Consider the following 57,671-nt stretch of genomic DNA (forward strand, 5'->3'; position numbering starts at 1 on the left):
CCAGCTCGGCCTTCTCCCCCACGGAGGAGAGCTCCGCGAGCAGGGCCGACATCCGCGCGGCGGTGCCGACCGGGACGGTCGACTTGCCGACGACGTACGACGGTCGGGTGAGGTGGGGCGCGAGCGAGGCGACGGCGGCCTCGACGTAGGACACGTCGGCGCCCATGCTGTCGGGCAGTTGGGGCGTGCCGACGCAGACGAAGTGCAGGTCGGCGAACGCGGCCGCCTCCTCCATCGAGTCGGTGAACCGCAGCTTGCCGGACGCGACGTGCTTGGCGAGCAGGTCCTCGAGGCCGGGCTCGTAGATCGGCACCTTGCCGGCCGCGAGCAGCTCGCGCTTGCGCTCGTCGACCTCGACGCCCAGGACGTCGTAGCCGAGCTCGGCCATGCAGGCCGCGTGGGTCGCTCCGAGGTAGCCGCAGCCGATGACCGTGATCTTCACGCTCGCGAGTCTAGGAGCCTGCGGTGGCCACGCCGGGGTGAGGCCAGGTTAGCGAGGTGGCCAGGCGGCGAACGATCTCCGTCAGGCGCTCCGGCGAGGTCGCGATGTTGACGCGCACGTGTCCGCCGAGGCCCGGCTGGTAGTCGTGCCCGGGCGAGACCCAGACCCGCCCGCGCTCCTTCGCCACCGCCGCCGGGTCGTCGTGGCCGTAGGCGCGCAGGTCGACCCTGGCGAGGTACGTCGCCTCGAGCGGTCGCATCCGCGCGTCCGGCAGGTGCTCGGCCAGCAGGGTCACGAGCAGGTCGCGCTGCGAGGTCAGCCGCGCGCAGGGCGTCGAGCCAGGCGTCGCCCTGGGTGTAGGCCGCGATCGCGGCGACCACGCCGAGGGGCGACCACGAGTCGTTGCGCACCATCGGCACGTCGACCAGGCGGCGGTGGGTCTCGGCGTCGGCACTGATGATCTGGGCGCAGCGCAGGCCGGCGGTGTTGAAGGCCTTGGACGCGGCGACGACCGCGACCGCGTGGTCGGCAGTGCCGTCGATGTCCAGGTAGGAGACGTGGGTCCCGCCGCCCAGCACCAGTGGCGCGTGGATCTCGTCGGAGATCACCCGGGCGCCGTGGCGCACCACGACGTCGCGGACCCCCTCGAGCTCCTGGCGGGTGAACACCCGGCCCCAGGGGTTGTGCGGCTGCGTCAGCAGCAGGGTGCGGGCGCCCTGCGCGAACAGGGCGTCGAGCCGGTCGAGGTCGAGCTCGGCCCGCTCCGCGTCCGGGTCGAGCAGCAGGTCGACCCGCTCGCGCCCGGTCACCTGCGCGACGTCGAGCTGAGGGGCGTACGCCGGCCCGGGCATCACCATCGGACCCGGGTCGGACAGCACGTCGAGCGCCACCCGCACCCCGGCGGTCACGTCGACCACCGGGATCACCCGCTCGGGGTCGACCTCGTGGCCGAACTGGCGCCGCGCGAACCCGGCGTACGCCTGGCCGAGCTCGCCGCCCATCTCGAAGCGGGGGTAGCCGGTCATCCCGATCGCGATCGCCTCGGTCAGCGCCTCGGCCACGGGCGGCGCGAGCGCGTAGTCCATCTCGGCCACCCACGCCGGCAGCACGTCGGCGTCGGCCATGCCCCACTTGAGCACCAGGGCGCGGCGGGCTTCGTCGTCGGTCAGGTCGCGGATCACGCTCGTGACGCTAGTGCCGCGTGTTCGAAGTAGTTGGGTGTTTGGCGTACTCAGGGTGTGGGCCTCGCAAGGCGGCGGCGCGAAGGCATACCTGGTCGTCTGTTGAGCGTCGCGAACGAAGCGAGGTGCGTGCCATGGGCGCGCGAAGCGCGCAAGAACTTCGGACACGGGGCACTAGCCGCCGGGACCGGCTACAGCGCGGCTGCCACCCGCGTCCCCTGCTCGATCGCGCGCTTGGCGTCGAGCTCGGCGGCGACGTCGGCGCCACCGATCAGGTGCGAGCCGGGCAGCTCGTCGTACAGGTCGCGCACCGACTCCTGGCCGGCACACAGGACGACGTGGTCCACGTCGAGCACCCGCGTGACGCCGTCGACGGTGAGGTGGAGGCCAGCGTCGTCGACGCGGTCGTACGTCGCGCCGCTCACCTGGACCACCCCCGACTGCTTGAGCACGGCGCGGTGGGCCCAGCCGGAGGTCTTGCCGAGACCGATGCCGATCGGGGTCGTCTTGCGCTGGATCAGCGTCACCTCGCGCAGCGGGGTGCGGGGCTTGCGCTCGGTCAGCCCGCCCGGGTGCAGCGACGGGTCGCCGACGCCCCAGTGCGACATCCAGTCGTCGAGGTCCTCGGCCGGGTCGTGGGTGAGCCAGACGCTGACGTCCACGCCGATGCCGCCGGCGCCGACGACCGCGACCCGCTGCCCGGGGACGACGCGGCCGGACAGGACGTCGGCGTACGACACGACCTTGGGGTGGTCGACTCCGGGGAAGTCGGGGACCCGCGGCACGACACCGGTGGCCACCACCACCTCGTCGTACGACGCCAGGTCGGCCGCGGTGGCCTCGGTGCCGAGGCGCACCTCGACGCCGAGCACCTCGAGCCGGCGCGTGTAGTAGCGCAGCGTGTCGGCGAAGTCCTCCTTGCCCGGCACCGCCATCGCCAGCCGGAACTGGCCTCCGAGGGTCGCGGACTTCTCGAAGAGGGTGACCGCGAGCCCACGCTCGGCGGCCGACACGGCGGCGGCGAGCCCGGCCGGGCCGGCGCCGACGACGGCGACCGCGGCGGCCCGGCGGGTCGGCGCGAGGGTCAGGGTCAGCTCGCGGCAGGCGCGCGGGTTGACCAGGCAGCTGGCCTTGCGGTTCTGGAAGACGTGGTCGAGGCAGGCCTGGTTGCAGGCGATGCAGGTGTTGATCTCGTCGGCCCGGCCCTCCGCGGCCTTGGAGACGAAGAACGCGTCGGCCAGCAGCGGCCGCGCCATCGAGACCAGGTCGGCCTCTCCGGCGGCGAGGATCTCCTCGGCGAGCTCGGGGGTGTTGATCCGGTTGGACGCACAGACCGGCACCGACACCGCTGCCTTGAGCCGGGCGGTCGCCGAACGCCAGGCGCCGCGCGGGACCTGCGTGATGATCGTGGGCACCCGGGCCTCGTGCCAGCCGATGCCGGTGTTGAGCACCGTCACGCCGGCCTCCTCCAGCGACGCGGCCAGCTCGAGCACCTCGTCCCACGTCTGCCCTCCCTCGACCAGGTCGAGCAGCGAGATCCGGTAGACGATCGGGAAGTCGGCGCCGACCAGCTCGCGCGAGCGGCGCACGATCTCCAGCGGGAAGCGCATCCGGGCCGTGGCCGAGCCGCCCCACGCGTCGGTGCGGTCGTTGGTGCGGGCCGCGAGGAACTGGTTGATCAGGTAGCCCTCAGAGCCCATGATCTCCACGGCGTCGTACCCCGCCTTGACCGCGAGGGCCACGGACTTCGCGAAGTCGGTCGCGGTCCGGTCGACGCCGCGCGTCGACAGGGCGCTGGGCCTGAACGGGGTGATCGGGCTCTTCTTCGACGACGCCGAGACGCTGAACGGGTGGTAGCCGTAGCGACCCGCGTGCAGCACCTGCATCGCGATCGCGCCGCCCTCGGCGTGCACGGCGTCGGTGACCTCGCGGTGCCGCATCGCCTGAAGCCGCGTGGTCATCTCGGAGGCGAGCGGCTTGAGCCAGCCGCGCTTGTTGGGCGCGTAGCCGCCGGTGATGATCAGGCCGACACCGCCACGGGCGCGCTCGGCGAAGTAGGCCGCGAGGTCGGGGATGTCTCGGCGCCGGTCCTCGAGCCCGGTGTGCATCGAGCCCATCACCACGCGGTTGCGCAGCTCGAGCGGTCCCAGCGTGATCGGGGACAGCAGGTGGGGATAGGCGTTCGTGGTCATGCGTGAGCCTCCAGGTATTCGGTGAGCCAGGCGACCCAGGTCTCCTCGGTGAGGATCCCGCCGCGCAGCACGAGGTACTGGTCGAGGTCGAGCCCGGCGAGCGCGCCGCTCCCGTCGGGGTAGTCGCGCTTCATCAGCTGTCGGTAGTGGTCCAGCCGCACGTGGTGGTCGGCCAGGTTGGCGCGTACGACGTCCAGCACGGCCTCGCGGTCGCCGAACGACGCTCCGCGCATCTTGACCGCGAGGTCGCTGCGCAGCGCGTGGGTCGGCGTCGGCTCGGCCAGCCAGGCAGCCAGCGCCGCACGCCCCGCCGGCGTGACGTCGTACACCTTCTTGTCGGGCTTGCCCGACTGCGACACCTCGGTGGCCTCGACCCAGCCGTCGGACTCCATCCGGCCGAGCACCTTGTAGATCTGCTGGTGCGTGGCGCTCCAGAAGAAGCCGATCGACCGGCCGAAACGCCTGGCCAGGTCCAGCCCCGAGGCGGGCTGCTCGCGCAGGGCGACCAGCAGCGCGTGTTCGAGGGCCATGCGCCGATCGTGGCATGCCTATGCAACGAGTTGCAATCCTCGGAGATGATCGGACGTGGCAAGGGTCACGCCGTGGTCCACCAGATGCACGAACACCACCACACCGCCTGAGCGGAGCCCTACGCTCGACCCATGCGCCTGCGTCGTACCGCCTTCGCCGTCCTGCCCCTGCTCGTCGTCGCCGCGGCGGGCTGTGCGCCCGAGGAGGAGCCGGACAGCGCGGCCGACCCCACGCCGTCCGCGGACACCAGCGAGTCGGGCAGCGACAGCCCGGCTCCCGACGCCTGCGCGACCGAGTCCCTGCCGCTGCTCGAGCCGGGCACGCTGACGATCGGCACCGACTCCCCGGCCTACGAGCCGTGGTTCGTCAAGGACGACCCCACCAACGGCAAGGGCTTCGAGTCCGCCGTCGCCTACGCCGTCGCCGAGCAGCTCGGCTTCAGCGCCGACCAGGTGACGTGGGTGACGGTGCCGTTCAACACGTCGTTCGCGCCCGGCGACAAGTTCTTCGACTTCGACATCAACCAGATCTCGATCACCGAGGAGCGGGCCGCCGTCGTCGACTTCTCCGACGGCTACTACCAGGCCGCCCAGGCCGTCGTCGCGCTGAAGAACAGCCCGGTGGCCGACGTCACCACCATCGCGGAGCTCGCCGACTACAACCTCGGCGCGCAGACCGCGACCACCTCGCTCACGGCGATCCGCGACGTCATCAACCCGGCCAACGACCCGGCCGTCTTCGAGGACACCAACGCCGCCAAGCAGGCGCTGCTCAACGGCCAGATCGACGCGATCCTCGCGGACGTGCCCACGGCCTCCTACATCAGCGACTTCGAGATCCCCGGAAGCGCCGTGGTCGGACAGTTCCAGCCCGAGACCGGTGAGCAGGAGCAGTTCGGGATCCTCTTCGAGAAGGGCAGCGCCCTGGTGCCGTGCGTCAACGAGGCGATCGCGGCGCTCGAGGCCGACGGCACGCTGGAGCAGATCGAGCAGCAGTGGCTCGCCGACTACCTGAGCATCCCCGAGCTCCAGTGACCGCACCCGCATGACCGAGCCCTGGGTCCCGAGCCTGCGCGAGCTCGAGCGGCGCCGGGTACGACGTCAGCAGCGCGCCCGCTCGATCCTGGTCTCGTCGCTGGCCATCGCGCTGGTCTTCGCCGGCCTCGCGACGGTCGTGGTCAGCTCACCGGGCTGGGACCGGTTCCAGGCGACGTTCTTCGACTGGCACCACGCCAAGGAGTCGTTCCCGGAGATCCGCGACGGGTTCTGGCTCAACGTCAAGCTCTTCCTGATCTGCGAGGTCGCCATCCTGGTGCTGGGCCTCGCGGTCGCCCTGGCCCGCACGGCCCGCAGCCCGCTGCTCGCGCCGTTCCGGGTCCTCGCGGTGGGCTACGTCGACCTGTTCCGTGGCGTCCCGACCGTGCTCCTGATCCTGATGCTGGGCTTCGGCGTCCCGGCACTGAACCTCCAGGGCCTCACCGACGACCGGTACGTCTGGGCGGGGGTCGCTCTCGTGCTCTCCTACGGCGCCTACGTCGCCGAGGTCTTCCGCGCCGGCATCGACTCGATCCACCCGTCGCAGGTGGCGAGCGCCGAGGCGCTGGCGCTCAGCCGGGCACAGACGCTGCGCTTCGTCGTCGTACCCCAGGCCGTGCGCCGGGTCGCGCCGCCGCTGCTCAACGACTTCATCTCCCTGCAGAAGGACACCGCCCTGGTCTCGGTGGTGGCGGTCTTCGACGCGGTGTTCGCGGCGCGCGACTACACCGGCTACACGTTCAACTACACGCCGTACGTCGTGGTCTCGGTGTTCTTCATCGCGATCACGATCCCGCTGGCCCGGTTCACCGACTGGCTGGGCCGGCGCGCCCTCGAACGCGAGCGGGCGGGTGCGCGATGACGCCGCTGCTGGAGGTCGTCGACGTCCGCAAGTCGTACGGCGACCGCGTGGTGCTCGACGACGTGACGCTGAGCGTGCAGCCGCACGACGTCGTGTGCCTGATCGGCTCGTCGGGCTCCGGGAAGTCCACGCTGCTGCGGTGCCTCAACCTGCTGGAGGACATCGACGACGGGGTGATCCGGTTCGAGGGCCACGAGATCTCCGACCCGCGGGTCGACCCGCGCGAGGTGCGGCAGCGGATGGGGATGGTCTTCCAGGCCTACAACCTCTTCCCGCACCTGAGCGTGCTCGACAACTGCACGCTGGCGCCGCGTCGCGTGCACGGGCTGAGCCGCCGAGCCGCGGAGGACCGCGCCCGCGAGCTGCTGACGACGTTCGGCCTCTCCGAGCACGTCGACAAGCACCCCGACCGGCTCTCCGGCGGCCAGCAGCAGCGCGCGGCGCTGGTGCGCGCGCTGTGCACCCAGCCGCAGCTGCTGCTGCTCGACGAGATCACCGCGGCGCTCGACCCCGAGCTCACGGGCGAGGTGCTCGGGATCGTGCGCGACCTGGCCGACCGTGGCACCACGATGGTCCTGGCTACGCACGAGATGAGCTTCGCGCGCGAGGTCGCGACCACGGTCTGCTTCCTCAGCGAGGGCCGGATCCTCGAGCAGGGCCCGCCGGCGGAGATCTTCACCGCGCCCCGCGAGGAGCGCACCCGGCAGTTCCTGCGGCGGGTACTGCCCCAGTAGGACGGTGAGACACCCCCTGCGACCGTGACAGTCCTTCTGTCATGATCGCCCCCATGACGTACGAACTGGGCACGGGCACGGGGCCGCTGCGCGGCGTGAAGGTCGTCGAGATCGCGGGCATCGGGCCCGGGCCGCACGCGTGCATGATCCTGGCCGACCTCGGGGCCGACGTGATCCGTGTCGAGCGACCCGGAGGCCAGATGCTGGCCGGCGGCGCGACGATGCTGCTCAACCGCGGGCGCCCGAGCGTCGCGCTCAACCTCAAGGACCCCGAGGCGGTCGCAACCGTGCTCGAGCTGGTGCGCACCGCCGACGTGGTCGTCGAAGGGATGCGCCCCGGCGTCACGGAGCGCCTCGGCCTCGGACCCGACGACTGCTTCGCGGTCAACGAGCGCGTGGTCTACGGCCGGATGACCGGCTGGGGCCAGACCGGCCCGCTGGCCACCGCGGCCGGGCACGACATGAACTACATCGCGATCACCGGCGCCCTGCACGGCATGGGCCAGGACCCCGCCCGCCCGCACTTCCCGAGCAACCTCGTGGGCGACTTCGGCGGCGGCTCGACGTACCTCGTCATCGGGATCCTCGCCGCCCTGCTCGAGGCGAGGATCTCCGGCAAGGGCCAGGTGATCGACGCCGCGATCGTCGACGGCACCGCCCACCTCAACGCGATGACCGCGGCGTTCCTCGCCAGCGGTGGCTTCAAGGAGGAGCGCGGCGTCAACATGCTCGACGGCGGCGTGCCGTTCTACGACATCTACGAGACCTCCGACGGCAAGCACCTGTCGGTCGGCGCGCTGGAGCCGCAGTTCTTCGACGCGCTGGTCACGATCCTGGGCGTCAAGGACACCTGTCCCGGCCAGGGCGAACCGGACCGGTACGACGAGATGCGCGCCGTGCTCACCGAGCGCTTCGCGTCGAAGACGCAGGCCGAGTGGGTGGAGATCTTCGAGGGCACGGACGCCTGTGTCGCCGGGATCATCCCGATCAGTGAGGCCTTCGAGCACCCGCACCTCGTCGCCCGCGAGACCTTCGTGGAGAAGGACGGGATGGTCCAGCCCCAGCCCGCCCCCCGCTTCTCCCGCACCACGCCCACCCTCGGCCTGCCCCCGTCCCGCGAGGCCGGCCAGCACACCCGCGAGGCCCTCACCGCCTGGGGCGTCCCCGACGTCGACGGCCTCATCGAACGCGGCGTCGCCGTCCAGGTCTGAGCCCCCCGGATAGCCTGCGGCCCATGAGCATCGAGCACGTGGACGTCCTGGTGGTCGGGGCCGGGTTGTCGGGGATCGGCGCGGCCGCCAGGCTTCGTACGGCGCACCCGGGCAGGACGGTGGCGGTGCTGGAGAGCCGGGACGCGAGCGGCGGCACCTGGGACCTGTTCAAGTACCCCGGTATCCGCTCCGACTCCGACATGTTCACGTTCGGGTTTCCCTGGCGGCCGTGGGCGAGCGACACCGCGCTGGCCGACGGGCCGCTGATCCTCGACTACCTGCGCACGGTCTCGAAGGAGTACGGCGTCGACGCGCTGATCCGCTACCGCCACCGGGTCACCGCGGCCAGCTGGGACTCCGCGACGGCGCGCTGGACCGTCGAGGTCGACCACGACGGCGAGCCGGTGACGCTGACCACGAGCTTCCTGTGGGGCTGCTCGGGCTACTACGACTTCGAGCAGGGCTACGCCCCCGATTTCCCCGGTCAGGACGGCTTCGCCGGACAGGTGGTCCACCCGCAGCACTGGCCCGAGGACCTCGACCATGCCGGCAAGCGGATCGTCGTGATCGGCAGCGGGGCCACGGCGATCACGCTGGTCCCGGCCCTGGCCGAGACCGCCGCGCACGTGACGATGCTGCAACGCTCGCCGACGTACGTCATGTCCCGCGCCGGCCGCGACCCGCTGGCCAAGCTGCTGCGACGCCTCCCGACGCGGCTGTCGTTCCCGGCCGTGCGGTGGACCAACATCCTGGTCGCGATCGGCTTCTACCAGCTCAGCCAGCGCCGGCCCGAGCTGGTGAAGAGGCTCATCCGCGGCCAGACCGAGAAGCAGTTGCCCGCAGGGATGGACGTCGACACCCACTTCAAGCCGGTCTACGACCCCTGGGACCAGCGGCTGTGCTTCGTCCCGGACGGCGACCTGTTCAAGTCACTGCGCCGCGGGACGGCGTCCGTGGTCACCGACACCATCGAGACCTTCACCGAGACCGGCATCCGGCTCACCTCCGGGCAGGAGCTCGAGGCCGACCTGGTCATCACCGCGACCGGCCTGCGGCTGCTGCCGTTCGGCGGCATCACGCTGACGGTCGACGGCGTGACCGTCGATCCGGCGAGCACGATGGCCTACAAGGCCCTGATGCTCAGCGGCGTTCCCAACTTTGCCTACACGATCGGCTACACCAATGCGTCGTGGACGCTCAAGGCCGACCTCGTCGCCGACTACGTGTGCCGCCTGCTCGCGCACCTGGAGGAGCACGGGCTGCGCATGGTCGTGCCCGAGCGCGACCCGGCGGTGCAGGAACGGCCGTTCATGGACTTCAGTGCCGGCTACGTCGTCCGGGCGCTCGACCGGCTGCCGAAGCAGGGTGACCGGGCGCCGTGGCTGCTCAAGCAGAACTACGTGACCGACGTGCGAACCATCCGCCGGGGTGAGGTGGACGACGGCGTTCTGTCGTTCACTTGAGGGACGCCCATGGGCACCCGCCCCGCGGCGTACCCACACAACCCTGGAGGTAGCGATGGGACTGGACGACAAGATCAGCAACAAGGCCGAGGACCTCGGCGGCAAGCTCAAGGAAGGCACCGGCAACGCGACCGGTGACGACGAGCTGAAGGCAGAAGGCAAGGGAGACCAGGCCTCCGCCTCGCTCAAGGACGGCGTCGAGCACGTCAAGGACGCCGCCGGCGACGTCAAGGACGCGTTCAAGAAGTAGTCCTCCTCACACCGCTGACCACCGCGCTGGCGCGCGCGGCCAGCCCGTTCACCCCTCGCCCGTAGAGTTTCGGGCGAGGGGTGATCTGTGTGCGGACGTGGCTCGAGCGATCGTTGTGGGACGTCGTCCCTCGCGACCACCGGGAGACGCCGAGGTCGATGCGCCGGCGCCAGCTGGTCACGGTCGGCTTCGTGCTGCTGGGCGCGGCGGTGCTCGGCGTCTCGATCCGGATCGAGCCCGGCAGCGTGTGGTTCTACCCCGCGACGCTGGGGCTCGCCGCCGTCTGGGCGGTCGGCGCCTTCGCGTCCGGCCCTCTCCACCTCGGCCGGATCCGGTACGGCGAGGGCTACGTCCGTCCGGTCGTGACCCCGATCGCGATCGGTCTGGCCTTCGCCGCCGTGTTCGTCGCCGGCGCCCTGATCGTGCGGCAGATCGAGCCGCTGGAGCGCCAGGTCAGCTCGGTCCTCGACTTCGCCGACCAGGGCTCGCTGCCGCTGGTGTTCGTGATCACCACCGTCAACGGTATCGCCGAGGAGCTCTTCTTCCGCGGCGCCGCCTACGCCGCCATCAAGCGACACCCGGTCGCGTGGACGACGCTGGCCTACGCCGTCGCCACGCTCGCGACCGGCAACGTGATGCTGTCGTTCGCGGCGGTGCTGCTGGGCGTGCTGGTGGGCCTGCAGCGCCGCGCCAGCGGCGGCATCCTCGCCCCGATCCTCACGCACTGCACGTGGTCGACGGTGATGCTCTTCGCGCTACCGCTTCTTTTTGGGACCTGACTCCGCGACCGCCTTGCGCACGGCCTCGGCGTAGGTCTCGGGCTCGCCCGGCACCAGCTCGAGGATCGAGTCGTCGGTGACGACCACCTCGGTGCCCATGGAGTCGATCAGGTTGCGGCCGGTGGTCACGTCGACGTTGGTGACGAACGAGATCCAGTAGGACGAGAGCTTCGGCGTCAGCACCGGCACCTTGACCACGGCGACCCGTCGCCCGTTCATGATCTCGGAGGCCTGCTGGAGCATCTCGATGTAGGTGAGCCGGTCGGCGCCGCCGATCTCGAAGACCCGGCCCAGCGCCTCCTCGCGGCCGATCACGCCGCCGAGGTAGCGCACGACGTCGGTGATCGAGATCGGCTGGGTGCGGGTGGCAGCCCACTTGGGCACGACCATCGCGGGGAGGTTCTTCACCAGCTGGCGCGTCATCTCCCACGAGATCCCGCCGGCGCCGACGACGATCGCGGCGCGCAGCACCGTCACCGGCACGCCCGCCTCGCCCAGCAGCGTCTCGACCTCGCGCCGCGAGCGCAGGTGCGCCGACAGGTCGTCGTCATCGGCACCCAGGCCGCCGAGGTAGACGATCTGCTGCACGCCGGCGTCGGCGGCCGCCTTGCCGAACGCGGTGGCCGCGGCGGCGTCCTTGGCCTCGAAGTCGTCGTCGTCCAGCGAGTGCACGAGGTAGACCGCGACCTCGACGCCGGACAGCGCCGCCTTCAGCGACTCGGGGTCGTGCACGTCTCCGCCGACCGCCTCGCCCGGACCGTCGTACTTCTCGGGACGGCGGGTCATGGCGCGCACCGTGTGTCCCTGCTCGACGAGCTCCGGCACGAGGCGGCGGCCCACGAAGCCCGTGGCTCCGGTGACGAGGACGGTGGTCATGCTCACACCCTAGGCAGGCCCTCCAGAAGGCTCAGCAATTCACGTCCTTCCGGTCCGGTGCCCTACTCTTTACCCAGCAGCTCGTCCAGTCTTGCCTCGAGCTCCTGCGCGGAACGGATTCACGTCTCGCCTGCGCCCCTCCCTCGTGAGGCACCGCTTCTTCTCCCGCCGCCGGCGGGACAGCTTGGTGAGACACACCAACGTAAGTGACTCCTTCCTGTGAACTCTGTTCCTACCGCCACGTCCTTTTCTGACCTGGGCGTCCCCGCCGAGCTGGTCGCCATCCTGACCAGCAACGGCATCACCGTCCCGACCCCGATCCAGGCCGCCACGCTGCCCGACTCGCTCGCCGGCCGGGACGTCCTCGGCCGCGGCCGCACCGGCTCCGGCAAGACCTACGCCTTCCTGCTCCCGATGATCGCCCGGCTCACCGACAGCGGCCGCCGCGCGGCGCCCAAGTCGCCCCGCGCACTGATCCTCGCGCCGACCCGCGAGCTCGTCGGCCAGATCCACCAGGCCCTCCAGCCGCTCGCACAGGCCGCCGGCTTCACCACGATGACCGTCTTCGGCGGCGTCGGCCAGAACCCGCAGGTCCAGTCGTTCCGCAAGGGCGTCGACATCGTCGTCGCCTGCCCGGGCCGCCTCGAGGACCTCATGCAGCAGGGCCACTGCGAGCTCGGCTCCATCGAGGTCACCGTGCTCGACGAGGCCGACCACATGGCCGACCTCGGGTTCCTGCCCTCCGTGCGCCGGATCATGGACAAGACCCCGCAGTCGGGCCAGCGCCTGCTCTTCTCGGCCACGCTCGACAAGGCGATCGACGTCCTCGTCAAGCGCTTCCTGCACAGCCCGCGGGTCCACGAGGCCGACTCGGCGCAGTCGCCGATCTCGACCATGGACCACCACGTGCTGCACGTCGCCCGCGAGAACCGGATCTCCGTCCTGGTCGACCTGACCAGCGCGCCGGGCCGCACCGTCGTCTTCACCCGCACCAAGCACGGCGCCAAGGCGCTCGCCCGCCAGCTCAACAAGTCGGGCGTCCCGTCGGTCGACCTGCACGGCAACCTCAGCCAGAACGCGCGCACGCGCAACATGGAGATGTTCCACTCCGGCAAGGCCACGACCCTGGTCGCGACCGACATCGCCGCGCGCGGCATCCACGTCGACGACGTGGCCCTCGTCGTGCACGCCGACCCGCCCATGGAGCACAAGGCCTACCTGCACCGCTCGGGCCGCACGGCGCGCGCCGGTGCCGCTGGCACGGTCATCACGTTGATGACCGACGACCAGGTACGCGACGTACGCCAGCTGACCCGCGCGGCCGGCATCAAGCCGACCACCACGCGCATCGACAACGCGTCGCACCCGATGCTCGCCACCCTCGCCCCCGGTGCCCGCACCGTGGTCGTCGGCGGCATCGAGCTCGACCGTCCCGAGGGCACCTCGCGTCCCTCCGGTGGCGGTGGCGGCGGTGGCCGACGCTCCGGTGGCGGTGGCCGCTCCGGTGGTCAGTCCTCCGGCGGCGGTCGCAACCGCGGCCGCGGCGGCTCGGGCTCCGGCTCGGCCAAGGCCGCGCCCAAGGCGGCCGCCAAGTCCGGCGGTCGCTCCGGCGGCGGGCGCTCGCGCGGTGCTACCTCGACCTCGTCGGGCGGCAGCCACAGCGCGGCGTCGTTCAGCGGTCGTCGCTGACCGCTCCCAGACTCAACGCCCGTCACCTGCTCTCGCCAGCAGGAGGCGGGCGTTGTCTGTATGGCGCGGCCGGCGCGCTAGTCGCGCCCAGCGGCCTTGCGCTGGATGTTCTCGCGCTTGGTCTCGTCCATGCCGGCCTCGTAGGCCGACACCAGGCTCGCGATCGACAGCGGCTTGAGCCGCTCGACCACGGCCTGCACGGTCTCGGGGGAGGCCCCGGACTCCAGGTAGACCGGCCACACCATCCGGCGGAACACGTCGTACAGCTCGTGGGCGATCTCGCGGCCGTGACGGCGGTAGATCTCGCCGGCAGCGCGGGCGGCCTCGAGCGGGTAGCCCAGGTCGAGCACGTCGAGGCCCACCGTGAGCTGTGACAGCGCCACCTCGTAGGTGCGCCTGCCGACGGGGACCGCGATGCCCATCGCGTCCAGGACCTCCAGGTCCTCCTCGGTGAACCTGCGGTCGCAGCGCTGCTCGAGCTCGGCCAGGGACAGCTGCACCGGTCGGTCGGCCTGCCAGGGGGCGAGCATCGAGCGGCGCAGCGCGATGTCCTCGGGGCTGGCGGCGTCGGGGATGCCCGCGACGTAGCGCTCGATCGCGGAGAGCGTGAAGCCGTGGCTCTGGAGCTCGCGGACCAGCTCGAGCCTGGCCACGTGGTCGGGCGTGTAGTAGCCGGAGCGACCTCGTCGGATGGGGGGCGGGACCAGGCCCTTGGTCGTGTAGAAGCGCACGTTGCGCACGCTCATGCCCACCCGGTTGGTCAGCTCCTCGAGGGTGAGGAGGCCGTCGGTGCCCGTGTTGCTCACAGCGCTGGTCACGTGCCCTCCCTCCCGAGGTGAGTCAGGCCACATCCTGACCGGTCTTTCGATACTGACAGTAATGATGTCACAATCACCAGGTCTCTTTCGCAACACCCAGAACCACTTACACCGAGGACGGTCATGGCAGAAGCATTCGTGTACGACCACATCCGTACGCCGCGCGGCAGGGGCAAGGCCAACGGCTCCCTGCACGAGGTCAAGCCCGTCGACCTCGCCGTCGGGCTGATCCAGGCGGTCCAGGACCGCAACCCCTCGCTCGACCCCAACCGCATCGACGACGTCGTACTGGGTGTCGTGTCCCCGATCGGCGACCAGGGCGGCGACATCGCCAAGACCGCGGCGCTCGCCGCCGGCCTGCCCGACACCGTGGCCGGCGTCCAGCTCAACCGCTTCTGCGCCTCCGGTCTCGAGGCCGTCAACCAGGCCGCCTCCCGGGTGCGCGGCGGCTTCGAGGACCTGATCCTCGCCGGTGGCGTCGAGTCGATGAGCCGCGTGCCCATGGGCTCCGACGGTGGCGCGTGGGCCTCCGACCCCGCCACCGCCTTCAAGGCCGGCTTCGTGCCGCAGGGCATCGGCGCCGACCTGATCGCCACGATCGAGGGCTGGTCGCGTGAGGACGTCGACGCGTTCGCCGCCGAGTCTCACCACCGTGCCGCGAAGGCCTGGGCCAACGGCTACTTCTCCGACGCCGTCATCCCGGTCCGCGACATCAACGGCCTGGCCGTGCTCGAGCACGACGAGACGATCCGCCCCGACACCAGCGTCGAGGGCCTGGCCGGCCTCAAGCCGAGCTTCGCCGGGATCGGCGCCGACGCCGGCTTCGACGACGTGGCGCTCGAGAAGTACCACTGGATCGAGAAGATCAACCACGTCCACCACGCCGGCAACTCGTCGGGCATCGTCGACGGCGCCGCGCTGATGGCGATCGGCTCCGAGCAGGTCGGCACCGACCTGGGCCTGACCCCTCGGGCGCGGATCATCGCCACCGCCGTCTCCGGCGCCGACCCGGTCATCATGCTCACCGGCCCCGCCCCGGCGGCCCGCAAGGCGCTGGCCAAGGCCGGCCTCAGCGTCGAGGACATCGACCTGTTCGAGATCAACGAGGCGTTCGCCGCGGTGGCGATGCGCTTCATGCGCGACATGGGCATCAACGACGAGATCACCAACGTCAACGGCGGCGCGATCGCGATGGGCCACCCGCTCGGCGCGACCGGCGCGATGATCCTCGGCACGCTCATCGACGAGCTCCAGCGCCGGGACCTGCGCCGCGGCCTCGCCACGCTCTGCGTCGGCGGCGGCATGGGCATCGCCACCATCGTCGAGCTCGTCTGAGCCTCCACCACCTCACTCTCGAACTTCCAGCGAAGGACACCGACTTGAGCACCACGACCGAGACTGCTGTGCACTACGAGCGCGATGCCGACGGCATCGTGACGCTGACCCTCGACGACCCGTCGTCGAGCGCCAACACCATGAACGAGCTCTACATCTCCTCGATGAAGACCGCCGTCGACCGCCTGTACGACGAGGTGGACGACGTCACGGGCGTGGTCGTCGCCAGCGCGAAGAAGACCTTCTTCGCCGGCGGCAACCTGAAGTCCATGGTCCAGGCGACCAAGGACGACGCCGCGTCGGTCTTCGAGCTCGCCGAGAACGTGAAGGCCGGCCTGCGCCGCCTGGAGAAGTTCCCCCGCCCCGTCGTCGCCGCCATCAACGGCGCCGCGCTGGGTGGCGGCTTCGAGATCGCGCTCGCCACCAACCACCGCATCGTCGTCGACGACTCGTCGGTCAAGCTCGGCCTTCCCGAGTCCAGCCTGGGACTGCTGCCCGGCGGCGGCGGCGTCACCCGCATCGTGCGCCTGCTCGGCATCCAGTCGGGCCTGATGGACGTGCTGCTCCAGGGCACGCAGTTCAACCCCTCGTCCGCCAAGGAGAAGGGCCTGGTCGACGACCTCGTCGCCACCCGCGAGGAGCTGGTCCCGGCCGCGAAGGCGTGGATCAAGGCCAACCCTGAGGCGGCCCAGAACCCGTGGGACGCCCCGGGCTACAAGATGCCCGGTGGTACGCCGAAGTCCCCGGCGCTGGCGGGCTTCCTGCCGGCGTTCCCGGCGCTGCTGCGCAAGCAGACCAAGGGCGCCCTCTACCCCGCCGCCCGCGCGATCCTCAGCGCCGCGGTCGAGGGCGCGCAGGTCGACTTCGACACCGCCTCGCGCATCGAGTCGCGCTACCTGACCAACCTGATCGTCAACCAGGGCTCGAAGAACATGATCCAGGCGTTCTTCTTCGACCTCCAGGCGATCAACTCCGGCTCGCTGCGCCCGCAGGGCATCGAGCCGTTCAAGGCCACCAAGGTGGGGGTCCTCGGCGCCGGCATGATGGGCGCCGGCATCGCCTACTCCTGTGCTCGCGCCGGCATGGAGGTCGTGCTCAAGGACGTCTCCGACGAGAACGCCGCGAAGGGCAAGGACTACAGCGAGAAGCTGCTCGACAAGGCGATCTCGCGCGGCAAGAGCACCGAGGAGAAGAAGGCCGAGCTGCTCGGTCGGATCACGGCCACGGCCGACCCGTCCGCACTGACCGGCTGCGACCTCGTGATCGAGGCCGTCTTCGAGGACCCGTCCCTGAAGGCCAAGGTCTTCGCCGAGGTGGCGCCGTACGTCAACGACGACGCGCTCCTGTGCTCCAACACCTCGACGCTGCCGATCACCGAGCTCGCCGAAGGTGTGGACCGGCCGAAGGACTTCATCGGCCTGCACTTCTTCTCGCCCGTGGACAAGATGCCGCTGGTCGAGATCATCAAGGGTGCCGAGACCTCCGACGTGGCGCTGGCGAAGGCCTACGACGTGGTCCAGCAGATCCGCAAGACCCCGATCGTGGTCAACGACAGCCGCGGCTTCTACACGTCGCGGGTCATCGGGTTCATGGTCAACGAGGGCATGGCGATGCTCGCGGAGGGCGTGCAGCCCTACACGATCGAGCGGGCCACCACCCAGGCCGGCTACCCGGCTCCGGTGCTTCAGCTCTCCGACGAGCTCAACCTCGAGCTGATGGCCAAGATCGCCAAGGCGACCCGTGAGGCCGCCGAGCGCGAGGGCACTCCGGCCCCCGAGCACCCCGGCACCAAGGTCGTCGACACCATGCTCGAGGCCGGCCGCGCCGGTCGCCTGCGTGGCGCCGGCTTCTACGACTACGACGAGTCGGGCAAGCGCCAGTCGATCTGGACCGGCCTGTCGGAGCTGTTCCCGCTCGCGGACGAGCAGCCGCCGCTCCAGGACGTCAAGGACCGGATGCTGTTCGCCGAGGCGCTCGAGACCGCCAAGTGCTTCGAGGAGGGCGTCATCACCTCCGCCGCGGCGGCCAACATCGGCTCGATCATGGGCATCGGCTTCCCGCCGATGACTGGTGGTGCGGCGCAGTTCATGACCGGCTACGAGCCCAGCCCGGATTCTGGGGCGAACGGCACCATCGGCCTGTCCGCGTTCGTGGCCCGGGCCGACGAGCTGGCCGCCAAGTACGGCGACCGGTTCCTCGCCACGTCCTACCTGCGCGACCTCGCCTCCTCGGGCGGTTCCTTCCCTGCCTGAGCGCGTGTAGATGTTGACCCGCCCGAAACTTTCGGGCGGGTCAACGTTGTTTGCGGTGAGTTTCGGGCGGGTCGGCAAGGATGGGGTGGTGAGCCCCCCGCTTCCCCCCATGGTCGACGTGCGCGGTCTCCACGTGCGCTTCGGCGAGGTGGAGGCGGTGGCCGGCATCGACCTCCAGGCGTACGCCGGCCAGGCGACGGCGCTGCTCGGGCGCAACGGCGCCGGCAAGTCGACGACCATGCGGGTGCTGGCCGGGGTGGTGCCGCCGAGCGCGGGCACGGTCCTGGTGGCCGGCCACGACGTCCGCACCGAGACGCTGCGCGCCAAGCAGGCGGTCGGCTACTGCCCCGACGTCGGCGGTCTCGTCCCGCGGGCCACGCCCTGGGAGCACCTCCAGCTGTCCGCGCGGCTGCGGCGCATGGACGACTGGGAGACCCCTGCGCGCGACCTGCTCGAGCGCTTCGAGCTGGGCGACGTCGCGCACCGGGTCACGGCCGGCTTCTCGCACGGCATGGGCCGCCGGCTCTCGGTGATCCTCGCGGCGCTGCACGCACCCGACGTACTCCTGCTGGACGAGCCGTTCGACGGCGTCGACCCGATCGGCGTCGAGGCGACGTTCGACGTGATCAGCGACGCCCGCGCCCGCGGCGCCTGCGTGCTCGTCTCGACGCACCTCCGTGAGCTGGCGGTGCAGGCGTGCACCACGGTCAGCGTGCTGCGCGGCGGCTCGGCCGTGGCGACGGTCCCGTCAGGGGAGATGGCCGGCGAGGAGGGCGCTCGTGCCTATCGCGGTCTCCTCGACTAGGGCGCTGGCCGACGTCGGCCACCTGGTGCGGTTCCGCGCCGGGTCGCTGCGCCGACGGCGGCTGTCGGCCGGGGCAATGGTCGGGTTCGTCGTCGTGAGCCTCGCGGTCGCGGTCCTGCCCGGGCTGTTCCCGGACGCCGGCGCCGACGACGGCTGGGCGCTGGACCTCCTGCTGCTGCTGCCGACCATGCTCACCGGCTTCCTTGCCCTCGCCATCGTGTCGGCGACGGCCTCGGGCGGCGGTCGCGAGCTGATCGCGCGCGACCCGGGGTCGATCCACCCGATCAGCCCCACGACCGACCATCTCGGCGCGTTGCTGCTCGTGCCGCTCAACATCGCCTGGCTGCTCCAGGCCTGGACCCTGGTCGGCGTCACGTCGTACGCCCTCGGCACCGACGCCGCGCTCCCGCAGGCCCAGCTGATCGTGGTGCTGTGGCTGCTGGCCACGACGGCGGTCGCCCAGGTGGTGGCCTGGACGATCGAGGTCGTCCGGCGGGTTCGGCACGGCATCGCGTGGGTGCGCGGGATCGGGGTCGCCCTGCTCGGCGTGGCCGTGGCGCTGCACCTGACCGCCAACCTGGTCCCGGTCTTCGACCGGCTGCCGACCCGCTGGTTCGTGGTCGGCATGGTCAGCGACTCCGCCCCGCGGACCGCGCTCACGGCCGTGGTGCTGCTGGTCGCCTTCCTGGCCGCCACCGCGCTGGGAGCCGTCCCCGCCCACCTCGCCGCCCACCGTCCCCCTCGGGACGAGCAGGACGTCGAGACCGGCCACTACGCCGCCCGGGGCCGGCCGCGCTCCGAGCTGACCGCCCTCGTGCGCACCGACCGCGCGTCCGTCTGGCGCGCAGTGCCCATGCGCCGCGGAGTCGCCGTCCTCGCGCTGGCGCCCGGCCTGGTCGCCCTGGCCGGTGGCCTGCCGTGGGAGCAGCTGACCATCCTGCCCGGCCTGGTCGGCTCGGGTGGGGCCCTGCTGTGGGGCGTCAACGCGTGGTGCCTCGACGGCCGCGGCGGGCTCTGGCGCGAGAGCCTGCCGGTCCCACCGGGCGTGGTCTTCGACGCCCGCGCCTACGTGCTCGCCGAGTTCCTGCTCGTCGCGTCGCTGGTCACGGTCGCCCTGGGCGCCGTCCGCGCCGGGGTGCCGTCGGTCGCCGAGCTCACCGCCCTGCTCTGCACCGTGGTCGTCGTGACGGTGCAGGTCGTCGCGGCCGGCCTGCGCTGGTCGGAGCAGCGGCCGTTCGCGGTCGACCTCCGCTCGGCCCGCGCCACCCCCGCGCCGCCGGTCGTGATGGTCGGCTACTCCGCACGCCTCGCCCTCAGCACCACCCTCACCGGCCTGACCTTCTCGGTCCTGGCGCGGGTGCCGGAGTGGCAGGTGTCGGTGCTGGTCGCCGTACCCTTCCTCGCCTGGTCGACCGCGCGCCTGCTGCGCACCCGCCGGCTCTGGGTCGACCCCGTCGCCCGAGCGCGCGTGGTCACCGCCGTCGCGGTCTAGCGTCAGTCCGGCGGCAGTGCCTGCTGCACGCAGTCGAGCTGGGCCTGGCTGAACGCCGCCACGGCGTCGCCGCCGAAGTCGCCCATGACCGACTGGACCGCTGCCTCGTACAGCTGGTCCTCGGTGAGGGCCTTGCGCAGGCAGGTCTCGTACGCCGTGGCGTCGACCTTGCCCTTGGTGGCGGCCACCTGGGCGCGGGCCGACTCGCTGACGAAGTCGACGCACTTGAACTGCGCGTCCACCCACAGCTCGGCACCCTCCCGGCCCAGGGGAGGCAGCACCGGGGGCACGGCGTACGACTCGTCGAGGAGGCCCGCATCGCGCAGCTCGTCGGGGGTGGCGCTGTCGGTGAGCGCAGCGGCGAAGCACTCGCCCGCCTGCGTCGCTTCGGCGGTGACGTCGTCGCCGACCCACAGCCCGACCAGGGCCTGCTGGACCGCCGCGGTGTCGATGGTCGGGGCAGCGGGAGCGGGCTCGTCGTCGCCGCCGGTGCACCCGAGCAGCAGGACCGCGGGCAGCAGGAGCGTGAGGAGGCGGACGGGTCGGATCACGGCTGCATCGTCCCATTACTGTGCCGTACGTGGACTTCTCACCGTCGCCGCGCGCGGCCGACCTCACCGCCCGGGTCAAGGACTTCATCGAGACCGAGATCAGTCCCGCGGAGGAGGACTACCACCGCGACCTCGCGGAGGCCCGCCGCACCGGCGACCCGTGGCAGCCGCTGCCGCTGATCGAGGAGCTCAAGACCAAGGCCCGCGAGCGCGGGCTGTGGAACCTCTTCCTGCCGCACGAGCACGCGGGGGAGTACGCCGCCCGGTTCGGCACCGACGGTGGTGAGGGACTGACCAACGTCGACTACGCGCCGATCGCCGAGCTGACGGGGCGGTCCGCGATCGCGCCGCTGGTGCTCAACTGCAACGCGCCCGACACCGGCAACATGGAGGTGCTGCTGCGCTACGGCACCGACGCGCAGAAGCAGGAGTGGCTGGAGCCGCTGCTCGACGGGACGATCCGGTCCGCGTTCACGATGACCGAGCCCGGGGTCGCGTCGTCCGACGCGACCACGATGGAGGCGACCGCGGTCGTCGACGGCGACGAGGTGGTCGTCAACGGCCGCAAGTGGTGGTCGACCGGCGTGGGCCACCCCGACTGCAAGATCTACGTGTTCATGGGGCTGACGGACCTCCCAGAAAATCAGCAGAGCGCGGATCGGCACCACCGGCACTCGATGGTGCTGGTCCCACGCGACACCCCCGGCGTGAAGATCGAGCGGATGCTCGACACGATGGGCATGTACGACGAGCCGCTCGGCCACGGCGAGGTGTCGTTCACCGACGTCCGGGTCCCGGCGTCCAACATCATCAGCGGGCCGGGCGAGGCGTTCGCGATCGCCCAGGGCCGGCTCGGCCCCGGCCGGGTCCACCACTGCATGCGGCTGATCGGCGTCGCGGAGCTGGCGCTCGAGCTGGCCTGCCGGCGCGGCCTGGAGCGCACGGCGTTCGGCAAGCCGCTGGCCAACCTCGGCGGCAACCGTGAGCGGATCGCCGAGGCCCGGATCGCGATCGACCAGACCCGTCTGCTGGTGCTCAACGCTGCCTGGAAGCTCGACCAGGGCGGCCCGCTCAACGCGCTGTCCGAGGTCTCGCAGATCAAGGTGGCCGCGCCGGCCATGGCCCAGCAGGTCGTCGACTTCGCGATCCAGCTCCACGGTGGCGCGGGCCTCGCGTCCGACTTCCCGCTCGCCGCGGCCTGGACCGCGGCCCGCTCGCTGCGGATCGCCGACGGTCCCGACGAGGTGCACCGCGGCGTGGTCGCCCGGCTCGAGCTCGGCAAGTACAAGTGACGCGCGTCCTCGTCACCGGCGCTGCCTCCGGCCTCGGCGCCGCGCTGTCCAACGCCTTCGAGACCCGCGGCGACGAGGTGCTGCGCACCGACATCAGCTATGAGGGTGGTTTCGAGGCTCCCTTCGAGGCTCGCAAGCTCGCACCTCAGGACAAGCGCTCCGCTCGCACCTCAACCACCGCAAGGCTCGACATCACGAAGGACGACGACTGGGCCGCGGCGCTCGCGCACGTCGAGCAGACCTGGGGCGGGCTCGACGTACTCGTCAACAACGCCGGTGTCGCCGGGGGCGGCCGGCTCGACGTCGCCACGCTCGACGAGTGGCGCTGGATCACCGAGATCAACCTGTTCGGCGCGGTCCGCGGCACCCGCACGTTCGTGCCGCTGCTCAAGCGGCAGGGCTCGGGCGCGATCGTCAACGTCGCCTCGCTCGCCGGGCTCGTCCACCCCGCGGGCATGGCGTCCTACAACGCGGTCAAGGCCGCGGTGGTGGCGCTGACCGAGACCACCGGCCACGAGCTGGCGGCCCACGGCGTGACCGCCCACGTCGTCTGCCCGTCCTACTTCCGCACCAACCTGATGAGCTCGCTGCAGGGTGCCGACACAGCGCTGGCGTCGGTGATGAGCAAGCTCGTCGAGAGCTCCTCGATCTCCGCCGACGACATCGCCGCCGCGGTGCTTGAGGGTCTCGACCGCGGTGACGAGATCATCGTCCCCGACCAGCCCGCGCGCGACGCCTACGGCCTGAAGCAGGCCGACCGGGCGACGTACGACGTCATCATGCGCGCGCAGGCCGCCAAGCTCGAGGAGGGCGCCCGATGACCGATAAAGGGACCGACGACAGCGGCAACCCGGCGAAGCCGGTCCGCGACGAGGACGCCTTCGACGTCGACGCCGTCCAGGACTGGCTGGGGCTCGGCGAGATCGAGGAGGTCCGCCAGTTCCCCGGCGGCGCCTCCAACCTGACCTACCTGCTCCGGCTCGCCGACCGCGAGCTGATCCTGCGGCGCCCGCCGGCGGGGCAGAAGGCCGCCGGTGCCCACGACATGGGTCGCGAGCACCGCATCCAGGACGCCCTGAAGCCGGTCTTCCCCTACGTGCCGGAGATGGTCGGCTACTGCGAGGACGAGGCGGTCCTCGGCTCGCCGTTCTACGTGATGGCCAAGGTCGAGGGCACCGTGCCGCGGCGCGACCTCCCGTCGACCATGACCCGCGACGACGTCTCCCGGCTCTGCGGCAACGCCTGGGACGTGCTCGCCGAGCTGCACTCCGTCGACGTCGCGGCCCACGCGGAGCTCGTGGCGCTCGGCCGCGGTGACGGGTACGTCGGTCGCCAGGTCTCGGGCTGGACCGGCAGATTCGCCAAGGCCCGCACGGACGACACCGGCGACTGGAGCGACATCGAGGCCTGGATCGCCGCGCGCCAGCCGGCCGACGTGGCGCAGGTGCTGATCCACAACGACTTCCGGCTCGACAACCTGGTCGTCGCGCCCGACGACCCGACCCGGATCGTCGGCGTCCTCGACTGGGAGATGGCCACCGTCGGCGACCCGCTCATGGACCTCGGCGGCTCGATGGCCTACTGGGTCGAGGCCGCGGACGACGAGTTCTTCCAGATGTTCCGTCGCCAGCCCTCGCAGGCCGACGGGATGTGGACCCGCTCCGAGATCGTGGCCCGCTACTGCGAGCGGATGGGCTACCCGGTCAGCCCCGAGGAGTGGCGCTTCTACGAGGTCTTCGGGCTCTACCGGCTGGCCGTGATCGCCCAGCAGATCTGGTACCGGTACTTCCACAAGCAGACCACCAACGAGCAGTACGCCGTCTTCGGTCCCGCCGTCGGCTACCTCGAGACGCGCTGCCGCTCGATCATCGCGGCCTCCGACGTCGCGGGCGACTGATGGGCCAGCTCCTGCTGGTGCGCCACGGTCAGGCGTCGTTCGGCGCCGACGACTACGACGTACTCTCCGAGACCGGCTGGGAGCAGGGCCGGCTGCTCGGCGCGTCCCTGGCCGCCCAGGGCGTGAAGCCGACCGCGATCGTGCGCGGCGACATGCGCCGGCACCGCGAGACCGCCGAGGCGATGGTCGAGGCAGCCGGCTGGTCAGGGACCGAGGTGCGCGTCGACGCCGGGTGGGACGAGTTCGACCACGTCGGCCTGGTCTCGGCCTACCCCGACCTGCCCGAGGGACCGCTGGACCGCCGGGAGTTCCAGCAGGTCTTCGAGCGCGCCACCGAGCGCTGGACCTCCGGCCTCGGCGAGGGCTACGCCGAGACGTACGCCGCGTTCGTCGACCGGGTGCTCGGCTCGCTCGAGGCCGCGACCGCGGACGCCGGGCCGGGCGGCACCGTGGTGGTCGTCAGCTCGGGCGGCGTGATCGCGGTCGTCGTCGCCGCCCTGGTCCTCCCCGCCGCAGACCCGGCGACCGCGGCCCGGCTGTGGAGCCGCTTCAACACGGTCACGGTCAACTCGTCGGTCACCCGCGTCGTCGTCGGCTCCACGGGCGCCCGGATGCTGACGTTCAACGAGCACACACACCTGGCCGGCGACACGGTCACCTACCGCTGACCCATGACCGACCAGGCGACGAACGCGCTCCTCGCGGTGGGGTTGGGCACCCTGGTGGCGATCGTGCTGCTGGTGCCGGTCGCGGCCTACCAGTACCGGCTCGACGGCAAGCTCGAGGCGAGCGACCTCGCGATCCTGCTCAGTGGCGCCGTCTACGGGCTGGCGTTGTGGACCTACACGCTGCTGCCGGTGCCGCCGGCGGGGGAGTACGACTGCAAGGGCAGGCAGCTCGACCCGCTCGGGTCGCTGGCCGCCATCGACCTGGCCGCACCGGCGACACTGCTGCGCGACCCCGCGTTCCTGCAGATCGCGCTCAACGTGCTGCTGTTCGTGCCGCTCGGCTACTTCGTGCGCCAGATCCTCGGGCGCGGCGTCGTGGTGGCGGCGGTGCTCGGTCTGGGCACGTCCCTGCTGATCGAGACCACCCAGCTCACGGGCGTCTGGAACATCTACGACTGCCCCTACCGGCTCTTCGACGTCGACGACCTGATGGTCAACACCCTCGGCGCGGTCGGGGGCTCGCTGCTGTCCGCGATCTTCGTGCGGCGGCGCGAGCAGGCGGAGCCGCTGCCGACCCGGATCACGTTCGGGCGGCGACTGGTCGGGATGCTCAGCGACGTGCTGTTCGTGGTGATCAGCGGCGCGCTGGCGGCGCTGGCCTACCGCGGCTGGTGCTACTGGACCGACGCGGTCGTCGACCGTGATGTGCAGACCTGGCTGCAGTTCGGGGTGCCGTTCCTCGTGGAGACCGCCAGCGTGCTGGCCGTCGGGCGCACCGTCGGCGAGCACGTCGTCTCGGTCCGCGCGGTCGCTCGTCGGCCCCGGCTGGTGCTGCTGTCGCGGGCGGTCAAGCTGGCCACCGGCATCGGCCCGCTGTTCGTGCTGGCGCTGCTCGGTGGGTGGTGGGCCGCCGCACTGCTGCCGTCGTACGTCGTGGTGACGGTGGTGGCCGCCTGGCGCAGCGCCGAGCACCGCGGCCTCAGCCACCAGCTCGCGCACATGGACCTGCGGATCGCCGCCGAGGAGGCGTTCGACGACGACGACCCAACCGCCGGGGTCACATCAGGCGCTTGAACACCGGCAGCGGCGCGTGCTTCATGAACACCGACAGCGGCGCCCAGGGCAGCGGCGGGACACACGCGTCGGCGACCTGCTTCTCGATCGCGGACACCATGGACCGCACGCCCTTCTCGGTGGAGGTCATGAACATCGCCTTGTCGGCAGCCTTCTCGTTCATCTCCGAGGCGATGTAGCCGGGGTAGAGCACGGTGATCTTCACAGTCTCGCCGAGCGGCTTGCCGTGCAGCTCGTGGCGCAGCCCCTCGGCGAGGAACGCGACGCCCACCTTGGTGGCGGCGTACGTCGTCATCGACTTGGGCATCCCGCGCATCGCCGACATCGAGGAGACCATCACCAGGTGGCCGGCCTCCTGCGCGCGGAAGATCTCCATGGCGGCCTCGGTCTGCGCGAGCGCGGCGACGAAGTTGGTCATCGCCGTCTCCTTGTTGGCGTCGTAGCGGCCGGTGCCCAGCGGCGCGCCCTTGCCGAGGCCGGCGTTGACGATGACCCGGTCGATGGTGCCGAAGTCCGCGGCGAAGCCACGGAAGACCGCGAACACCGCGTCGTCGTCGGTGACGTCGAGGACGCGGGTCTCGACCCGGCGGTCGGGGTGCGCCGCCAGGATCTCGGCCTTGAGCCCGTCGAGGCGGTCGGCCCGCCGGGCACACAGGGCGAGGTCGTTGCCGCGGGCGGCGAACTGGCGGGCCATCTCGGCCCCGAGACCGGAGGAGGCACCGGTGATGAGGATCGTCGTCATGCGCCGAGTCTGGCAGTTGTGACGGTCACCCCTTGACGTGAGGGGTCGCGTGTAATGAGGTGAGCCTTGCACGTGTCTTCTCCGGCCGTTCAGGCCCACGACACGGCCCGTACAGATTGAGGTCCCCATGTCAGTCCTCCGTTCACGCGGATCCGTCAAGGCACGCCTGGCCGTGGCCTCGGTGGGTGCGCTCACCGCCGGTCTCCTGGCCGCGCTCCCGCTGTCCGGCGCGCAGGGCGCCCCGGCCGTGTCCGCGGCCGCGAGCCCCACCGCCTCCGCGCCGGCCGGCTTCGAGCGTTTCACCGACGGCCGCTACATCGTGCTGCTGCGCGAGGCGAGCGCCACCGGCTACGACGGCAACCGCAAGTACGCCGACACGAAGTCGCCCTCGGGCACCTTCCTCGGCAGCTCGCCCGCCGTACGCCGCTACTCCGAGCACCTGCGCACGACCCACGAGCGGCTCGCCGGGTCCGTCGGCGCCAGCGTGAAGTCGAGCTACACGGTGGCCAGCAACGGCTTCGCCGCCGACCTCACCGCGGCCCAGGCCATCGACCTGGCGACCGACCGTCGCGTGCTGACCGTCCAGAAGGCCGGGATCAGCAAGATCACGACGTGGAACACCCCCGACTTCCTGGGCATGAGCGGCAGCAAGGGCGCGTGGGCCCAGAAGGGCGGACGCGCCACGGCCGGCGACGGGGTCGTGGTCGGAGTGCTCGACACCGGCATCTGGCCCGAGAACAAGTCGTTCCGCGGCTCCCCGATCGGCTCGACCCCCCAGACCAAGTGGGACATCACCCTCAAGGGCGGCGTCACCCGCATGGAGAAGCTCGACGGCACCGTCTTCACCGGCGCGTGCGAGACCGGTGAGTCCTTCGAGCTGAGCGACTGCAACACCAAGGTCATCAGCGCCCGTGCCTACGGCGACGCGTTCCTCGACGCCGTACCCGAGGAGCTGCTCTCGGAGCACGAGTTCATCTCGCCGCGTGACGGCGCCGGCCACGGCAGCCACACCGCCAGCACGGCCGCCGGCAACATCACCAAGGGTGTCAAGACCGCCGGCCTGAAGTTCGGCACGATCTCCGGCATGGCCCCGGCCGCCAAGCTCGCCATCTACAAGGTGTGCTGGGAGTCCAGCGACGCCGACCTCACCGGCTGCTTCGACGAGGACATGCTGGCCGCCATCGACCAGGCCGTCATCGACGGCGTCGACGTCGTCAACTTCTCCATCGGTGGTGGGCCGCAGCCCGACCTGAGCGTCCTCGAGCTCGCCTTCGAGGGCATGGCCGAGGCCGGCATCTTCATCGCCGCCTCCGCCGGCAACAGCGGACCCGACTCGACCACCCTCGACCACCCGTCGCCGTGGCTGACCACTGTCGCCGCGGGCACGCACACCACGAAGTTCGAGAACACGGTCGTGCTGGGCAACGGCAAGAAGCTCCTCGGAGCCTCGAGCGCCCAGACCCCGGTCTCCACCCGCCAGGTCGTCGACGGCTTCGACGCCGTGGTCGCCGGCGGTGACCCCGACGACGCCGCGCTGTGCGGGCCCGACACGCTCGACCCCGCCAAGGTCGCCGGCAAGATCGTCTACTGCCTGCGCGGTGTCTACGACCGGATCGCCAAGGGCGCCGAGGTCAAGCGGGCCGGGGGAGCGGCGCTGATCATGGCCAACCCTTCGCCCAACAGCCTCAACGCCGACATCCAGGCGGTGCCCACGATCCACATCTCCGACACCGCGGGCGCGGTCGTCGAGGCCTACCTCGATGCCCAGGGCGCGGCCGCGAAGGCGGCGTTCAAGCTCGGCAACCTGACCAACGAGAAGACACCGGTGCCGCAGGTGGCCGGCTTCTCCTCGCGCGGACCGGCGCTCGTCGCCGGCGGTGACCTGCTCAAGCCGGACATCATCGCCCCGGGCGTCGACGTCCTGGCCGCGGTGGCGCCGCCGTCCAACCGGGGTCTGAACTACGACCTCTACTCCGGCACCTCCATGTCGGCGCCCCACATCGCCGGTCTCGCTGCGTTCATGCAGGGAGAGCGTCCGCGCTGGACGCCGATGCAGATCAAGTCGGCGATGATGACCACCGCCACGTCGGTCCGCAACGCGAACGGCGGGATGTCGCGCGACGCGTTCGCCCAGGGCGCCGGTCTGGTCAAGGCGAAGAAGTTCTTCGACCCCGGTCTGTTCGTGACCTCAGACGCCACCCAGTGGCGCGGCTGGCTGGCCGACCTCGGCTACAACACCGGCGTGCCGGCGCTGGACGCCAAGAGCCTCAACCTGCCGTCGATCGCGGACGGGTCCATGACCGGTCCGGTGACGTTCCCGCGCTCCTTCCGCGCCACCATGAAGGGCACGTGGAAGATCAGCGCCGACCTGCCGGGCTTCTCGGTGCAGCCGAGCCGCCCCAACGTCACGTCATCACGCGCCAACGACGTGGTCGACGTGAAGTTCACGATCACCCGGACCACGGCTCCGCTGGGCAGCTTCAGCAGCGGGTTCATCACGCTGACCGGTCCCACCCGGGTCCGGATCCCCGTCGCCATCCAGCCGCTCGCGGTGGAGGCACCGGACGACGTGACCGGCGAGGGCGTGACCGGGTCGAGCGACATCGAGGTGATCCCCGGCTTCACGGGTCAGCTCGACGTCTCGACGACCGGGCTGGCCAAGGGTGAGGTCGCCACGGACACGGTGGCGGCCAACGCGGACCACCTGACCTGTCTGACCGTGCCCGAGGGCACCGAGCTGACGCGGGTCGACGTCGACTCCGCCGACGACTCGGCCGACCTCGACCTCTACCTGCTGGCGTCGGACACCTGCGACCCCTCCACGGCCTTCGCCATCGCGGCGCAGTCTGCGACGGGGTCGGCGGACGAGTCGATCTCGGCCTTCGGCCTCCCGGCCGGGACCTACATCGTCGACGTCTTCGGCTACGCGCCCGGGTCGGAGGGCAGCCCGATGGGCTTCACCCTCGAGACCTACAACGTGGGTGCGGACAACGAAGGTGCGTTCGCCGCGGTGCCGGACCCGGTGCCCGTCGTCCAGAACACCCCGGCCACGTTCAGCGTGACGTGGACGGGCCTGGACGCCGCCAGCAGCTACCTCGGCTTCGTCGAGTACGCCGGGTCGGACGAGGTCACGATGGTGAAGGTGGACACCAACGTCGGCTGACCGCCAGTAGCACTCGGCCCGCCACCAACAAAAAAGTCAGGCTTGACTGTTTGTTGGTGGCGGGCCATGCTCTGCGGGTGACTAGTACGGCGAGCGCTCGCGTGCCCCAGGAGGAGCGCACCCGTCTCATGCGCGCCCGCCTGCTCGAGGCGACCGTCGAGTGCCTCGTCGAGCGCGGCTTCAGCGGCACCTCCACCACGCTGGTCTCCGAGCGCGCCGGCGTCAGCCGCGGCGCCCAGCTGCACCACTTCCCGACCAAGAACGACCTGGTCGTGGCCGCCGTCGAGCACCTCACGCACGTCCGGGGCGCCGAGCTCGCCGCCGCGGCCCAGCGCCTGCCGCGAGGCGACCGACGTACTCGCGCCGTGCTGGAGATGCTCGGCGACCACTTCACCTCGCCGGTGTTCACCGCCGCCCTGGAGCTGTGGGTGGCCGCCCGCACCGACGAGACGCTGATGTCGGCCGTGGCTCCGCTGGAGCAGCGGGTCGGTCGCGAGGTCCACCGGCTCACCGTCGACCTCCTCGGCGCCGACGAGGCGAAGCCCGGGGTGCGCGAGCTGGTGCAGGCGACCCTCGACCTGGTGCGCGGGCTCGGCCTGGCCAACACCATCACCGACGACGCGCGCCGGCGCGCCCGCATCCTCGACCAGTGGGCCCTGACCCTCGACACCGCTCTCAAGGACGACAAGTGACCCAGCTCCTCGACGACCTCCTGGCCGACCTCAAGGCGGAGGGGGACCAACTGTGGAACGCCGTCGCCGGTCTCGACGACTCCGCCGACGGTGGCTGGGCCACGCCCACCCCGGCCGCCGGCTGGACCGTCGCCACTCAGGTCGCCCACCTGCTCTGGACCGACGAGACCGCCACCGCCGCCGCGCACTCGGTCACGGGCCCGGAGGGCAAGGCGGCGTGGGACGAGCTGGTGCTGGCCGCCATGGCCGACCCGACCGGCTTCGTCGACACCGCCGCCCTGGAGGTGGCGCGGCTCCAGCCGCAGGCGCTGCTCGCCCGCTGGGGTGCCGCCCGGACCGCGCTCACCGAGGCGCTGCGGGGCTTCCCCGAGGGCGAGAAGATGCCGTGGTTCGGCCCGCCGATGTCGCCCACCTCGATGGTGACCGCGCGCTACATGGAGACCTGGGCCCACGCCCTCGACGTCTACGAGGCGCTGGGCATCGAGCCCGAGGTCACCGACCGGATCAAGCACGTCGCCCACATCGGGGTGCGCACCCGCGGCTTCTCGTTCGACACCTTCGAGCTGCCGGTGCCGCCCGACGAGCCCCGCGTCGAGCTGACCGCGCCGTCCGGTGAGGTCTGGACGTGGGGCCCCGACGACGCCGCGCACCGGGTGACCGGGTCGGCCGTCGACTTCTGCCGCCTCGTGACCCAGCGCGTCCACCGCGACGACACCGACCTCGTGACCGTCGGCAGCGACGCCGAGCAGTGGCTCGCGATCGCCCAGTGCTTCGCGGGTCCTCCGGGAGAGGGCCGGGCCGCCAGATGAGCGAGCTGCTGCGCATCGGCAACTGCTCGGGCTTCTACGGCGACCGCCTCACCGCGATGCGCGAGATGCTCGAGGGTGGTCCGCTGGACGTCCTCACCGGCGACTACCTCGCCGAGCTGACCATGCTGATCCTCGGCAAGGACACGATGAAGGACAGCTCGCTGGGCTACGCGCGCACCTTCGTCCGCCAGGTCGAGGACACCCTCGGCCTCGCGCTCGAGAAGGGCGTCAAGATCGTCAGCAACGCCGGCGGGCTCAACCCCGCAGGCCTGGCCGACCGGCTACGCGAGGTCGCCCACGGCCTCGGCCTCGACCCCGCGATCGCCCACGTCGAGGGCGACGACCTGCGCTCCCTGGGGTTCGACGGTGCGCTGACGGCCAACGCCTACCTCGGAGGCTTCGGCATCGCGGCCGCCCTCACCCAGGGCGCCGACATCGTCGTCACCGGCCGCGTCACCGACGCCTCGCTCGTGGTCGGGCCGGCGGTCGCGCACTTCGGCTGGACGCCCACGTCGTACGACGAGCTGGCCGGCGCCGTCGTCGCGGGCCACGTGCTCGAGTGCGGCACGCAGGCGACCGGCGGCAACTTCTCCGGCTTCCGCACGCTGCCCCACACCGGCCGGTGGTTGGGCTTCCCGCTCGCCGAGATCGCCGCCGACGGGTCCTTCGTCGTGACCAAGCACGACGGCACCGGCGGCGCGGTCACCGTCGACACGGTGACCGCGCAGCTGGTCTACGAGATCCAGACCACGCAGTACCTCAACCCCGACGTCGTGGTCGACCTCGACTCGATCCGGCTCGACCAGCCCGGCCCCGACCGCGTCCACGTCTCCGGCGTACGCGGCGAGGCCCCGCCCGAACGGCTCAAGGTCTGCGTCAACACGCTCGGCGGCTTCCGCAACTCTATGGAGTTCGTGCTCACCGGCCTCGACATCGAGGCGAAGGCCGACTGGCTGCGCGAGCAGCTCGAGCCGTCGCTGAAGGCGACGACCGTCAGCTGGACCCGCACCGCCCTGCCGGGTGCCGACGCCGACACCGAGGAGGGCGCGTCCTGCCTCCTGCGCTGCACGGTGATGGACCCCGAGGCCGGCCCCGTGGCCAAGGCCTTCACCGGCCCCGCCGTCGAGCTCGCGCTGGCGTCCTACCCCGGCTTCACGATGACCAGCCCGCCCGGACCGCCGACGCCGTACGGCGTCTACCGCCCGGAGTACGTCGACCGCTCGGCCGTGACCCACACCGTCGTCCACGCCGACGGCTCCCGCGAGGTCGTGCCCGACCCGGTCGAGTTCACCGCGCCCGACGCCCTGGTGGGCCAGCGCGCGTCGCCGTACCCCGCCCCGGCCGACTCCCTCACCCGCCGGATGGCGCTGGGCACCTTCGTCCACGCGCGCTCCGGCGACAAGGGCGGTGACGCCAACCTCGGGCTGTGGGTGGCCCACGACGGGTCCGACAAGTACGACGCCCGGGTGACGTGGCTGGCCAAGTTCATGAGTCCGCGCAAGGTGCGCGAGCTGGTGCCCGAGGCGCGTGATCTCGAGGTCGAGGTCTACGTGCTGCCCCACCTCGGCGCCGTCAACGTCCTGATCCGCGGCCTGCTCGGCGAGGGCGTCGCGGCCTCGACCCGCTTCGACCCCCAGGCCAAGGGCCTCGGGGAATGGGTGCGCTCGCGCATCGTCCACATCCAGGAGGACCTCCTTTCATGACCGCCACGACCGTCACGCCCGACCAGGGGTCCGAGCAGGCCGAGCACCGCGAGGCGCTGCGCGAGGTCGCCACCGAGTTCGTCCGCCGGGAGATCGCCCCCCACCTGCAGGACTGGGAGGACGCGCAGTCGATCCCGCGCGAGCTGCACCTCGCGGCGGCGAAGCAGGGGCTGCTCGGCATCTCCTTCCCCGAGTCGGTCGGCGGTGAGGGCGGCGACCTGCTCGACACCGTGGCCGTCCAGGAGGCGATGTTCGCCGCCGGGGCGTCCAGCGGCCTGATGGCCGGGCTCTTCACCAACGGCATCGCGCTGCCGCACATCGCGGCCCACGGGTCGCCCGACCTCGTCGACCGCTACGTGCGTCCGACGCTGGCCGGCGAGCTGATCGGCTCGCTCGCGATCACCGAGCCCGGTGGCGGGTCCGACGTCGGCAACCTGCGCACGACCGCCGTCCGCGACCCCGACACGGGCTGCTACGTCGTCAACGGCGCCAAGACGTTCATCACGAGCGGCGTCCGCGCCGACTTCGTGACCACCGCGGTGCGCACCGGAGGCCCCGGCGGCGCCGGCGTGAGCCTGCTGGTGATCGACACGGACACGCCGGGCTTCACCGTCGACCGGTCACTGGCCAAGATGGGCTGGCACTGCTCCGACACCGCCGAGCTGTCCTTCACCGACGTGCGGGTGCCGGTCGGCAACCTGGTCGGCGAGCAGGACGCCGGCTTCTGGTACATCGCCGAGCAGTTCGTCGTCGAGCGGATGGCGCTCGCGGTCCACGGCTACGGCATCGCCGCTCGCTCGCTCGCGCTCACCAAGGCCTACTGCCAGGAGCGCGACACATTCGGGCAGCCGCTCATCAAGCGCCAGGTGGTGCGCCACAAGCTGGTCGAGATGCACCGTCAGGTCGAGGTCGCCCGCGCCTACACGCACGCGGTCGCCGCGCGCCACGTGGCGGGCGAGAGCGTGATCGCCGAGGCCTGCCTGGCGAAGCAGACCGCGTGCGACGCCGCGACGTACGTCTGCGACCAGGCGGTCCAGCTGCACGGCGGCACCGGCTACATGCACGGGACCGAGGTCGAGCGGCACTACCGCGACGCCCGGCTCCTGCCGATCGGCGGCGGTGCCACCGAGGTGCTCACCGACCTCGCCGCCAAGCTGCTGGGCTACACGGGATGAGCAACCGCGAGGCGATGCTCGAGAAGCTCGCCGACCTGGACATCGAGCACGCCAAGGCGGTCGCCGGAGGCGGCGAGAAGTCGGTCGCGCGCCACCACGGCCGCGGCAAGCTGATGCCGCGCGAGCGGATCGAGCTGCTCGTCGACGAGGGCTCGGCGTTCCTCGAGCTCAGCCCGCTAGCGGGGTGGGGCTCCGACTTCACCGTCGGCGCGAGCGTCGTCACCGGCATCGGGGTGGTCGAGGGCGTCGAGTGCATGATCACCGCCAACGACCCGTCGGTGAAGGGCGGCGCCTCCAACCCGTGGACGGTGAAGAAGATCTTCCGCGCCTCCCAGATCGCCGAGGAGAACGGCCTGCCGTCGATCTCGCTGGTCGAGTCGGGTGGTGCCGACCTGCCGACGCAGAAGGAGATCTTCATCCCCGGCGGCAAGCTGTTTCGCGACATCACCCGCGCCAGCGCCCGCAAGGAGCCCACCATCGCGCTGGTCTTCGGCAACTCGACCGCCGGCGGCGCCTACGTGCCGGGCATGAGCGACTACACGGTCATGGTCCGTGAGCAGGCCAAGGTGTTCCTCGGCGGCCCGCCCCTGGTCAAGATGGCCACCGGTGAGGAGTCGGACGACGAGTCGCTCGGCGGCGCCGAGATGCACGCGCGCACCTCCGGCCTGGCCGACTACCTCGCCGAGGACGAGCTCGACGCCATCCGCATCGGCCGCCGGATCGTCGCGCGCCTCAACTGGCGCAAGGCGACCTCTGCCCCGACTGCCTCGTTCGCCGAGCCGGACGCCGACCCCGACGAGCTGCTCGACCTGATCCCCAGCGACCTCAAGGAGCCGTTCGACCCGCGCGAGGTCATCGCGCGGCTGGTCGATGGTGTGGGGGGCGACGGGGTCAGCGAGACCAACGGCCCTGAAGGTAGAGCGTTCGACGAGTTCAAGCCTCTTTATGGTCCTTCGCTGGTCACCGGCTGGGCCCGTCTCCACGGCCGGCCGATCGGCATCCTCGCCAACGCGCAGGGCGTGCTGTTCAGCGAGGAGGCGCAGAAGGCGACGCAGTTCGTCCAGCTCGCCAACCAGACCGACACACCTCTGCTCTTCCTGCACAACACCACCGGCTACATGGTCGGCAAGGACTACGAGCAGGGCGGCATCATCAAGCACGGCGCGATGATGATCAACGCCATCAGCAACTCCACGGTCCCGCACCTCACGGTCATCATGGGGGCGTCGTACGGCGCCGGGAACTACGGCATGAACGGCCGCGCCTTCGACCCGCGTTTCCTCTTCACCTGGCCCTCCGCCAAGTCCGCCGTGATGGGTCCGGCGCAGCTCGCCGGCGTGCTCGAGATCGTGGCGCAGCAGTCCGCGGAGTCCAAGGGCCAGGAGTTCGACGCCGAGGGTTTCAAGGGCGTCAAGGAGATCGTCGAGGCCCAGATCGAGGAGCAGTCCCTGCCCTACTTCCTGTCCGGGATGCTCTACGACGACGGCGTCATCGACCCGCGCGACACCCGCACCGTCCTCGGCATCTGCCTGTCCGTGATCGAGACCAAGCCCTATGCGGGCACCGACCGATTCGGGGTGTTCCGCCCGTGATCAAGCGAGCAGCGGAGAGGCAAGAAATGATCAGCCGCATCCTCGTCGCCAACCGTGCCGAGATCGCCAGCCGGGTGTTCCGCACCTGCCGGACGCTCGGCATCGAGACCGTCGCCGTGCACTCCGACGCGGACGCCGACCTGCCCTACGTGCGCGAGGCCGACCACGCCGTACGGCTGCCCGGCACAGCGCCCGCCGACACCTACCTGCGCGCCGACCTGATCCTCGACGCGGCCAGGCGCGCGGGAGCCGACGCGATCCACCCCGGCTACGGCTTCCTGTCGGAGAACGCCGAGTTCGCACGGGCGGTCGAGGCCGCCGGTCTGACCTGGATCGGCCCGGCGCCCTCCTCGATCGAGCAGATGGGCTCCAAGATCGAGTCCAAGAAGCTGATGGAGGCCGCCGGCGTCCCGGTGCTGACCAACATCGACGTCGCGAGTGCCACTGACGCCGACTTGCCGCTGATCGTCAAGGCATCGGCCGGCGGAGGGGGCCGCGGCATGCGCATCGTCCGCACCCTCGCCGACCTGCCCGGCGAGGTCGACAAGGCCCGGGCGGAGGCGGAGTCGGCGTTCGGTGACGGCACCGTCTTCGTCGAGCCCTACGTCGAGCACGGGCGTCACGTCGAGGTGCAGGTGCTCGGCCACCGTGACGGGGTCGAGGTCTTCGGCGAGCGCGACTGCTCCATCCAGCGCCGTCACCAGAAGGTCGTGGAGGAGGCGCCCGCACCCCTGCTCCTGGAGCTGACTCGTCGGGCGCTACATGACGCTGCACGGGCCGCGGCCGCCGCCATCGACTACCGCGGAGCGGGCACCGTCGAGTTCCTCTACGACGCGGAGCGGGACCGGTTCTTCTTCCTGGAGATGAACACCCGGCTCCAGGTCGAGCATCCCGTGACCGAGGAGGTCTTCGGTGTCGACCTGGTCGCTCTCCAGATCGCCGTGGCCGAGGGGAGGGTCCCGGAGAGCGCCGGCGACCCTCGCGGCCACGCCATCGAGGTCCGGCTGTACGCCGAGGACCCTGGTGCCGACTACCAGCCGCAGAGCGGTCGCCTCACGACGTTCGAGATCCCCCGAGAACCCGGTGTCCGCATCGAGTCGGGCTTCGTCACCGGCTCCGAGGTCTCCACCCACTACGACGCGATGCTGGCCAAGGTGATCGTCCACGCGGCGACCCGGGAGGAGGCCGCGCGCCGGCTCCGCGGCGTCCTTCGACGCAGCCGGCTGCACGGGCTGGTGACCAACCGTGACCTGCTCGTCGAGGTGCTCGGCTACCGAGAGTTCCTCTCCGGTGAGGTGAGCACCGCCTTCCTGAGCGAGGCCGAGCTGGGCTCGCTGGAGGGCTCGTCAGTGCCGGGCACGGCCGCCCAGCAGGCGGTGAGCCTCTTCGCCTCCGCGATGGCGTGGGTCGAGCAGGCGGTCGCAAGCCGCAGCGTCCAGCGGGCCATCCCCGCAGGATGGCGCAACGTCCACTCTGCCCCGCAGGTCATCACGTTCGACCTGGCCGGCACCGAGTTGCGGGTGGGGTGGCGCCAGACCGGCGCGAGCATCGAGCTGGTCGACCTCTATGACGAGGTGCACGGCGTACGCCAGGTGTCGGTGGAGGCTGCCCCCCTCGGGTGGCGTGTGGTCGTCGACCACGAGGGCGTGAGCACGACGCATGAGGTGCGCATCGTGGGCCAACGGGTCGACGTCGACTCGCCCTGGGGCCACCTCGCGCTGACCTCCGTCCCCCGGTTCGTCGACCCCGCTGACCAGGTCGCCAGCGGCTCGCTGCTGGCACCGATGCCCGGGACCGTCGTCCGGGTCGCCGTCGAGGCGGGCGCGCAGGTCGCGGCCGGAGACCCGGTCCTCGTCCTCGAGGCCATGAAGATGCAGCACACCGTGAGCGCGCCGCACGCCGGCACGGTCACCCAGGTCAATGTCCACCCCGGGACACAGGTCGCCGCCGGCGAGGTACTCGCCGTCGTCGAGACAGGAGAAGACGCATGAGCACGTTCGACGGACCCCCCTTCGAGGAGTCGGCAGAGCGCCAGGAGCTGCGCAAGCAGGTGGCGAAGCTCGCGAGCAAGTACGGCCGTGAGTACTTCACCGCCCAGGCGCGCAGCGGGGGCAAGACCACCGACCTGTGGCTGGAGATCGGCAAGAACGGCTACCTCGGCATCAACATCCCCGAGGAGTACGGCGGCGGTGGCGGCGGTATCGGTGACATCGCGGCCGTGTGCGAGGAGCTGTCGGCCCAGGGCTGCCCGCTGCTCATGATGGTCGTGAGCCCGGCGATCTGCGGCACCGTGATCAGCCGCTACGGCACCGAGGAGCAGAAGCAGCGCTGGCTGCCCGGAATCGCCGACGGCACCAGCACGATGGCCTTCGCGATCACGGAGCCCGACGCGGGCACCAACTCCCACAACATCACCACGACGGCGCGCCGCGACGGCGACGAGTGGGTGCTCACCGGACGCAAGATCTACATCTCCGGGGTCGACGAGGCCGACAACGTGCTGGTCGTCGCGCGCACCGAGCAGCTCACATCTGATGGGCAGAAGACCGGCAAGCTCAAGCCCTGCCTGTTCGTGCTGCCGACCGACTCCGAGGGCCTCGAGTACAAGGCGATCCCGATGGAGATCGTCAGCCCCGAGCTTCAGTTCCAGGTCTTCATCGACGACGTGCGGCTGCCCGCCGACGCGCTCGTCGGCGACGAGGACGGCGGTCTCGTGCAGCTGTTCGCGGGCCTCAACCCCGAGCGGATCATGGCGGCGGCGTTCTCCAACGGCCTCGCCCGCTACGCCCTCGACAAGGCGGTGGCCTACGCCAAGGAGCGGGTGGTCTTCAAGGACCCGATCGGCGCCCACCAGGCGATCGCCCACCCGTTGGCCAAGGTGCACATCGAGATCGAGCTGGCCCGGCTGATGAACCAGAAGGCTGCTGCCCTCTACGACGCCGGCGACGACATGGGCGCCGGCGAGGCAGCCAACATGGCCAAGTACGCCGCCGCGGAGGCGGCGTGCGCGTCCGCCGACGCCGCGGTGCACACCCATGGCGGCAACGGGATCACCCAGGAGTACGGCATGGCCGGGCTCCTCGTGGCGACCCGCGCCGGCCGGATCGCGCCGGTCAGCCGGGAGATGATTCTCAACTTCGTCTCCATGCACTCGTTGGGTCTGCCAAAGTCCTACTGATGGACGCGGACTGGACCAGGGGGGGCGCTGAGGCGCTGTCCCTGCACGCGCCGGGGGCAGCCGCGGCGCTGTCGGAGCTGGTCCGGTCCCGTCCCCAGGACCTCGACGAGGGTGCGCTCTCGGCGATCCGGGCCGCCACCGCCGGGGCGCTGGGGCTCACGGCACTGGCCGGGACCCGGCGTCCCGCGCAGGTGCCGGCGCCCGCTGTCGCCGCCTTCGCCGAGCAGTTCGCCGTGGACGTGTCGATGGTCGACGACGAGCTGCGGGTGGCGTGGGGCGAGGCGGTCGGGGATGCGATGTTCTCGGCCGCCCAGATGGTCTACGTCGCCGACTTCGTGCCGCGGCTGCGCGCGGTCCTCGACGCCCTGTTCGGACCGGACGAGTGGTGGGACCCGCCGCTGACGGCGACCGGCGACTCCTGGGGCGTCGTCGAGACCTTCATGCGGGAGGTGGCCCGGCTCGACGCGCTCGACCCGGTGCTCACCGAGCTGGTGCGACTGCGTGGGGCCCGGCAGCACGAGTGCCGGGTCTGCAAGTCGCGGCGCAGCCTGGCCGCGATCGAGGCCGGTGCCCGGGCCGAGACGTTCGAGGCCGTCGACCACTACCGACGCAGCGACCTGTCGGCGTCGTCCCAGGCGGCCCTGGCCCTGACCGACGCGATGATCTGGACCCCCTCCCGGCTGCGCGACGCCGACGTCGAGGCCGTGCGGGCGCACCTCACCCCGGCCCAGGCGGTGGAGGTGGCGCTCGACGTCACCCGCAACGCCGCCAACAAGATCGCCGTGGCGCTGGCGGCCGACGCCCCCGTCGTCGCGACCGGGGTCGAGCTGTTCGAGACCGACGCCGACGGCAACCTCGTCTTCCCCTGACAGGCCGGCAAGGGGAGCGCCGGTACCGTGAGCGGGTGGGTAACGTCGTCGGCATCGCCGATCGAGTGCAGCGCCGGCACCGGGTGCTCGGCGTACCGATCGCTGTCCTCTACAAGTTCTTCGACGACCAGGGCAACTACCTCGCCGCGGCGCTGACCTACTACGCCTTCATCGCGATCTTCCCGCTGCTGCTCCTGGCGTCGTCGATCTTCGGCTTCGTGCTCCAGGGCAACCCCGAGCTCCAGGACGACGTGCTCAACTCCGCCCTCGGCCAGTTCCCGATCATCGGTGAGCAGCTCGGCCGGCCCGAGGGGCTGCAGGGCTCGACGGCCGCGGTCGTGGTCGGGGCGCTCGCCGCCCTCTACGGGTGCCTGGGTCTGGGGCTCTCCATCCAGAACGTCATGGCCACGGCGTGGGGGGTCCCGCGCAACAGCCGGCCCAACCCCTTCCTGCTCCGCTTCAAGAGTCTTGCCCTGCTGGCACTCGCCGCCGTCGCCGTGCTCGGGCTCTCGATCCTGGGGGCGGCCGGAAGCAACACCGCGGTCATCGGCGACAACATCCACGGCCTCTTCCGATGGGCGATCGTGCTCGCGACCGTGGTCGTGGTCGGCCTGGTGCTGACCGCGCTCTTCCGGCTCGCGGCCGCCCGCAGCCACCACCTCGGCCGGGCCGCGCCGGGCGCGTTCTTCGTGGCCGTGCTGTGGCAGGGGCTTCAGCACCTCGGCTCGGTCTACGCCACCAACGTGCTGTCCGGGACCAGCTCGATGAACAAGACGTTCGGGCTGGTCCTCGGGCTGATGGGCCTGATCTACATCGCGTCAGTGATCGGCGTGCTCGGCGTCGAGGTCAACGTGGTGCTGGCCCGCCGGCTGTGGCCGCGGGCGCTGCTGACCCCGTTCACCGACGCGGTCGACCTGACCGAGGCCGACCGCCGTGCCTACGCCATGTACGCGCAGATGCAGCGGCACAAGGGTTTCGAGACCGTCACGGTGCGCTTCGACGGCCGCGACGGCGACACCCACGAGATCGTGCTGGACGGCCACGAGAAGGAGGCCGGCATCCGACCGCGCCGTGGGGCGCGGCTAGTCGAGGAGCCGGACCCGCAGGGCGGCGAGGGTGTCGGGACCAAGGCCTAGGCCCTCGGCGAGGTAGGCATCGATCGAGCCGTACGCCGCGTCCACGGCGCCGTAGGCCTGCTGCAGGTAGGCGGCGTCGGCCACCATGACCGTCTCGTAGACGTCGACCTTGTCGGGACCGAGGTGCTCGCGCACCATGCCGAGGTACTTCGTCCGGGTGGCCGACGAGATGGTGTTGGTCGTCAGGTAGTCCTCGAGGATGGTCCCGGGCGCCACCCCGGCCAGGTGCAGCAGGAGCACCGACGCCCAGCCGGTGCGGTCCTTGCCGGCGGTGCAGTGGAAGAGCTGCGGTCCGGTGCCCGCCGCGATCTCGCGCAGCAGCTCCCCGAAGGCCGCGCGACCGCCCTCCTTCTCGACGAAGCCGCGGTAGACCTCGCCCATCACCGCGAGCCCCTCCTCGCGCGACTCGAGGGTGGCCACCGCCTCCATGGGGATGCCCTTCACCTCGATGTGACGCCACGTCGACCCCGGCACCGGCGCGTCCGGGTGCGCCTCCACCTCGTGGGCGTCGCGCAGGTCGAAGATCGCCGTGATCCCCAGTCTGGACAGGGCATCCGCGTCCTCGTCGGTCAAGGTGAGCTCGTTGGAGCGGAACAGCACCCCGCGTCGTACGCGTCCTCCGTCGGCAGTCGGGTAGCCCGGTCCGGCCACGTCGCGGAAGTTGTCGGCCGAGGCCAGGCGGACGAGCTCTTCGCCGAGGTCGGCGTCGTCAGAGGTCACGCGCGCAGGATACGAGGCCGTCACCACCCTAGGTGCGGCTAGTCCGGACGGGCCAGCCCGTTCGGGACATGGCGAGGCCTCGTGGCGCGTCCTAAGGTCGTTGGTCGGCGGCACTGGGGAGGGCCGCCATGGGAGGGAGTCCTGGTGCGGCGCACCCTGGTGCGGCCGCTCGGTCACCCCGACAACCCGGGCTCGCGGCGCGCGAGCACCCGGCGCAGAGCGCTCGTCGCTCGCGCCGGGCAGGGAGGAGCCGGCTCGGGCCGGCCGTCCTCCGTCTGCCCCCAGGTCATTTCGAGCCATAGCCGCACGGGTCAGGGGCGCTTAGCGTTCCCTGAGTTCGCGGTCCCGGGAGGGGACCGCGCAGTGAGGGGGACTCATGCTCAACAAGATGCTCGCGCCCTTGGCCGTGCTGGCCCTGGGGGTCGGACTCGGAACCTGGCAGGCGCAGGCCAGCCAGGCGCCGGCACCGGCGGCCAGCTCGGCGGCCACGGTCGACATGGGCCCGGCACCGGCCGGGTTCGAGAAGCACGCCGTGCTGCCGTACGAAGGCTCCTACATGGGCCACGACATGCACTACCGCACCGTCCGGTTCGAGTACGTCGATGGGAAGATCCGCAACTTCCGCGTCAACCACACCACGGGCTTCCCGGTGGCCACGGTCAGCGGCCACCAGTTCCACCACACGTGCCACGGCAGCCTCTGCATCCGGGGTCAGTGGACCGACGACGTCACTGTCGAGGGGACCTGGAACAACACCTCGGGCGGCGAGTCGCACTTCACCGCGGCGCTGTTCGCGCACTGACCGATCGCCCGCCGGCGTCGTGACGCCGGCACCACCAGCATCGACGCGGCGCCGGGAGGGCGCCGCGCATCTCAAGGGGGAACAACTTCATGAAGGAAAACACCAGCCGCCTGGCCAACAAGCTCGGCGTGACGGCCGCCGTCCTGGCGCTCGGCGTCGGTCTCGGCACCTGGCAGGCCCAGGCCAGCCAGGCACCCACCGCCGCGGCGCCGTCGATGGGGGCGCCGGCGAGCAGCCCGACGCTGCACGCCGTACTGCCGTACGAGGGCCAGTACCTCGGCCACGACATGTACGGCCGCACGGTCCGCTTCACGTTCCGCGGCAACCAGATGAGCCACTTCACGGTCAACAGCACATCGTTCGGCGGCGCGCACGTCTCCGGTCACGCGTGGCACGAGACCTGCAGCAACGGCAAGTGCACCAAGGGCATGTGGACCGACGACGTGACCGTCGAGGGCCAGTGGCGTGACCAGAACGGCCACATCTCGCACTGGACCGCCCGACTGTTCATGCACTGACAGATCGCCAGGGGCCGCTCGGGCGGCCGACCCGGCACCACCCCGGCACCACACCTCGCACCAACGAACGGCGCGGCCCCGTAGGGGGCCGTGTCACAGGGGAGAGCACCATGTTGAAGAAGATCGGCGCGGCCACGGCCGTGCTCGCACTGGGTGTCGGGCTGGGGACGTGGCAGGCGCAGGCCAGTCAGGCTCCGGCTGCCGCGCCGACCAGCGCTGCCGGAGCGGTGGCCAACACGGAGCCGTCGCGGCACGCCGTCCTGCCCTACGAGGGGTCCTACATGGGCCACGACATGTACGGCCGCACGGTCCGCTTCACGTTCCGCGGCAACCAGATGAGCCACTTCACGGTCAACAGCACGTCGTTCGGCGGCGCGCACGTCTCGGGCCATGCCTGGCACGAGACCTGCAGCAACGGCCTGTGCACGCACGGGATGTGGACCGACGACGTGACCGTCGAGGGCCAGTGGCGTGACAAGAACGGCCACCTGTCGCACTGGACGGCACACCTCTACTCACACTGAGGACCCTTCCCGCAGCCCCCGCGCGGCTCAGCCGCGCGGGGGCAGTGGGAGGAACATCGAGGTGCGGGCGGCGTACGCCGGGTAGCCGGGTCGCTGCCTCATCGTGCGCTCCAGCAGCCGAGCGCCGGTGGCGAAGACCAGGAAGTAGGTCATCGCGACCGGGGCGAGGACGGTCAGCAGGCCTGGCAGCCAGCCGGAGCCGAGCCCGGCGGCCAGCCACACGCCCCACCACACGCAGGCGTCGCCGAAGTAGTTGGGATGACGGGTGTAGCGCCAGAGGCCGTGGTCCATCACCGGCGCCCGGTCGGGATCGGCCTTGTACGCCGCCAGCTGGGCGTCGCCCACGGTCTCGAAGACCAGGCCGAGCAGCCAGAGCGCGACACCTGCCAGCACGACCGTCCAGGACCACACGTCGGAGACTGCACCCACCTGGACCGGCAGCGAGATGAACCACAGCGCGAGACCCTGCACCACGAACACCTTGCGGACAGCGACCCCCATCCCGGCCTCGCGCAGCGACCCGCCGAGGACCTCCTCGTAGCGCGGGTCCTCGCCGTGCCCGACGGCCCGGCGGCGGATGTGCCAGGCGAGGCGGAGGCCCCAGAGCCCCACCATCGCCAGCACCAGCCACCGCCGGACCGCGTCTCCGTCCGTCAGGACCCCGACCACTGAGGAGGTGGCCGCGACCAGGACGAAGCCCAGACCCCACGCGACGTCGACGACCGCCACCCGCCCGAGGCGGTTCGCCGCCAGGGCGGTCGCGGTCATCAGCAGAGCGGTCGTCGCGAGGGCGACCGCCGAGACGGTGAGGACGTCGCTCACCAGTCGCGCACCCAGGGCAGGGCGTGCTCTCCGTCCGGGCGGACCAGCAGGATCTGGTCGACGCCCATCCGACCGTCTCGGAACGCCATCGCCCCGCCGACGAGGTAGAGGCGCCAGACGCGGACGACCTCCTCACCGACCAGCTCGGTGAGCCGGTCGACGTTGAGCTCGAAGCGCTGGAGCCAGCCCGAGACGGTGTGCACGTAGTGCTCCCGCATGGCGTGCACGTCGCGCACCTCCAGCCCGGAGCCCTCGAGCAGCGCGACCGTCTCGCCGACGGGCCGCATGTGCATGTCGGGGGCGATGAACGACTCGATGAAGGGGCCGCCGCCCGGCCACCGGCCGGTGCGCGACATCTGCTGGACCAGCACCCGCCCGCCCGGGCGCACCGAGCGCCGCAGCACCTCGGCGTACGTCGGGTAGTTGCCCTGCCCGACGTGCTCACCCATCTCGATCGACGACACCGTGTCGAAGGCCTCACGCTCCGGCACGTCGCGGTAGTCCTGGAGCCGGATCTCGACCCGGTCCGCGAGCCCGCGCTCGGCGATCCGGGCGTCGATGAAACGCTTCTGCTCGGCCGAGATCGTCACGCCGGTGACCTTCGCGCCGAAGTGCTCGGCGGCGTGCAGCGACAGCGAGCCCCAACCGCAGCCCACGTCGAGCAGCCGCATCCCCGGCTCGAGGCCGAGCTTGCGGCAGACCAGCGAGAGCTTGGCGGACTGCGCCTCCTCGAGCGGCTGGTCCGGCGAGGAGTGGTAGCCGCACGAGTAGGCCATGTTCGGCTCGAGGATCAGCGAGTAGAACTCGTTGGACAGGTCGTAGTGGTGGCTGATCGACCGGCGGTCGCGCAGCCGGCTGTGGAGGCGGCCGCGGATCCGCGCCTGCGACGCCGGGGCGGCCGGAGGGCGCCCGAGTGCGCCGATCCCGGACACGGCCCGCAGGGCGCGCACGGTTGCGGCGAGGCTCGGCCGCGTGCCCGACAGGCCGCGCTCGCGGGCCACCGAGAACGCATGGGTCAGGGCGGAGTCGAGGTCCCAGCCGTCGTCGTGCGGCACGTCGAGCTCGCCGGTGACGTAGGCCTGGGCGGCACCGAGCTCGCCGGGCTGCCACAGGAGCCGCCGTACGGCGTCGGGCGAGCGCAGCTCCACGACCGGCGCGTCGCCGGGGCCGGCCTCGGATCCGTCCCACGCGCGCAGGCGCACGGGCAGGCCGCCACCGAGGATCGGCGCGAGTGCCGCCGCGAGCCTCGGGGCGATCTCGTCGCCGGTGCGCGTGCTGCCGGTGGCATGCGTCGTCACGACGGTCACGCCGGCCGGGTGAAGGTGAGCTGGTTGACGTCGAGGTAGCCCGAGGCGAAGCCGCCGCGCGAGTACTCCAGGTAGAAGTGCCACATCCGCAGGAAGCGCTCGTCGAAGCCCAGGTCGAGCACCCGGCGCGAGGCGGCCAGGAAGGCCTGGTCCCACAGGCGGAGCGTCTCCGCGTAGTGGGCGCCCATCGACAGCCGGCCCGTGAGGCGCAGGTCCGTGTGGTCGCGCGTGATCTGGTCGACCACCTCGACCGACGGGAGGAACCCGCCGGGGAAGATGTACTTGTTGATCCACGTGTAGGTGCGCTTCGTGGCGAGCATCCGGTCGTGCGGCATCGTGATCGCCTGGATGGCGACCCGGCCGCCGGGTGCGAGCACCCGGTCGATGGTCTCGAAGTAGGTCTGCCAGTACTCCCAGCCGACCGCCTCGATCATCTCCACCGACACCACGGCGTCGTAGGTCCCGGTCACGGCGCGGTAGTCGCACAGGTCGACCGACACCTGGTCGGAGAGGTGGGCCGCGGCGATCCGTTGGTCGGCCAGGGCCTTCTGCTCGGTCGAGAGCGTGATCGTGCGGACGGTCGCCCCGCGGCGGGCGGCCCGGATCGCGAGCTCGCCCCAGCCCGAGCCGATCTCGAGCACGCGGGTGCCGGCACCGACACCGGCCTCGTCGAGCAGCCGCTCGATCTTGTGGGCCTGGGCGTCGGCCAGCCCGGCGGCCGCCGGCACGTCGTACGGCGTGGTGGCGACGTGGTGGTCACCTCGGTCGACGACGTCGGAGGGGAAGAGCGCGGAGGAGTAGCTCAGCGTCGGGTCGAGGAACTCCTCGAACAGGTCGTTGGAGAGGTCGTAGTGGTGCGCGATGTTGTCGCGGGTGTTGTCCTCGGAGTTGCGGTGGAAGCGCGGGGGGCGGGCCACGATCATGGCGCGCAGCTTCTGCAGGCTCTGGGGGACCAGGTCGGACACCTCGGAGGCGAGCACGGTGAGGAACCCCCCGAGGTCCTCGCTGTCCCAGGCGCCGGTGAGGTAGGCCTCGCCGAACCCGATCAGCTGGTGCCGACCCAGCCGCGCGAAGAACTCCTCGGGGCGGTGCACGACGGCGACCGGGCCGCCGAGGCCGAAGGTCTGGTCGCCCACGACCACGGTGACGTCGAGCCGGTTGACCGCGGCCTCGAACAGGCGTCGGGCGACGCGGGCGGAGACGGCGGCGCGGGGGCCGGACGGGACGATGTCGAGGCCGGGCCAGCGATCGATGGACTGGCGGGCGGGGGCGATGGTCATCGCGAGACCCCTTCCTGGTGGTGGTGTGGTCGTGGGCGGATCGGCAGGCGTCGCAGCCAGAGCCAGATCCCGTGGGTGCGGATCAGTACGGTGCCGCGCAGCGCAGCCGGCGCGGCGCGCCAGGCGCCGTGGTCGGTGCGGCGGCCGGTCAACGAGGCGGAGAAGACCGCCTTCTCGTCGTCGGGCCCGTCGTCGCTGTGTAGCGTCACCACGATCCGCAGGCTGCGCCCCGGGACGGGGACGGCCAGCTCGTAGGTGCCGTCGGTGCCGTGGAACGGCGAGACGTACATGGCCTTCGGGGTGGTCGCCCGCCCGTTGGCGTCGGGGTGGACGAGGTAGGCGTGCCGGTCGCCGTAGGTGTTGTGCACCTCGACCACGGTCGCCGCCAGGTCACCGGACGCGTCCCAGCACCAGAAGACGCTGATCGGGTTGAAGCAGTGTCCGAACGCGCGGGCGTTGGCGGCCATCAGGACCCGGCCGCCGCGGAGGTCCACGCCCTGGGAGGCGAGGAACGAGTCGAGGTTGGCGCGGATCGTGAGGGCGGGGTCGCCCAGGTGGTCGCGGCCCTCGAAGCGCCCGAGCACGCCGTGGTCGGGCAGGTGGTCGAGGTCGACCAGCCACAGGTGCGAGCGGTTCTCGAAGGTGCGCTTGAAGGGGGTACGACGGACGTGGCGCACCGTGGTCTCGTAGAGGAGCGGCTCGGCGGGCGCGACCGGAGTCGTCTCCGGCCACTCGAGACCGAGGTGCTCGGCGGCCCGGAGGCCGGAGCGTGCGCCGTCCTCGTGGAACCCCCAGCCGTGGTAGGCGCCGGCGAAGGCGAGCCGGTCGCTGTCGATCTCACCCAGCCGCTGCTGGGCCGCGACCGACTCCGGGTTGTAGAGCGGGTGCTCGTACTCCATCCGGTCGATCACGGTCGCCGGGTCGACGAGGTGCTCGCCGCCCAGGGTCACCAGGTAGTGGACGTCGGTGTCGAGGCGCTGGAGCCGGGTCAGGTCGTAGGTGACCAGCACCCCGTCCTGCTCCGAGTCGGGGCGGCGGAAGTTCCAGCTGGCCCAGGTGTTGGTGTTGGCGGGCAGCACCGAGGTGTCGGTGTGCAGGACGGCGACGTTGGGGGAGTAGGGCATCGCGGAGAGGACCTCGCGCTGCGCGGTCGTCGGCTCGGCCAGCATCGCCAGGGCCTGGCCGGGGTGGGCCGCGACCACCACGGCGTCGTACGTCGTGACGGTGCCGTTGCCGTCGGTGATCTCGACGCCGCGGGCGGTCTCGAGGATCGAGGTGACCTTGGTTCCGGTGCGGACCTCGGCACCGCGGTCGGCCAGCGTCGCCGCAACGCGGGCGACGTACTCGCGCGAGCCGCCGGTGACCGTGCGCCACTCGGGCGAGCCGTGGATGGAGAGCATCCCGTGGTGCTGGAGGAACGTGAAGAGGTAGCGCGCGGGGTAGTCGAGGGACACCTCGGGGTCGCAGGACCACACGGCCGCGACCAGCGGCTCCATGAAGTGCCGGGTGAAGTACGGCGTGAAGCCGCCCGCGGCGAGGAAGTCACGCAGCGTGGTGTCCTCCGCGTCGGTGGCGAGCAGCGCCCGGGCCTGCCGGTGGAAGCGCGGGATCTCGGTCAGCATCCGCAGGTAGCGGGGGTTGACGAGGTGCCGGGCCGAGGGGAGGACGCCCTTGCGGCCGAGCGCGCCGGCCCACTCCAGGCCGGTCTCGTCGTCGCGGATGGACATCGACATCTCGGAGGGCTGGGTGGCCACCCCGAGCTCGGCGAACATCCGCAGCAGCACCGGGTAGGTGCGCTCGTTGTGGACGATGAAGCCAGTGTCGATCGCCAGGAGCCGGCCGCCGTCCTCGACGACGTCGTGGGTGTCGGCGTGGCCGCCGAGACGGTCGTCGGCCTCGAAGACGGTGACCTCGGCGGAGCGCGAGGCGACGTAGGCGGCGGTGAGTCCGGCGACGCCGGAGCCCACCACCGCGACCCGTCGCGGTGGTGTGTGCGTGCTCATCACACTGACTTGAAGGGGAAGTAGGCGATCGGGGTGGTGGTCGGCTCCTGGGGCACCGGCAGGGGCTCGACCGTGATGCCGGCGCCGTCGGCGGTGGCCGCGTCGCCCTCGAGCACGATCGGCTCGGCCTCCGCGCCAGTCATCGAGCCAGCAGGCACCATGTCGGTGTCGTGCTGGAGCCACAGCGCGTAGACCTCGTCGGAACTGAGCCGCGGCATGTCCTCGGCCTGGATGACCGCCGCGTCGTACAGCTCCGAGCGGGTCAGCGTGACGCTGCCACCACCGGTGAGCTTGACCTCTTCGGTGATCGCGGCCGGGTCACTGAGCACCCGATCGGCGGCGGAGACGGACTGCGAGGTCTCGTCCGACCAGGGCTGCCAGACGGTGCCGCCGACCCCGATCAGGGTGACGACCGCGGCTGCTGCGACCAGAGCCGGAAATCGACGCGTCCGGCGCTCTGTGGTGATCGGCACCACGGGGGGGAGAGGGCGGACCGTCTCGATGCCTGCGAGCACCCGGTCACGAAGGGCGGCCGGCGGTGCGGCAGCGGCGGTCTCGGCCAGCATCGCCGACGCCTCGCGCAGACTCTCGACTTCGGAGCGGCAGGCGTCGCACTCGGCCAGGTGTCGTTCGAACTGCGCGCGCTCGATGTCATCGAGGGCGTCGACGGCGTAGGCACCCGAGAGCGCGTGGATGTCGCTGCTCATTTTCCTACTCCCATCGTGTCGCGCAGCCGGATCAGGCCGTCGCGGATTCGTGTCTTGGCCGTGCCGACCGGGAGGTCGAGCATGGTGGCCACCTCTGTGTGCGTGTAGCCGCCGAAGTAGGCGAGCTCCAGTGCCTCTCGCTGCACGGCCGTCAGGCTGTGCATCGCGGTCCGGACCCGCTTCGCTTCGAGCGAGGCGTGTGCTGCGTCGGCGGTCGAGTCGTGGTCGACCGCCTGGTTGTGCTGGTGGTACGTCGTGTCGCGTCGGGTGGACGCTTCGGCCGAACGCACCCGGTCGACCGCCTTGCGGTGGACGATCGTGAGCATCCAGGCCATCGGGCTGCCCCGGTCGGGGTCGAACCGGCTGGCCATCTTCCAGATCTCCAGGAGTGCTTCCTGGGTGACCTCCTCGGCCTGGGCCGGGTCCCTCACCACCCGCACCGCGAGCCCGAAGACCCGCGCGGCGATGGCGTCGTACAACCGGGCGAACGCCGCCTGATCACCCCTGGCCGAGAGCTTGAGCAGCTCAGCCAGGTCGGGCGCCGCCGGCGCCCCCTCCCAGGAGGGGACGCCGGAGACTGCTGGTCCGATGGGATCCACTACTAGATCCTTGTCGTCAGATCGTCTGGTGGGAAGGGTTACTTGGCACCGGCCATGACGCCATCGATGATGTAGACCGTCGCGTTGGCCGTGGGGACGTTGCCGCAGATGACGTTGGCGGTCACGACACCGTCGGAGACGGTCATGCCCGTCTCGTCACCCTCGATGGTGAGCGTGTCCCCGTTGAGGGTCTCCTGCTCGCCGGCGACAGCCGTCGGGTCGAGCTTGCCGCCCACGACGTGGTGGGTCAGGATCTTCGACAGCAGGGCCTTGTCGGCCAGGATGCCCTTGAGGTCGGCCGGCGGGATCGCGGCGAACGCGTCGTTGACCGGCGCGAAGACGGTGATCTCGGGGGCGTCATTGAGGGTGCCACCGAGGTCGGCCACGCCGACGGCCTCGACCAGGGTCGAGAGCAGCGGGTTGTTGCTGGCGGCGGTGGCGACGGGGTCCATCACCATGCCGTCGAAGGAGCCCTTGCCGTCGGTCGGGACTGCGGCGCAGCCGTCACCGAAGACCTGGTCGGCAGCGCTGGCCGCGGCCGGCGTGCTCTCCTCGGGCGTCTCCTCAGGAGTCGTCTCCGGGGTCTGCGAGGTGTCGTCGGAACCGGAGGTGCTGGGCTCGTCCTCCTCGCCGCAGGCGGCGAGGGTCAGCGACAGGGCGATGGCCGCGGCAGCGATGCCGCCGTTGCGGGTGAGGGTCTGGAGCTTCATGGGATTCGTGCCTTCCGTTGGGGAGTTTCGCTAGTGATTCGGTGCATCCCGGCGTCCGGATTGGGCGCTGGGAAGATTTGTGAGTGGGCTAGCCCACGTTGACGAGGAACTCCTGGATGCCGCTGGCGCCCTCGGGGAACGGGTTGGCCATGACGGCGCTCTGAACCTCGCCCTCGCCGCTGGTGACGCGCGCGGCGATGGTGTGCTGACCGGGCTTGGCGTCCCACTTGAAGAACCACTGGCGCCAGTAGTCGTTGCCGCCGTCGGGGCCGAGCTCTGCGGGCTGCCAGGGGCCGCCGTCGAAGCGGACCTCGATCTTCTCGACGCCGCCCTTCTGCTGCGCCCAGGCGACGCCGCCGACGACGGTCTCGCCGGGCTTGAGGGAGTCGAGCGCGTTGGGGGTGTCGATGCGCGCCGAGATCTTGATCGGGGCGTCGGTCGCCCAATCCCGTTCGGTCCAGTACGCCTGCTTCTCGGCGTACGTCGTCAAGGTGAGCCGGGTGACCCACTTGGTGGCGCTGATGAAGCCGTAGAGGCCGGGCACCACCATCCGCGCGGGGAACCCGTGCTCACGGGGCAGGGCCTCGCCGTTCATGCCCACGGCGATGATCGCGTCGCGGCCGTCGGTCGCGAGCTCGAGCGGGGTGCTGATCGTCATGCCCTCGAAGTCGGTGCTGAGGATCTGGTCGGCCTTGGAGCCGACGCCGGCCATCTCGAGCAGGTCGGTGAGCCGGACGCCGAGCCAGCGGGCGGAGCCGACGTAGGGGCCGCCGACACTGTTGGAGACGCAGGTGACGGTGATGTCGCGCTCGATCAGCGGCATCGCGAGCAGGTCGTCGAAGGTCAGGGTCAGCTCGTTCTCGACGTCGCCGTCGATCGTGAGCGTCCAGTCGTCGGCGCTGATGATCGGGGTGTCGAGGCGGGTGTCCACGCGGTAGAAGTCGTCGTTCGAGGTGCGGAACGAGCTGAGGCCCGGGACCTGGTTCTCGATGCCCTTGGGCAGGGTCGGGGCCTTCTCGGCCGCGGCCGGCAGGGTGATGTCCTCGGGCCGGGTGCGGAGCTTGCCGATGACGCGGCCGGCGGTGCCCATGACGGCGGCGGCCGCGGCGACGACGCCCATGGCGATCAGCACGCCGCGACGGGTGGGTCCGGTCTTCTCGTCCGCGGCGGCGCGGTCGCGACGCAGCAGGGTCCCGGTCTTGGCCACCCGGTCGAGCCACCACAGGGCGGCGACAGCGACCACAGCGGTCAACAGGCTGGGCAGCAGGTCGGTGACCTTGGCGGCGGGGCGCGACAGGGCGGCCGCCCCGGCGATGCCGACGAGGGCCACGAGGATCGCGGCGCCCAGGGCGAACCGGCGCCGGGTCAGGACCCCAGCGATCGCGGCGAGCACGAGCACGCCAAGCATGACCGAGCCGATCAGGATCGGCTTGTCGGCGCTGCCGAACTGGCGGATCGCCCACTCCTTCATCGGGGTGGGCGTCAGGTCGATCACCTCCGAGCCAACGGCGAGCACGGGGGAGGAGGCGGGCTTCAGCAGGGAGGCGACCAGATGACCGGCGGCCATCCCGACGATGGTGGCCAACAGGCCGAAGACGGCGTACTGAAGTCTGAGTCGCATGGTGAGAGTTCGTCACCGAGGGCCAGGCGGATTGCGTGCGGCAGGATGGGCTGCATGTCGAACGTCACTCCCGAGAGCGCCGAGCTGGTCCACTACGAGGTCGTCGACGGGATCGCCACGGTGACCCTGGACTCGCCCCACAACCGCAACGCGCTGTCGCAGCAGCTGGTCCGTGAGCTGTTCTCGGCCCTCCAGCAGGCCGACTCCGACGAGGACGTGCGGGTGGTCGTGATCGCGGCCACGGGCCGGGTCTTCTGCTCCGGTGCCGACCTGTCCGAGGCGGCGGCCGGCAGCATGGAGGAGGGCGCCCGGGTGCTGGTGGAGATGCAGCGCCTGATCGTCTCCCACGCCAAGCCGGTCGTCACCAAGGTGCAGGGCGCCGTGCGCGCCGGCGGCATCGGGATCGTCGCCGCCTCCGACATCGCGATCGTCACCGAGGAGGCGACGTTCGCGCTGACCGAGGTCAAGCTCGGCCTCGCGCCCGCGGTCATCTCGCTCACCGTGCTCCCCCGGCTGACGTCCCGCGCCGCCGCGCTGACCTGCCTGACCGGGGAGACGTTCACCGGCGTCGAGGCCGCCGCGATGGGCCTGGTCACCCAGGCCGTGCCGGCCACCGAGCTCGACGACGCCGTCGCCCGGGTCGTGGCGTCCCTCGCCACCGGCGCCCCGCAGGGTCTGCGCGAGACCAAGAGGCTGCTCTCCCGCGACCTGCTCGCCCGGATCGCCGACCAGGGCGAGGAGGTGGCGCGCCTCAGCGCCAGCCTGTTCGGCTCCGACGAGGCGCGCGAGGCGATGACGGCGTTCCTCTCCCGCAAGCGCTAGACCGGCCCCGGGGCAAGGCAAAATCCCGGCTGCGGCCGGGACACCGGGCGGCGCCCCGGTGTAGCGTTAAGAGGTCTGATCAGGGGGATCGGACCGCTCGGAGACGAGCACACGGCTGGGGGGCCGACGACCATGCCGTCAATTCGCACGCACATCCATCTTCTCCTCGGGCTGCTGCTGGCAGCCACCATTGCGGCGGCCACCGGCGCCCTGGCCACCGCGGCTGAGGCGACGACGCCCGCCCCGACCTGTGTCTCGACGTTCGAGCCCCTGGGTGCGGCGACCGGCTGGACCGAGTTCATCGAGGGCTCCGGGTCCCGTGGCTCGGAGTCCGAGGGGTCCATCGCCTGGGGCGGCAACCTCTCCGCCAACGGGATGACCGTCGGCACCCGCCTCTCGTCCGCGGCGCACGACCCGACCCTGGTGGTCGCCGGCACGCACGGCGGCTTCAACCTGCAGAAGGGCAGCGCGTACGTCGTCCCCGCGACCGGCGTGAACTTCAACGGCGGCGGGCACTACCTCGCCGCCAACCCGATCGACTTCGCGACGGCGTTCGCCGCCCTCCGGAGCCGCTCGGCCCAGCTGGCCACGGCCACCGCCAACGGCTCCGCCGCGCTCGGCGTCGTGGGCGGCCAGAGCTACCTCGTCCTCACCGGCACCGACCCCGACCTCAACGTCTTCTCGCTCACCCCGGCCCAGCTGACGTCCGGGGCCGGCATCGCCTACAACGTGCCCCAGGGCTCAGGCGTCCTGGTCAACGTGTCCGGTGCCGCGGTCACGCTCCAGGGACAGATGTGGATCAAGCACAACGGGAGCTACGACCAGGTCAACGACAACGTGATGGCGAGCTGGCCCGAGATCCTGTGGAACTTCCCGCAGGCCACCACGGTCACCATGAGCTTCGGCAGCGCCTGGGGCGGCAGCATCCTTGCGCCCGACGCGGCGCTCAACGTGAGCAGCGTCGGCCACACCATCGGCCAGGTCATCGCCAAGACGTTCTCGTCCAACTACGAGACTCACCAGCTGCTGTACCCGTCCTCGCCCTGCCTGCCCCCGGTCCCGAACGCCGAGAACCCGTCGATCTCGCTCGACAAGACCGCCTCCGCGATCACCGACCTCGACGGCAACGGGCCCGACGCCGGCGACACGATCACCTACACGTTCGAGGTCACCAACACCGGGGACGTCGCGCTTGACCCGGTGACGGTCACCGACCCGATGTTCCCGGGCCTGACCTGTCCCGCCGGGGCGCTCGCCCCCGGTGACTCGGTCAGCTGCACGCCGCAGACCCACATCCTGACCGGTGCCGACGTGACCGCCGGGACGGTCGACAACACCGCGGTCGCCGAGGGCACGTCGCCCGGTGGCACCACGGTCGACGACGACGACTCCACGTCCACCCCGGTCGTGCCGACCACCGGGCCCGCCAACGTCAAGGTCACCAAGGTGGTCGACGACACCACGCCGACCGTCGGGCAGGTCGTCACCTACACGCTCCAGGCCACCAACCCCGGTGCCAGCGCCGCCGACGCCGTCGTGCTGACCGACGTACTGCCCTCGGGCGTGACGTTCGTGTCGGCCGACGCGCCGTGCACCTACGCCGGTACGACGGTCACCTGCGCGTTCGGGACCCTCGCGCCGGGCGCCACCCGCACCGTCACGATCAAGGCCACGGTGACCGCCCCGCCGGCCGTGCCCGCGCACGAGCACCAGATCGACATCCAGAAGACCGAGGCGCACGTCGACCTCGACCCCGCGCAGTCGCGCACCGTCTCGGTGTCCTGCCCCACGGGCTACCTGGTCACCGACGGGTCCGGACGGATCGACCACGTCGACCAGGGCGCCGGCACTCTCGACCAGATCCACATGACCGCCTCGCACGCGGTCGGGACCGGCGGCTGGGAGGTGACCATGGTCAACCACGCCGCGGGTCGCGCCCAGGGCAAGGTCTTCGCCGTCTGTGCCCGCCAGCAGACCGAGACCGTCGACGGGCACAGCCACTACCTGGTCGTCAGCGCCCCGGTCACCGAGACCCGTGTCCTGCCCGCCGGCCGCACCGACGTGACGCTGTCGTGCGGCCCCGGCCGGACCCCGGTCACCCCCGGCTACGTGCTCGACGGCGTGGCGCCGGTCGTGACGTCGTACCCTTCGGGCGCCACCGACTGGACCTTCTCCGTGATCCGCGACGACGCGACCACGGGCACCTTCGAGATCCGCTGCCTCGACCGCTCGGTCACCGACGTTGACGGCCACGTGCACGACCTGAGCCTGGTGCCGGTCGCGCAGACCGTCACCGTGGCACCCGGCCAGACCGCGGAGGTCACCCTCACGTGCGCCGACGGCAGCAAGGGCATCGTGGCCGGCCACGACCTGGACGCCCCGCTCTACGACCTGGGCAACGACCCGCGGCCGATCATCCGGGTGTTCAAGCTCTACAACCCGACGGCCGCGCCACTCAACGCCCGCCTGTGGCTGCTGTGCCTGGGCCTCCGGACGGCGTCCGCGAGCGGCGGCGAGCCGGTGGTCAACACCGCCTCGGTCACCACCACGTCGACCGAGACCACCACCGCCGACAACTCCGCCAGCGCGTCGTTCCACGTGACCTCGGGCGGCTCCGGCCTGCGGGTGGCCAACCGTGCGGTCCAGGTCAGCGGCGCCACCCCGAGCACCTCGGTGGCCTGCGCGACCGGTGGCGCCTACTGCACCGGCACCCTGCGCCTGGTCACCACCCGGCGCATCGTCGTCAACGGCCACGTCGTCCGCCGGGGCACCCTGCTCGCGCGTACGACGTACCGCGTGGCCGACGGCGCGGCCCTCACGCTGCGGCTGCGTCCGACCGCCGTCGGCGCGAAGGCGCTGCGTTCCCCGCGCCTGACCCGCGCGAAGCTGCTCGCCGGTGGCACCGCGACCTACGTGCGCGTGCGCCGCTGACCCTGCGGTTTGGTCCCAAACCGCAGGTTTTCTGGGCCTGGAGCTGTCGTTTGTGACCAAGCGGCGTCCTCCAGAAAGCTCAAGGAGTGACTGGTGGGGCACGTGGGACGAACCGCGCAAATCTCTGTTACCGATTGCTGGCGCAGCCGTGCACGCATCGTTTCTGTGTCGTGGCAACGGATTCCGTAGCGTTCCGGTGTGTTGGTGGAACCGGGGGGATCCTCAACACGCCGGGACCGGAACGCCGCACATCTGGGGGGATTGCGGACTTCGACCACCCGGGCAAGACGGAGGCCCCGCTCGAGGCGCGTTGGGAGAAAGCGCCCGGAGCGGGGTCTTCGCACTCCAGCCCCAACGTCAGCCCCGACGTCGACCCCGCCCGAGGCGTGAGGTCGGAGCACCATGCAACGCCACGCCATGGCGGCGTATAGGCTTGAGAACTTGCCCGCCGGCATCTCCAGGTGCGACGGGCACCGATCGTCGGTGCTGAGGGGTCACAGAAGTTGACTGAGGAGCTGGTCGAGCGCGAGGTCGCTCGCGAACAAGGCTTCGTGGACCGCGTCTACGTCCAGCTGCAGGACTCCGCCGAGGCGGCGCGGCAGCTGGCCCGCGAGGGACACGACCGCGGACGGCTCGGCCACGAGGGCGGGCTGGTCGAGCGCGACGCGATGGTCTTCCAGGCCGCCAAGCGGATCGCGCAGCTCGACGCCGCCCACGAGGGGCTGGTCTTCGGGCGCCTCGACCTCCAGCACGACCTCGACTCCCACCCGCGCTACATCGGCCGGATCGGCCTGCGCGACGCCAACCGTGACTCGCTGCTGATCGACTGGCGGGCGCCCGCGGCCGCGGTATTCTACCAGGCCACCGCCGCCGAGCCCCACCAGGTCGTACGCCGCCGGGTGCTGCGCTGCACCGGCCCCCGCGTCATCGGCGTCGAGGACGAGCTGCTCGACTCCGCGGCGCACGCCGACCTCGAGGCGCAGGGCGTCGAGCTGCCGATCGTCGGCGAGGGCGCCCTGATGGCCCAGCTGTCGCGGGCCCGCGACCGGTCCATGCACTCCATCGTGGCCACCATCCAGGCCGAGCAGGACAAGGCGATCCGCGCGCCCAGCAAGGGCGTCACCGCGATCTCCGGCGGGCCCGGCACCGGCAAGACCGTCGTCGCGCTGCACCGCGCCGCCTACCTGCTCTACACCGACCGCCGCCGCTACGAGTCCGGCGGCGTGCTGATCATCGGCCCCAGTGGCGTGTTCATGCGCTACATCGAGCGAGTCCTGCCCAGTCTCGGCGAGACCGCCGTCGCGCTGCGCTCGCTGGGCGAGGTCGTCGACGGCGTCCGCGCGACGCGCCACGACGAGCCGGCGGTCGCCGACGTCAAGGGCTCGGAGCGGATGGCCGAGCTGATCCGTCGTACGGCGCGCCAGCAGGCGCCCGGCAGCCCCACCGAGTTCCGGGTCTTCTGGCGCGACGACACGATCCGGCTCGACCGTGGCCTGCTCGGGCGCGTACGCCGCCAGCTGATGTCGCAGGGCCAGAACTTTCAGGGTCGCCGCAACCGGCAGCTCCCGCGAGTGGCACCGACCCTGCTGGACACCATGTGGCGCCAGGTGCGCGGTGAGCGCGGCCGCGAGCGCGGACGCGAGGCGTTCGACGACGAGATGCTGTCCAACCAGGCGTTCGTCGACTTCGCGGTGGCGTGGTGGCCGCCGCTCGACGCGCGCGAGGTGCTGTCCTGGCTACGTGACCCCGAGACGCTCGCCCGGGTCGGCGAGGGCCTCCTCAACGCCGAGGAGCAGCGGCTGCTGACCAAGTCGTGGA

The 57,671-nt window shown here is 71.4% G+C and carries 50 protein-coding genes (2 of these 50 only partly in view); 33 read left to right on the forward strand and 17 right to left on the reverse strand.

The window, feature by feature from the left end; all coding sequences use genetic code 11:
- The 4 genes from BLR90_RS11525 to BLR90_RS11540 all read right to left on the reverse strand — a co-directional run.
- On the reverse strand, positions 1–442 hold the beginning of the coding sequence (locus BLR90_RS11525; protein ID WP_218029506.1) for a UDP-glucose dehydrogenase family protein. Its footprint begins 872 nt before the window's first position; 442 of the gene's 1,314 nt are visible here — the first part of the coding sequence; it begins with the start codon at positions 440–442; the stop codon falls past the left edge of the window.
- Complete coding sequence (locus tag BLR90_RS11530; RefSeq protein WP_091025363.1) at positions 439–1,623, reverse strand: aminotransferase class I/II-fold pyridoxal phosphate-dependent enzyme; 1,185 nt, start codon at positions 1,621–1,623, stop codon at positions 439–441. The genes BLR90_RS11525 and BLR90_RS11530 overlap by 4 nt, the downstream gene beginning before the upstream one ends.
- Before the next feature lie 191 nt (positions 1,624–1,814).
- The gene (locus BLR90_RS11535) at positions 1,815–3,815 is read right to left on the reverse strand and encodes an NADPH-dependent 2,4-dienoyl-CoA reductase (RefSeq protein WP_091025364.1); all 2,001 of its coding nucleotides are present in this window, start codon (positions 3,813–3,815) and stop codon (positions 1,815–1,817) included.
- Positions 3,812–4,345: a PadR family transcriptional regulator gene (locus BLR90_RS11540; RefSeq protein ID WP_091025365.1), complete on the reverse strand. Its 534-nt coding sequence runs from the start codon at positions 4,343–4,345 to the stop codon at positions 3,812–3,814. Before BLR90_RS11540 ends, BLR90_RS11535 begins: the two co-directional genes overlap by 4 nt.
- Before the next feature lie 132 nt (positions 4,346–4,477).
- Here BLR90_RS11540 and BLR90_RS11545 point away from each other — a divergent pair, with 132 nt between their 5' ends.
- From BLR90_RS11545 to BLR90_RS11575, 7 genes are all read left to right on the forward strand, one after another.
- Positions 4,478–5,380 carry an ABC transporter substrate-binding protein gene (locus BLR90_RS11545; RefSeq protein ID WP_091025366.1) on the forward strand — a complete coding sequence of 301 codons (903 nt, stop codon included), beginning with the start codon at positions 4,478–4,480 and terminating at the stop codon, positions 5,378–5,380.
- A gap of 10 nt (positions 5,381–5,390) precedes the next feature.
- The gene (locus BLR90_RS11550) at positions 5,391–6,242 is read left to right on the forward strand and encodes an amino acid ABC transporter permease (RefSeq protein WP_091025367.1); all 852 of its coding nucleotides are present in this window, start codon (positions 5,391–5,393) and stop codon (positions 6,240–6,242) included.
- Positions 6,239–6,976: an amino acid ABC transporter ATP-binding protein gene (locus BLR90_RS11555; RefSeq protein ID WP_091025368.1), complete on the forward strand. Its 738-nt coding sequence runs from the start codon at positions 6,239–6,241 to the stop codon at positions 6,974–6,976. The genes BLR90_RS11550 and BLR90_RS11555 overlap by 4 nt, the downstream gene beginning before the upstream one ends.
- 53 nt (positions 6,977–7,029) lie before the next feature.
- Complete coding sequence (locus BLR90_RS11560; RefSeq protein WP_091025369.1) at positions 7,030–8,187, forward strand: CaiB/BaiF CoA transferase family protein; 1,158 nt, start codon at positions 7,030–7,032, stop codon at positions 8,185–8,187.
- Positions 8,188–8,210: 23 nt separating this feature from the next.
- Complete coding sequence (locus BLR90_RS11565) at positions 8,211–9,650, forward strand: flavin-containing monooxygenase (RefSeq protein WP_091025370.1); 1,440 nt, start codon at positions 8,211–8,213, stop codon at positions 9,648–9,650.
- Between the two features lie 55 nt (positions 9,651–9,705).
- The gene (locus BLR90_RS11570; protein WP_091025371.1) at positions 9,706–9,900 is read left to right on the forward strand and encodes a CsbD family protein; all 195 of its coding nucleotides are present in this window, start codon (positions 9,706–9,708) and stop codon (positions 9,898–9,900) included.
- A 158-nt stretch (positions 9,901–10,058) separates the two neighbouring features.
- Entirely contained in the window at positions 10,059–10,679 is a 621-nt protein-coding gene (locus tag BLR90_RS11575; protein ID WP_091025372.1) for a CPBP family intramembrane glutamic endopeptidase, read from the forward strand.
- Here the strand turns inward: BLR90_RS11575 and BLR90_RS11580 are convergent.
- Positions 10,656–11,555, reverse strand: coding sequence for an NAD(P)H-binding protein (locus BLR90_RS11580; RefSeq protein WP_091025373.1), 900 nt, complete (start codon positions 11,553–11,555; stop codon positions 10,656–10,658). The genes BLR90_RS11575 and BLR90_RS11580 overlap by 24 nt on opposite strands.
- A 219-nt stretch (positions 11,556–11,774) precedes the next feature.
- Here BLR90_RS11580 and BLR90_RS11585 point away from each other — a divergent pair, with 219 nt between their 5' ends.
- Positions 11,775–13,244 carry a DEAD/DEAH box helicase gene (locus tag BLR90_RS11585; RefSeq protein ID WP_091025374.1) on the forward strand — a complete coding sequence of 490 codons (1,470 nt, stop codon included), beginning with the start codon at positions 11,775–11,777 and terminating at the stop codon, positions 13,242–13,244.
- A gap of 77 nt (positions 13,245–13,321) precedes the next feature.
- On the opposite strand, the gene BLR90_RS11590 is transcribed toward BLR90_RS11585, so the two are convergent.
- Positions 13,322–14,062, reverse strand: a complete 741-nt coding sequence (locus BLR90_RS11590) for a MerR family transcriptional regulator (RefSeq protein WP_245715268.1) — start codon at positions 14,060–14,062, stop codon at positions 13,322–13,324.
- 123 nt (positions 14,063–14,185) lie between these two features.
- Here BLR90_RS11590 and BLR90_RS11595 point away from each other — a divergent pair, with 123 nt between their 5' ends.
- From BLR90_RS11595 to BLR90_RS11610, 4 genes are all read left to right on the forward strand, one after another.
- Positions 14,186–15,397, forward strand: coding sequence for an acetyl-CoA C-acetyltransferase (locus BLR90_RS11595; RefSeq protein WP_091025376.1), 1,212 nt, complete (start codon positions 14,186–14,188; stop codon positions 15,395–15,397).
- Positions 15,398–15,441: 44 nt separating this feature from the next.
- Positions 15,442–17,649, forward strand: a complete 2,208-nt coding sequence (locus BLR90_RS11600; RefSeq protein WP_245715269.1) for a 3-hydroxyacyl-CoA dehydrogenase NAD-binding domain-containing protein — start codon at positions 15,442–15,444, stop codon at positions 17,647–17,649.
- An 88-nt stretch (positions 17,650–17,737) separates the two neighbouring features.
- Positions 17,738–18,454, forward strand: coding sequence for an ABC transporter ATP-binding protein (locus BLR90_RS11605; RefSeq protein WP_245715270.1), 717 nt, complete (start codon positions 17,738–17,740; stop codon positions 18,452–18,454).
- Entirely contained in the window at positions 18,429–19,946 is a 1,518-nt protein-coding gene (locus tag BLR90_RS11610) for a hypothetical protein (protein ID WP_143016196.1), read from the forward strand. The genes BLR90_RS11605 and BLR90_RS11610 overlap by 26 nt, the downstream gene beginning before the upstream one ends.
- Positions 19,947–19,948: 2 nt before the next feature.
- Here the strand turns inward: BLR90_RS11610 and BLR90_RS11615 are convergent, their stop codons facing one another.
- Positions 19,949–20,497, reverse strand: coding sequence for a hypothetical protein (locus tag BLR90_RS11615; RefSeq protein WP_091025380.1), 549 nt, complete (start codon positions 20,495–20,497; stop codon positions 19,949–19,951).
- A gap of 29 nt (positions 20,498–20,526) precedes the next feature.
- On the opposite strand from BLR90_RS11615, the gene BLR90_RS11620 reads away from it, so the two are divergent.
- From BLR90_RS11620 to BLR90_RS11640, 5 genes are read left to right on the forward strand one after another with little or no spacing between them, the layout of a single operon-like run.
- The gene (locus BLR90_RS11620; RefSeq protein WP_091025381.1) at positions 20,527–21,789 is read left to right on the forward strand and encodes an acyl-CoA dehydrogenase family protein; all 1,263 of its coding nucleotides are present in this window, start codon (positions 20,527–20,529) and stop codon (positions 21,787–21,789) included.
- Positions 21,786–22,610, forward strand: a complete 825-nt coding sequence (locus BLR90_RS11625; RefSeq protein WP_091025382.1) for an SDR family NAD(P)-dependent oxidoreductase — start codon at positions 21,786–21,788, stop codon at positions 22,608–22,610. The genes BLR90_RS11620 and BLR90_RS11625 overlap by 4 nt, the downstream gene beginning before the upstream one ends.
- The gene (locus BLR90_RS11630) at positions 22,607–23,686 is read left to right on the forward strand and encodes a phosphotransferase family protein (protein WP_091025383.1); all 1,080 of its coding nucleotides are present in this window, start codon (positions 22,607–22,609) and stop codon (positions 23,684–23,686) included. Before BLR90_RS11625 ends, BLR90_RS11630 begins: the two co-directional genes overlap by 4 nt.
- Positions 23,686–24,354 carry a histidine phosphatase family protein gene (locus tag BLR90_RS11635; RefSeq protein ID WP_091025384.1) on the forward strand — a complete coding sequence of 223 codons (669 nt, stop codon included), beginning with the start codon at positions 23,686–23,688 and terminating at the stop codon, positions 24,352–24,354. Before BLR90_RS11630 ends, BLR90_RS11635 begins: the two co-directional genes overlap by 1 nt.
- A 3-nt stretch (positions 24,355–24,357) precedes the next feature.
- Positions 24,358–25,428, forward strand: coding sequence for a VanZ family protein (locus BLR90_RS11640; RefSeq protein WP_091025385.1), 1,071 nt, complete (start codon positions 24,358–24,360; stop codon positions 25,426–25,428).
- Here the strand turns inward: BLR90_RS11640 and BLR90_RS11645 are convergent.
- A complete protein-coding gene (locus BLR90_RS11645; protein WP_091025386.1) occupies positions 25,412–26,170 on the reverse strand; it encodes an SDR family oxidoreductase in 759 nt (252 codons plus the stop codon). The genes BLR90_RS11640 and BLR90_RS11645 overlap by 17 nt on opposite strands.
- 127 nt (positions 26,171–26,297) lie before the next feature.
- Here BLR90_RS11645 and BLR90_RS11650 point away from each other — a divergent pair, with 127 nt between their 5' ends.
- From BLR90_RS11650 to BLR90_RS11695, 10 genes are all read left to right on the forward strand, one after another.
- The gene (locus tag BLR90_RS11650) at positions 26,298–29,333 is read left to right on the forward strand and encodes a S8 family serine peptidase (RefSeq protein ID WP_091025387.1); all 3,036 of its coding nucleotides are present in this window, start codon (positions 26,298–26,300) and stop codon (positions 29,331–29,333) included.
- A 77-nt stretch (positions 29,334–29,410) separates the two neighbouring features.
- Positions 29,411–30,025 carry a TetR/AcrR family transcriptional regulator gene (locus BLR90_RS11655; RefSeq protein WP_307725102.1) on the forward strand — a complete coding sequence of 205 codons (615 nt, stop codon included), beginning with the start codon at positions 29,411–29,413 and terminating at the stop codon, positions 30,023–30,025.
- Positions 30,022–30,834, forward strand: coding sequence for a TIGR03084 family metal-binding protein (locus BLR90_RS11660; RefSeq protein ID WP_091025389.1), 813 nt, complete (start codon positions 30,022–30,024; stop codon positions 30,832–30,834). The genes BLR90_RS11655 and BLR90_RS11660 overlap by 4 nt, the downstream gene beginning before the upstream one ends.
- Positions 30,831–32,537 (forward strand): acyclic terpene utilization AtuA family protein, encoded by a 1,707-nt coding sequence (locus BLR90_RS11665; RefSeq protein ID WP_091025390.1) that lies wholly within the window; start codon positions 30,831–30,833, stop codon positions 32,535–32,537. The genes BLR90_RS11660 and BLR90_RS11665 overlap by 4 nt, the downstream gene beginning before the upstream one ends.
- Entirely contained in the window at positions 32,534–33,712 is a 1,179-nt protein-coding gene (locus BLR90_RS11670; RefSeq protein ID WP_091025391.1) for an acyl-CoA dehydrogenase family protein, read from the forward strand. Before BLR90_RS11665 ends, BLR90_RS11670 begins: the two co-directional genes overlap by 4 nt.
- Complete coding sequence (locus tag BLR90_RS11675; protein WP_091025392.1) at positions 33,709–35,304, forward strand: acyl-CoA carboxylase subunit beta; 1,596 nt, start codon at positions 33,709–33,711, stop codon at positions 35,302–35,304. The genes BLR90_RS11670 and BLR90_RS11675 overlap by 4 nt, the downstream gene beginning before the upstream one ends.
- 26 nt (positions 35,305–35,330) lie before the next feature.
- A complete protein-coding gene (locus BLR90_RS11680; RefSeq protein ID WP_091025393.1) occupies positions 35,331–37,295 on the forward strand; it encodes an acetyl/propionyl/methylcrotonyl-CoA carboxylase subunit alpha in 1,965 nt (654 codons plus the stop codon).
- A complete protein-coding gene (locus BLR90_RS11685; RefSeq protein WP_091025394.1) occupies positions 37,292–38,482 on the forward strand; it encodes an acyl-CoA dehydrogenase family protein in 1,191 nt (396 codons plus the stop codon). Before BLR90_RS11680 ends, BLR90_RS11685 begins: the two co-directional genes overlap by 4 nt.
- A complete protein-coding gene (locus tag BLR90_RS11690; RefSeq protein WP_091025395.1) occupies positions 38,482–39,351 on the forward strand; it encodes a carboxymuconolactone decarboxylase family protein in 870 nt (289 codons plus the stop codon). Before BLR90_RS11685 ends, BLR90_RS11690 begins: the two co-directional genes overlap by 1 nt.
- A gap of 35 nt (positions 39,352–39,386) precedes the next feature.
- Entirely contained in the window at positions 39,387–40,487 is a 1,101-nt protein-coding gene (locus tag BLR90_RS11695; protein WP_245715271.1) for a YihY/virulence factor BrkB family protein, read from the forward strand.
- On the opposite strand, the gene BLR90_RS11700 is transcribed toward BLR90_RS11695, so the two are convergent.
- The gene (locus tag BLR90_RS11700; RefSeq protein ID WP_170254328.1) at positions 40,434–41,207 is read right to left on the reverse strand and encodes a tyrosine-protein phosphatase; all 774 of its coding nucleotides are present in this window, start codon (positions 41,205–41,207) and stop codon (positions 40,434–40,436) included. The two genes, BLR90_RS11695 and BLR90_RS11700, sit on opposite strands and share 54 nt — an antisense overlap.
- Before the next feature lie 376 nt (positions 41,208–41,583).
- On the opposite strand from BLR90_RS11700, the gene BLR90_RS11705 reads away from it, so the two are divergent.
- From BLR90_RS11705 to BLR90_RS11715, 3 genes are all read left to right on the forward strand, one after another.
- Positions 41,584–42,009: a hypothetical protein gene (locus BLR90_RS11705; protein WP_091025397.1), complete on the forward strand. Its 426-nt coding sequence runs from the start codon at positions 41,584–41,586 to the stop codon at positions 42,007–42,009.
- Positions 42,010–42,098: 89 nt separating this feature from the next.
- On the forward strand, positions 42,099–42,527 hold the full coding sequence (locus tag BLR90_RS11710; protein WP_091025398.1) for a hypothetical protein: 429 nt from the start codon (positions 42,099–42,101) through the stop codon (positions 42,525–42,527).
- Between the two features lie 110 nt (positions 42,528–42,637).
- Positions 42,638–43,051: a hypothetical protein gene (locus BLR90_RS11715; RefSeq protein WP_091025399.1), complete on the forward strand. Its 414-nt coding sequence runs from the start codon at positions 42,638–42,640 to the stop codon at positions 43,049–43,051.
- Positions 43,052–43,078: 27 nt separating this feature from the next.
- Here BLR90_RS11715 and BLR90_RS11720 read toward each other — a convergent pair whose 3' ends face one another.
- From BLR90_RS11720 to BLR90_RS11755, 8 genes are all read right to left on the reverse strand, one after another.
- The gene (locus BLR90_RS11720) at positions 43,079–43,873 is read right to left on the reverse strand and encodes a DUF1295 domain-containing protein (protein WP_245715272.1); all 795 of its coding nucleotides are present in this window, start codon (positions 43,871–43,873) and stop codon (positions 43,079–43,081) included.
- Positions 43,870–45,171 (reverse strand): SAM-dependent methyltransferase, encoded by a 1,302-nt coding sequence (locus tag BLR90_RS11725; RefSeq protein ID WP_218029416.1) that lies wholly within the window; start codon positions 45,169–45,171, stop codon positions 43,870–43,872. The genes BLR90_RS11720 and BLR90_RS11725 overlap by 4 nt, the downstream gene beginning before the upstream one ends.
- Positions 45,172–45,176: 5 nt before the next feature.
- Entirely contained in the window at positions 45,177–46,460 is a 1,284-nt protein-coding gene (locus BLR90_RS11730; protein WP_091025400.1) for an SAM-dependent methyltransferase, read from the reverse strand.
- Positions 46,457–48,463, reverse strand: coding sequence for an FAD-dependent oxidoreductase (locus tag BLR90_RS11735; RefSeq protein WP_091025401.1), 2,007 nt, complete (start codon positions 48,461–48,463; stop codon positions 46,457–46,459). The genes BLR90_RS11730 and BLR90_RS11735 overlap by 4 nt, the downstream gene beginning before the upstream one ends.
- Positions 48,463–49,170 carry an anti-sigma factor gene (locus BLR90_RS11740; protein ID WP_091025402.1) on the reverse strand — a complete coding sequence of 236 codons (708 nt, stop codon included), beginning with the start codon at positions 49,168–49,170 and terminating at the stop codon, positions 48,463–48,465. Before BLR90_RS11740 ends, BLR90_RS11735 begins: the two co-directional genes overlap by 1 nt.
- Positions 49,167–49,769 carry an ECF RNA polymerase sigma factor SigK gene (gene sigK / locus BLR90_RS11745; RefSeq protein WP_091025403.1) on the reverse strand — a complete coding sequence of 201 codons (603 nt, stop codon included), beginning with the start codon at positions 49,767–49,769 and terminating at the stop codon, positions 49,167–49,169. Before sigK ends, BLR90_RS11740 begins: the two co-directional genes overlap by 4 nt.
- A 38-nt stretch (positions 49,770–49,807) precedes the next feature.
- A complete protein-coding gene (locus BLR90_RS11750) occupies positions 49,808–50,479 on the reverse strand; it encodes a fasciclin domain-containing protein (protein ID WP_091025404.1) in 672 nt (223 codons plus the stop codon).
- A gap of 88 nt (positions 50,480–50,567) precedes the next feature.
- On the reverse strand, positions 50,568–52,100 hold the full coding sequence (locus tag BLR90_RS11755) for a molybdopterin-dependent oxidoreductase (RefSeq protein WP_091025405.1): 1,533 nt from the start codon (positions 52,098–52,100) through the stop codon (positions 50,568–50,570).
- Between the two features lie 54 nt (positions 52,101–52,154).
- On the opposite strand from BLR90_RS11755, the gene BLR90_RS11760 reads away from it, so the two are divergent.
- The 3 genes from BLR90_RS11760 to BLR90_RS11770 form a co-directional block, all read left to right on the forward strand.
- Positions 52,155–52,922: an enoyl-CoA hydratase family protein gene (locus BLR90_RS11760; RefSeq protein WP_091025406.1), complete on the forward strand. Its 768-nt coding sequence runs from the start codon at positions 52,155–52,157 to the stop codon at positions 52,920–52,922.
- 132 nt (positions 52,923–53,054) lie between these two features.
- Positions 53,055–55,853, forward strand: coding sequence for a choice-of-anchor A family protein (locus BLR90_RS11765; protein ID WP_091025407.1), 2,799 nt, complete (start codon positions 53,055–53,057; stop codon positions 55,851–55,853).
- Between the two features lie 503 nt (positions 55,854–56,356).
- On the forward strand, positions 56,357–57,671 hold the 5' portion of the coding sequence (locus BLR90_RS11770) for a HelD family protein (protein ID WP_091025567.1). It continues 899 nt past the right edge of the window; only the first 1,315 of its 2,214 coding nucleotides appear in the window; it begins with the start codon at positions 56,357–56,359; the stop codon falls past the right edge of the window.

The organism is Nocardioides szechwanensis, from assembly GCF_900103935.1.
Lineage (GTDB): Bacteria > Actinomycetota > Actinomycetes > Propionibacteriales > Nocardioidaceae > Nocardioides > Nocardioides szechwanensis.

Bases quoted from the DNA above. Each gene is read 5' to 3' on its own strand.
- BLR90_RS11595 (WP_091025376.1), top strand. From the start codon at position 14,186: ATGGCAGAAGCATTCGTGTACGACCACATCCGTACGCCGCGCGGCAGG.
- BLR90_RS11560 (WP_091025369.1), top strand. From the start codon at position 7,030: ATGACGTACGAACTGGGCACGGGCACGGGGCCGCTGCGCGGCGTGAAG.
- BLR90_RS11535 (WP_091025364.1), bottom strand. From the start codon at position 3,815: ATGACCACGAACGCCTATCCCCACCTGCTGTCCCCGATCACGCTGGGA.
- BLR90_RS11735 (WP_091025401.1), bottom strand. From the start codon at position 48,463: ATGAGCACGCACACACCACCGCGACGGGTCGCGGTGGTGGGCTCCGGC.
- BLR90_RS11685 (WP_091025394.1), top strand. From the start codon at position 37,292: ATGAGCACGTTCGACGGACCCCCCTTCGAGGAGTCGGCAGAGCGCCAG.
- BLR90_RS11635 (WP_091025384.1), top strand. From the start codon at position 23,686: ATGGGCCAGCTCCTGCTGGTGCGCCACGGTCAGGCGTCGTTCGGCGCC.
- BLR90_RS11580 (WP_091025373.1), bottom strand. From the start codon at position 11,555: ATGACCACCGTCCTCGTCACCGGAGCCACGGGCTTCGTGGGCCGCCGC.
- BLR90_RS11540 (WP_091025365.1), bottom strand. From the start codon at position 4,345: ATGGCCCTCGAACACGCGCTGCTGGTCGCCCTGCGCGAGCAGCCCGCC.
- BLR90_RS11690 (WP_091025395.1), top strand. From the start codon at position 38,482: ATGGACGCGGACTGGACCAGGGGGGGCGCTGAGGCGCTGTCCCTGCAC.
- BLR90_RS11765 (WP_091025407.1), top strand. From the start codon at position 53,055: ATGCCGTCAATTCGCACGCACATCCATCTTCTCCTCGGGCTGCTGCTG.
- BLR90_RS11680 (WP_091025393.1), top strand. From the start codon at position 35,331: ATGATCAGCCGCATCCTCGTCGCCAACCGTGCCGAGATCGCCAGCCGG.
- BLR90_RS11555 (WP_091025368.1), top strand. From the start codon at position 6,239: ATGACGCCGCTGCTGGAGGTCGTCGACGTCCGCAAGTCGTACGGCGAC.
- BLR90_RS11640 (WP_091025385.1), top strand. From the start codon at position 24,358: ATGACCGACCAGGCGACGAACGCGCTCCTCGCGGTGGGGTTGGGCACC.
- BLR90_RS11750 (WP_091025404.1), bottom strand. From the start codon at position 50,479: ATGAAGCTCCAGACCCTCACCCGCAACGGCGGCATCGCTGCCGCGGCC.
- BLR90_RS11565 (WP_091025370.1), top strand. From the start codon at position 8,211: ATGAGCATCGAGCACGTGGACGTCCTGGTGGTCGGGGCCGGGTTGTCG.
- BLR90_RS11705 (WP_091025397.1), top strand. From the start codon at position 41,584: ATGCTCAACAAGATGCTCGCGCCCTTGGCCGTGCTGGCCCTGGGGGTC.
- BLR90_RS11730 (WP_091025400.1), bottom strand. From the start codon at position 46,460: ATGACCATCGCCCCCGCCCGCCAGTCCATCGATCGCTGGCCCGGCCTC.
- BLR90_RS11575 (WP_091025372.1), top strand. From the start codon at position 10,059: ATGCGCCGGCGCCAGCTGGTCACGGTCGGCTTCGTGCTGCTGGGCGCG.
- BLR90_RS11630 (WP_091025383.1), top strand. From the start codon at position 22,607: ATGACCGATAAAGGGACCGACGACAGCGGCAACCCGGCGAAGCCGGTC.
- BLR90_RS11665 (WP_091025390.1), top strand. From the start codon at position 30,831: ATGAGCGAGCTGCTGCGCATCGGCAACTGCTCGGGCTTCTACGGCGAC.
- BLR90_RS11715 (WP_091025399.1), top strand. From the start codon at position 42,638: ATGTTGAAGAAGATCGGCGCGGCCACGGCCGTGCTCGCACTGGGTGTC.
- BLR90_RS11645 (WP_091025386.1), bottom strand. From the start codon at position 26,170: ATGACGACGATCCTCATCACCGGTGCCTCCTCCGGTCTCGGGGCCGAG.
- BLR90_RS11710 (WP_091025398.1), top strand. From the start codon at position 42,099: ATGAAGGAAAACACCAGCCGCCTGGCCAACAAGCTCGGCGTGACGGCC.
- BLR90_RS11670 (WP_091025391.1), top strand. From the start codon at position 32,534: ATGACCGCCACGACCGTCACGCCCGACCAGGGGTCCGAGCAGGCCGAG.
- BLR90_RS11675 (WP_091025392.1), top strand. From the start codon at position 33,709: ATGAGCAACCGCGAGGCGATGCTCGAGAAGCTCGCCGACCTGGACATC.
- BLR90_RS11550 (WP_091025367.1), top strand. From the start codon at position 5,391: ATGACCGAGCCCTGGGTCCCGAGCCTGCGCGAGCTCGAGCGGCGCCGG.
- BLR90_RS11740 (WP_091025402.1), bottom strand. From the start codon at position 49,170: ATGAGCAGCGACATCCACGCGCTCTCGGGTGCCTACGCCGTCGACGCC.
- BLR90_RS11760 (WP_091025406.1), top strand. From the start codon at position 52,155: ATGTCGAACGTCACTCCCGAGAGCGCCGAGCTGGTCCACTACGAGGTC.
- BLR90_RS11570 (WP_091025371.1), top strand. From the start codon at position 9,706: ATGGGACTGGACGACAAGATCAGCAACAAGGCCGAGGACCTCGGCGGC.
- BLR90_RS11650 (WP_091025387.1), top strand. From the start codon at position 26,298: ATGTCAGTCCTCCGTTCACGCGGATCCGTCAAGGCACGCCTGGCCGTG.
- BLR90_RS11545 (WP_091025366.1), top strand. From the start codon at position 4,478: ATGCGCCTGCGTCGTACCGCCTTCGCCGTCCTGCCCCTGCTCGTCGTC.
- BLR90_RS11755 (WP_091025405.1), bottom strand. From the start codon at position 52,100: ATGCGACTCAGACTTCAGTACGCCGTCTTCGGCCTGTTGGCCACCATC.